The organism is Arthrobacter sp. 05T420 (assembly GCF_056396305.1).
The window spans coordinates 1-57027 of record NZ_JBFTLG010000015.1; the positions used below are offsets into that span (position 1 = coordinate 1).

Here is a 57027-nt window from a genome sequence, read left to right on the forward strand (position 1 = left end):
CGCATATCAGTCTGACAGCGCCGTCGTTCACGACGCGCCAGCCATCCAGATCAGGCCAGGGAACGGACACAAAAGAGCGGTCCAAGACAAACCAGCCTTGGACCGCTCACCCTTGCCCTCTTGACAAAGAACTCCTACATATCAGCTGTATTACCCACGGAGGTTGGTGCCGCTGGCCTGGCGGCGGACACGGTGCGCGGCGAGCCGCAGTTGGATGATGCGGGCGGCTCCGGCGATGGCGACCAGCACGCCGCCGCCGACGGCCGCGATGAACAGTGCCATGCCGAGCGGGACCGATCCTTCGAGGCCAAAGAACTTCACCTGCACGTATTCCTGGTTCTGCAGGATGAAGGCGATGAGCACGATGAGCACCACCAGCGCGCAGGCAACCGCGGCCCAGACCATTCCCGCGCGGGTGACTTGGCGGGCTTCCGGGGCGGGGGCCGGCGCCGGTACGTCTGCACGGGAAGTTTCAGTGCGCGCCGCGGGCACCCCTGAACGGGATGTTTCAACCTCGGAGGTCCCGGAACCTGTCCCGGACGTGGCGTCAGCGGCGCCCGGGGGCTGCGTGGTCAGGGCGTCGTCGGCATTGTTGGTGTCGAAGCTTCGGGGTGTCTCGGTCATAGCGGCCGTACCTTTCGATTGCGGGCAGGGCGCATAGACATTCTCTTGCGGCCTCCCGGTCCATTCAATACTAAGCGTGCTGATGGGTTGGAGTGGCCTGGCAGTTGGGCGCGCCGGTCGGACGCACCGCCCACGCCGGAAACTTTGCCGGCCGGGGTCCGGGCGAGCGCCGTCGCGCTCTCATTGTCCCCGGCAATCCGAAGGCGGTTGTGGGCCAGGGCGGCCTGTTGGCACCGGCCCGGGCACGGTATAACGTCACAGCCAAGGGATTGCCTTGAAGAGGAGGCGCGGCCGTGACCATTATTGATAACGCCGTCTACGTGGACGGTCACCGGACCGCCGACCCGGAAGGCCTCGAGGAGACCTATTTTCTCCTGCGGCAGCGCCAGGGCATGGCCTGGATCGGGCTGTACCGGCCGGAGCCTGATGAGCTGCGCTCGGTGGCCGAGGAATTCGACCTCAGCCACCTGGCCGTGGAGGACGCGCTCGCCGGCCACCAGCGCGCCAAGCTGGAACACTATGGCGAAACTTTGTTCCTGGTTCTGCGGCCCGCCCGCTATCTGGACGAAGTGGAGAAGGTCGAGTTCGGCGAGATCCATGTGTTCGCCGGGCCGGACTTTGTGGTGACGGTCCGCCGGGCAGAGTCTCCCGATCTTGCCCGGGTGCGCCGGCGCATGGAGTCCGAGCCGGAGTTCCTGGCGCTCGGTCCGGATGCGGTCTTGTACGCGATTCTGGACCAGGTGGTGGACGAGTATGAGCCGGTGGCCGCGGGGCTGGAAAACGACATCGATGAAATCGAAGATGACCTGTTCGCCGCCGATCCAGGGGTGTCGCGCAGGATTTATGAGCTCTCCCGCCAGGTCATCACGTTCCAGCGTGCGACGGCCCCTCTGGCTGGAATCCTGCAGGCCCTTATGGGCAGCGGACCGGACGGGGTGCCGAACCCCGAACTGCAGGACCATTTCCGCGACGTCCTGGATCACGCCATCAGGCTGGGGGAGCGGGTGTCTGCCTTCCGTGCCTTGCTGCAAAATGCGTTGGCCGTCAACGCAGCCCTTGTGGCGCAGCGGCAGAACGACGAAATGCGGCTCCTGACGGAGTCGAGCTTCGCCCAAAACGAGGAAGTCAAGCGGATCTCGTCGTGGGCTGCGATCCTGTTCGCGCCGACGTTGATCGCGTCGATCTACGGCATGAACTTCCGCGCAATGCCTGAGCTCGACTGGATTTTCGGTTATCCGATGGCACTCGGACTCATGGTGGTCATGGGCGGGATCCTGTTCCTGGCGTTCAAGCACAACAAGTGGATCTGACGTTCTGGTTGAAATGGGAAGCGGCCCTGACCCTTGCGTTGTCGCAGGTCAGAGCCGCTCTCTTGTGCCCCAGGAGGGAATCGAACCCCCGACCGGCGGATTAGAAGGCCGCTGCTCTATCCCCTGAGCTACTGGGGCACGGTGGCACCCACCGGCCGCTGCCGGGGGACGCCTCAAAAAGTTTACAGTGCCGGACGGCCGGTGGGGGTCAACCGGTCAACCCTGGACGGTGGCCGGTCCTGCGGCCCGGACCATTCAACACACCACCATCGCCACTGCAGGAAGTTTTCCACATGGCACAGCCGGGCCCTCCCCGGCGGCGGCCCGCGGCGGGAAGCTGGAACTGCCCGGCTGGGCACGACAATTCGAGACAGGACATGAGAATGAGCGACAACATTACGGTCCGTGGCTTCGTCGCCTCGGAGATCAGAAGCGCAACCACCCCCGGTGGCGTGGCCACGGCGTCCTTCCGGTTCGGCGCCACCGAGCGCCGTTACGACCGCGGTTCCAGCACCTGGGTGGACGGCAACACCAACTGGTTCACTGTCCAGGGATACCGGCAACTGGCCGGCAACATCGGCTGCAGCATCAAGAAAGGCCAGCGGGTCATCGTGGTTGGCCGGCTGAAGATGCGCAGCTGGGAAAAGGACGGCAGGGTCTACCACGACGCCGAAATTAACGCGGAGTCAGTCGGCCACGACCTCATGTGGGGCACTGCCAACTTCATCCGCTCATCCGGAACCGGAATCCAGGCGGCCGCCGGCTCCGGTGCCCCTGGTGCACCCGGTAGTGGGGACGGCGATGACGGCGGACCCCAGACCCAGCCAGGGGATACAGCCGGGGACACAGACGGTGATGCTGGCGGGGATGACGACGGCGGGCCCCGTGCCACCTTCATCAGTGACGCGAGTGGCGAGGAAGAGGAGGTGGACCAGGAAACCGGCGAACTGAAAGGGGCCGCAGCCTGAATCCCGTGGGCCGGTGGACCATACCCAGGACGCCGGACCGGGCACCACAGCGTGGCAAGATGGCCGGATGCAACATGCCAGCATCGGCGCAGGACCCGCGGCGGCCGCCGCTGCGGAACCGGGGGCGGCTACTACCGCCACGGGCGGGGCCCAACGCCGCCGCGGCGGCAGGAAAGTTCCAGGGGCCGCAACCGTCGTGCCGCTCCTGCTCGTGCTCCTGCTCGTGCTTCTCCCCAACGCTTCTGCTGGGGCGACGCCGACCGGCGGCAGCGGAGTCGAGGCCTCTGGAGCCGGGCATTCTGAAGGCGCGACTTCCGCAGCTTCCCCACCCCCGGCTGGGCAGGCGCGCGGCGGCGGGGCCGGGACATCCGGGCCCGACATGAAATCCAAGGTCGAGTCGGTCCTGGACACCGCCGTCCGCGGCGGGGGCCAGCCCGAAACAGCGGGCATCCGCGAGTCTTTGGTCAACGCCGGGATCCCAGCCGGCGACGTGGAAGTCACCGCCAGCCGGACACCCACGGGCCTGGCTGCCGACGCCGTCGAGGCCGGTGTGCGAGATGGCAGGAGTTGCGTCGTTGCCCAGATCCGCCACGGCAGCGTCGCCGTCAGCGTGGTGCCGATCTTGGCCTCGGGCGGCTGCCTCGTGGGCGTCCAGGACTGAACCGATCCTCCATGGCCGGGAACGGCCGGGCACGGCGGCCGGTGCAGCCGGGGCCAATGAAGCGACAGCAACGGCAACGGCAGCGGCAACCGGGCCGTCCCGGGGGCGCATCGCGGCTTATGGAATGTGAGTTATCCCGGCCGAACCACTAGATTTGTAGGCATGGCGGAATTTATCTACACAATGACCAAGGCCCGTAAGGCTGTCGGCGAAAAACTCATCCTTGACGACGTAAGCATGTCCTTCTTCCCGGGGGCCAAGATTGGCGTTGTCGGCCCGAATGGTGCCGGTAAGTCCACCATTCTGAAGATCATGGCAGGCCTGGACACTCCCTCCAACGGCGAGGCCCGGCTCAGCCCCGGCTACTCGGTAGGCATCCTCCTGCAGGAGCCGCCGCTGAACGAAGACAAGACTGTCCTGGGCAATGTCCAGGAAGGCGTCGGCGAAATCATCGGCAAGATCCAGCGCTTCAACGAGATCTCCGAGGAAATGGCCAGCCCCGACGCTGACTACGATGTCCTCCTTGAGGAAATGGGTCAGCTGCAGGAAGCGATTGACGCCGCCGATGCCTGGGACCTCGATTCCCAGCTGGAACAGGCCATGGACGCCCTCCGTTGCCCGCCGCCGGAAGCCGACGTCACCCTGCTCTCCGGTGGTGAGCGCCGACGCGTCGCCCTCTGCAAGCTCCTGCTCCAGAAGCCGGACCTGCTGCTCCTCGACGAGCCCACCAACCACCTCGACGCCGAGAGCGTGCTGTGGCTCGAGCAGCACCTCTCCAGCTACCCCGGCGCCGTCCTCGCCGTCACCCACGACCGGTACTTCCTCGACCACGTGGCCGAGTGGATCGCCGAAGTGGACCGCGGCCACCTCTACCCGTACGAGGGCAACTACTCCACGTACCTGGAGAAGAAGCGCGCCCGCCTGGAAGTCCAGGGCAAGAAGGACGCCAAGCAGGCCAAGCGCCTGACTGAGGAACTCGAATGGGTCCGGTCCAACGCCAAGGGACGCCAGACCAAGTCCAAGGCCCGTCTGGCCCGCTACGAGGAAATGGCCGCCGAGGCCGACCGCACCCGCAAGCTCGACTTCGAAGAGATCCAGATCCCGCCGGGACCGCGCCTCGGCGGACTCGTGCTGGAGGCCAAGGATCTCCAGAAGGGCTTCGATGACCGCACCCTGATCGACGGACTGTCCTTCACCCTGCCCCGCAACGGCATCGTCGGCGTCATCGGCCCCAACGGCGTCGGCAAGTCCACGCTCTTCAAGACCATCGTGGGCCTGGAACCGCTCGACGGCGGCGAATTGAAGATCGGCGATTCCGTCAAGATCTCCTACGCCGACCAGAGCCGTGGCGGCATCGACCCGAACAAGACCCTCTGGGAAGTCGTCTCCGACGGCCTCGACTACATCCAGGTCGGCCACGTCGAAATGCCGTCCCGCGCCTACGTGGCCGCCTTCGGTTTCAAGGGCCCGGACCAGCAGAAGAAGGCCGGGGTGCTCTCCGGTGGTGAGCGCAACCGCCTCAACCTGGCGCTGACCCTCAAGCAGGGCGGCAACCTGCTGCTGCTCGACGAACCGACTAACGACCTCGACGTCGAAACCCTCAGCAGCCTCGAAAACGCCCTGCTCGAATTCCCGGGCTGCGCCGTGGTGGTCTCGCACGACCGCTGGTTCCTGGACCGGGTGGCCACCCACATCCTGGCTTACGAAGGCGACGAGGAGAACCCGTCCCAGTGGTACTGGTTCGAGGGCAACTTCGAGTCCTACGAGGAGAACAAGGTGGAGCGCCTGGGCCCGGACGCGGCCAAGCCGCACCGCGTCACGCACCGCCGCCTCACCCGCGACTAAGCCCGCAAGGCTTACAGCGCCACGAAAAAGCCGGCTCCCCGCGCTGCAGTTCAGCGTGAGGAGCCGGCTTTTGTGTGCCCTGGGAGTCTTCGTGCCGGCCAGCGGACGGGCGAGCTAGCTACGCTCGGCCTTGCGCATCTGGTGCTGCAGCACTCTGGATTAGACGGCGGCCCGCACGGCGCCGTTCACGGTGTTCTTGAAGTCGTTCGGGACGCGGACCATGCCTTCCTGGGCCACCGTCGCGACGTGCCGGCCGTCCCGGCTGAAGATCTTGCCGGTGGCGAGGCCCCGGGCGCCCTGGGCGCTGGGGGACTCCTGGACGTACAGGAGCCAGTCGTCCACCCTGACCGGCCGGTGCCACCACATCGCGTGGTCCAGGCTCGCCACGGACATCCCGGGCGTAATCCAGCTCATCCCGTGCCTGCGGAGGACGGACTCCAGCAGGGTGTAGTCGCTTGCGTAGGCCAGGGCGGCCCGGTGCAGGCCGGCGTCGTCGGGCATGGGGCCGAAGGTCTTCATCCAGACGGCGTTGCGTGCCTCCTTGGGCCCCTTGGCCGAGACATACAGCGCGGGATCGACGTGGCGGATATCGAACGGCCGCTCGTAGGCCCAGTGCCGGGCCACGGGATGGTCGACCTGGCCCAGCAGGTCCGCGGTGCTGGGCAACGATTCAGGGTCCGGGATCCCGGCGGGCATCTCGGACTGGTGCTCGATCCCCTCGTCCTCGGCCTGGAAGGACGCGATCATCGACAGGATGGGCATGCCGTCCTGGTAGGCGTGGACGCGGCGGGCCGAGAACGACCGGCCGTCGCGCAGGCGCTGCACCCCGAAGGTGATCGGCTGGTTGGCGTCTCCCGGGCGGAGGAAGTACCCGTGCATGGAGTGGACACTGCGGTCCGGGTCGACGGTGCGGCTGCCGGCGATCAGGGACTGCGCCAGCACCTGGCCGCCGAAGACGCGCTGCCCGGGCTGCTGCTGGGAGGGACCCATGAAGATGTCCTCGTCCGTCCGCGCGCCCTCGAGCTCGCCGAGGTTGAGGAGCTGGATGAGCGAGGAGGTGGGGTTCTGGGTCGGGAGCCCCAGTCCGGCTTCGGCTTCAGTCATGGTCTGACTCTAGACGGCACTGTGACACTGCTCAAAAATGGGGCGCCGCTCCAAAGAAGCGCAGCCGGTAGAGTCGGTAGTGTGTCTGATGTCCTAACCCAGCCCCTGCAGTTCTCCGATCCCCGCGATCTCGATGACCTGCGCACCTTCGCCACGCGCGCCAAGTCCATTGACGACGGCGCCATCCGGCTCCAGGCCGCTGGCCCGGTCCTGGCCGCCTACGTCTGCGTCCTGCGGCCCCGGCTCCTGGGTGAATCCACGCCCACCATCCTGGGGCTGCGGACCATGGCGCTGGCACAGCCGGCGCACACTGACGTGACAGTGCCGCTGTCCGCCGTGCTGGACCGTTTGGCGCGGGCGGGGGAGCACGACGTCGAACTTCCCGTCCCGCCGGTGACCGTCAGCGAGTCGTGGGCCGGGATCGGGGCGCCGCGGGCCGGCTGGGAACTGCTCGGCACCGTTCAGGACAGCAAACTGCGGGCCGCCGCCGAGGCCGGCATCAGGGAGATCGCCGCGCTCATCCCGGACAAGCCGGGGGCGCTGATCGTCAACAACGCCCGGGCCACGGTCTGGGGCCGGGAACTGCCCGACGCCGGCGGCCTGCCGGCCGGCGCCGCTTTCGCCGGGCTGACCCTGGGCTTCCTGTTCGACGGCGAACAAAGGCTGTACCGGGCCGGACGCTGGTTCCGGCTCAGCGGCACCCGCGGCCACGTGCTGGTCCGGACCGGCACGGGTCTCTAGGAAGCTTCAGCAAAAGCTTCAGGCAAGCTCCAGACACCGTCCGCGCTCAGGCCTCCGACGGGCTGTTCACCATGGACAGGGCCGCCCGCTCCATGTAGTCCCAGAGCGTTCCCTCGTACAACGGCGGCAGCTCCAGGGCGTCCACCGCGGCGCGCATGTGGAACAGCCAGCGTTCTTTGGCCTCCGGCGTCACCCGGAACGGCATGTGGCGCATCCGCAGCCGGGGGTGCCCGCGCTCCTCGCCGTAGGTGGTGGGCCCGCCCCAGTACTGTTCCAGGAACATCAGGAAGCGCCGCTTGGCCGGGCCGAGGTCCTCTTCCGGGTACATGGCGCGCAGCAGCGCATCGGTCGCGACGCCGTCGTAGAAGACGTCGACGAGCTTCACGAAAGTCTTGTGGCCACCCACGGCGTCATAGAAGTTGTCGGTGTAGCCGGGCTGGCTGAACGGATCGTTCTGCAGCAGTTGCCTGGGCTGGCGTGGTTCGCCGGCGCTGGGAATCGTCATGGCTCTATTCTCCGGCCTGCTGCTGGGGCGTGGCATCGGCCTCTTCGGCCGGCAGGGCAGACGGCGCGATGTAATTGCCCTGGGAACGGTTGCCCACGCGCAGGATTTCGCCGTTGCGCAGGTACCAGATGGTGCCGTCATCCGCGCGGACGCGCGTGATCCGCAGGTTCATGGCCTCCACCGTGCCCACAACCTCGGAGGTTTCGATGACATCGCCGATCCCGTACTGGTCCTCGAGCGTGATGAAGATGCCGGCCAGGAAGTCGCGGATCAGCTGCTGGGCGCCGAAGCCGATGGCGATACCGAGGATACCGACGCTGGTCAGCAGCGGTGCAATGTCCACGTTCAGGTATTTGAGCACGTACACGATGGTGAGGACGGCCACCAGGACGCCGACAACGCTGTTGAGCAGTGCGCCAATGGTGTGGGCCCGCTGGACCCGGCGCTCGTGGTCCAGTGCCCGCAGAGCGGGGGACACCCAGCGGAAATGCCGCTTCTTGAAGAATGTGCTGCCCTCGGCGACACGCTTGGTGATTCCGGCGATCACGAAGGACGCCAGCAGCCACACGGCGACGCCGATCCCCAGGGCTATCAGGGCGCCCGGCAGATTGACGGCGGCGATTTCTTGAGCGGTGATTGGTTCGATGGTGGTCAGGCTGATCATCGGTGGGGGAAAACTCCTTGTTGCTTCGTCCCCGGCTGCCGCCAGCGGGGCTGGGCATCCGGATAGGCGGCCGGCGTTCGCCGGGCGCATAACACTCTGGTCTACGTCAACATTAGCGCCGTAGCGTGGCCCCATGCGCATCCTGGTCCTTGGCGGCACCGCCTTCCTCTCAGCCGAAATAGCCCGGCAGGCCTTGGCCGCCAGCCACGACGTCACCTGTCTCGCGCGTGGCACGGCCTCCGCACCGCCCGACGGCGCCGCCTGGCTGCGCGCGGACCGCACGCAGGGAAAGGCCGCCTACGAGGGGGCCGCCGGCAGCGGCGCGTGGGACGCCGTCGTCGACGTTTCGCGGGACCCTGACCAGGCGCGGGAGGCGCTAGAGGCGCTGGCCGGCTCGGCCCGGCACTGGACCTTCATCTCCAGCTGCTCGGTCTACGCGGACCATTCTGTGGCCGGCGCCGCCGAAGACGCTGAGCTGCTCCCAGCGCTGGCTCCGGGCACGGAACTGACGATGGACAACTACGGGGAAGCCAAGTCCGCGATCGAGCACTGGACCCGGGAACTGGCAGGGGACACGGCGCACCTCTGCCGCGCCGGCCTGATCGGCGGACCCGGGGACGGCTCCGACCGTTACGGGTACTGGCCGGCCCGTTTTGCCCGGGACGACGATCCTGTCCTGGTTCCGGACATCCCCGCCAACGCCACCCAGATCATCGACGTCCGCGACCTCGCGTCCTGGATCCTCACCGCCGCCGAAAACGGCACCACCGGGGCGCTGAACGCCGTCGGCGAGCCGGTTCCCTTTGCCGCCTACCTGGAGGAAACGCGTCAACTCGCCGACGCCGAGTCGGAGGAGGCGGAACGTGGTCAGTCCGGCTGGCCCTCCACCACGGCCGTGGGCTGGTGCAGTACCGGGAAATTGACGCTGCGGGCGATGAAACAGACCTTGTTGGCCTCGACGTGAAGCTCCTCCAGGAGATCCGGGGCCGCCGGTCCCGCCAGCGTCACCCTGGGCTTCAGCGTGACGGATTCGAACTGCCCGCTGCCGTCCCGGTTGGTCCGCATCAGGGCCTCGGCGCGGTCCTCATAGGCCGTCACCACCACCCCGTGCTTCACGGCCACGTGCAGGAAGGAGAGCATGTGGCACTGCGAGAGCGCGGCCAGGAGCAGCTGTTCGGGGTTGTAGCGCTCCCGGTCCCCGTGGAAGGTCGGATCGGCGGAGCCGCGCAACACCGGCAGCCCGGGGATCTCGACGTCGTGGTCGCGTGAGTAGCCGCGGTACGTGGAGGTCCCGGCCCCGAGGTTCCCGGTCCAGCGGACGGTCAGTGCGTAGCGGTGTTCGTCAAGGCTCATGACTCCAGCCTAGAACGCCGGAACCCCGGCGCCGCACGGGGGCGGCGCCGGGGTTCCAGGATTGCCGGGGCAACGGTGACTTTCCTAGTCGACGTCGGCCTGGCGGGCCCGCAGGGAGCGTTCCACGCCGTCGCGGTTCTCCAGCATCATCCGGCGCAGCGCCGAGCTGTCCTCCGGAAGCGAGGCCAGGAAATCATCCGTCCGGTCCACGGTGGCCTGCGTGGTCAGCTGGGCCGGGTAGAGCCCGACGACGATCTGCGAGGCGAGCGCGTGGGTGCGGTTGGCCATGATGCCCGGGACGGCTTCGAAGTATTTCTCGGCGTACGGCTCCAGCAGGGACGTGTCCAGGACCCGGGTGAAACCGGCCACCGCGGAGCCCTGCAGGGCGTTGGACAGATCGCCCTTGACCACAATCGACTCCCAGGCTTCGGCCTTGGCTTCCGGAGTGGGGATGGCGGCCTTGGCCAGGGCCGCCGCGTTCTGGCCGTTGGAGGTGTTGTCGTGCCCCAGTTCCTCGTCGATCCGTTCCTGCCCGGCGCGGCCGCCTGCCACGAGGGACGCCAGCAGCTCCCAGCGCAGGTCCTGGTCCACGCTCAGCCCGTCGAGGGTGAGCGAGCCGTCCAGCAGCCCGGACACCGTGTCCAGCTGGCCAGCGCTGCGGGCCAGCAGGGCGTAGGACTTCACGAACTGCAGCTGGGCGTCCGAACCTGCCGGCACGGACGAGGCGAGATCCCAGAGCCTATCGGTGGCGGCCACGGCCGTGGCCTCCTTGTGCTCCTCGGCCACATAGAAGGTCAGCGTGGTGGCCAGTTGCCGGAGCTGGACCAGGATCACGGAGGAATCGGATTCCTCGGCAATGTTGGCCAGGATCAGGTCCACGTACCCGCGGGCCGGGGATTCGCCGTCGCGCGCCGCGTCCCAGGCCGATCCCCAGACAAGGGTGCGGGGGAGGCTCTGGCTGAAGTCCTTCAGGTGGGCCGTCGCGGTGGCGAGCGACTTCGGATCCAGGCGGACCTTGGCGTAGGCGAGGTCGTCGTCGTTGAGCAGGACCAGGTCCGGCTGGGCCAGGCCGGCCAGGGCCGGGACGTCGGTGCGCTCGCCGTCGACGTCGAGCTCCACCCGGTGCACGCGCTCCAGCTTGCCGGCCCCGTTGAGGTTGTAGAAGCCGACGGCCAGGCGGTGTGGGCGCAGCGTCGGCTCGCTCTCGATCGCCGACTGCACGATGGCGAAGGAGCCGATGGTGCCGTCCGCGTTGGCCGAGATCTCCGGCGTCAGGGTGTTGACGCCGGCGGTCTCCAGCCAGAGCTGCCCCCACTTTTCGAGGTCACGGCCGCTGGCCTTCTCGAGTTCGGCCATGAGGTCGCTGAGCTCGGTGTTCTGCCAGGCGTGCTTGCTGAAGTACTCGCGCACCCCGGACATGAATTCCTCCGGGCCCACCCAGGCCACGAGCTGGCGCAGCACCGAGGCGCCCTTGGCGTACGTGATGCCGTCGAAGTTCACCTCGACATCCTGGAGGTCGTTGATCTCGGCGAAAATCGGGTGGGTGGTGGGCAGCTGGTCCTGCCGGTACGCCCAGGACTTCTCCACGGAGGCGAAGGTGGTCCAGGCGTGGTCGAACTCGGTGTTCTCCACGGCGGCCAGGTGGGACATGTACTCGGCGAAGGACTCGTTGAGCCAGAGGTCATTCCACCAGCGCATCGTCACGAGGTCACCGAACCACATGTGCGCGAGCTCGTGCAGCACGGTGATGGCGCGGCGTTCCACCTGGGCGTCGGTGACCTTGCCGCGGAAGACGTAGCCTTCCAGGATGGTGACCGCCCCGGCGTTTTCCATGGCACCGGCGTTGAACTCGGGCACGAAGAGCTGGTCATACTTCTCGAACGGGTACGGGCAGCCGAACTGGGCCTCGAAGAATTCGAAGCCCTGCCGGGTGAGCTCGAAGATGTTCTCGGCATCGAGGTACTGCATGAGCGACTTGCGGGCGAAGATGCCCAAGGGAGTGACCCGGCCTTCCGCCGAGGTGACCTCGCTGCGCACCGACTGGTACGGCCCGGCGATCAGGGCGGTGACATAGGAGGAGAGCCGCGGAGTGGGGGTGAACTCCCAGACGGAGCGGGCGCCCCCGTCCTCGCCGGGGAGGGTCGGAACCGGCACCGGGGTGGGGGAGTTGGAGACGAGATCCCAGTGCGAGGGGGCGGTGACGGTGAACGTGAAGCTGGCCTTGAGGTCGGGCTGTTCGAAGACGGCGAACATGCGCCGCGAGTCCGGGACCTCGAACTGGGTGTACAGGTAGACCTCGTTGTCCACAGGATCCACGAAGCGGTGCAGGCCTTCGCCGGTGTTCATGTAGGGCGCGTCGGCAACCACGAGCAGGTGGTTCTCGGCCGCCAGGTCCGGGAGCTGGATGCGGATCCCGTCGGAGACCTCGGCCGGGTCCAGTTCGCGGCCGTTGAGGCTCACGCTGTGCACGGCGTGGGTCACTGCGTCGATGAAGGTCGACGAGCCCGGCTTGGCCCGGAACTTCACGGCAGTGGTGGAGCCGAACACTTTATCGCCGCGCGTCAGGTCAAGGCTGACCTCATAGGAGTCGACGTCGATCAGGGCGGCGCGCTCGCGGGCTTCGGCGCGGGTCAGGTTCATACCGGGCAAAGGGGCCTCCAGAAGAAGATGGATACTGCCGGCCGGCCGCAGCCGCCGACGATACTGTGAAATTATTCTTTCACGTCAGCGGCCCGTGGCAAGTTAGCCCGCTCCCTTTGTCCTTGAACGGTGCCTTGAGCGTCGCGTCCCGGAATCCGCGCTGAGGCACCGGGTCGGACCCTGGCCTGCGCCGATACCTCCCGTCGCGGCAGGCGCGGCCGGGGTAGCGTTGGAGTATGGGAAAGCTTCGGGACTCGGTCGATGTCAGGGCCATGCGTTTTGCCATCGGGTTCCCCATGGTGCTGGCGGCCGGATTCGTGGTGTGCGCGCTTCTGCTGCGCCCTGAGCTGCCCGAGCCGCTGGCCGTCCGCTGGACCGACGCCGGCGCCGTGGACTTCGCGCCGTTCGGCGTCTTCGTGGGCGCCAGCGCCGCGCTGATCGTAGTGGTGGGCTGGGCCGTGCTGCTGCAGGCCGTGCCGCTGTCCAGGCCTGTGATGATGCGCCGGATCATGATGGGCGCCGGGTTTGCCTTGAGCCTCTTCGTCACCACCGTCCTCGCCGCCGCCCTCGTGGGCCAGCTGGGACTGCCCGACGCGCGGGGCTCCCATGTGGACGCCTCGGTCCTGGCCCTGGGAAGCGGTGCAGCCCTCGCCATGGGCTTCGTCATGGGCATGGTCTTCAAGGCAGACGAACGCTGGTCTGTCGATGACGACCTCGGCATGCGCCAGGCCCTCGAACGCGAACAGGATCCGGAACTGGCCAGGGACCGGGTAAGCCTCTGGGTCCACGCCCGCAGCTCGATCTTCGTCATGCTGGGCATCGCGACGCTGCTGCCTGCCGCCCTTTTCACCATTGCCGTGCCGTGGCTGTCCGTACTCCTGGTGGCTGCGGCCCTGGTGGTGGCGGCGTTCCTGGTGGCCAGGATCCGGGTGGACCGCAGCGGCCTGCACGTCTTCGCAGCAGGGTTCGTCCGGGTGATGGATGTTCCGGCCGCGGCCATCGACGCCGCCACGCCCAGGGACGTCACCGCGGCGGACTATGGCGGGTGGGGATACCGGATCCACGGCAACACCACGGCGATGCTGGTCAGCAGCGGCCCCGCGGTGGTCATCGACCGCTCGGACGGGCGCCGGCTGGCGGTGAGCGGCGGAAGCGCCACCGCGGCGGACAACATTGCCCAAACGCTGTCCCGGGTGGCGGACCGGGCCCGGCGGAACGGCGAGACGCCCGCCGTGTAGCCCGCCGGCAGCCAGTACCGCACGGCTAGTACTGAAGGAAGCCGCTTTGAACAGCCTGCAAGTCGGCCGCCAGGGCGTCCATGCCCGGGGTCGGCTGGCCCGGTGGCTCTGAAGGGTCACCGAACCACTTGTGCCAGACTGCGGCCACAGCCTCCGGCGTAATCGCCCCGCCGGCCGTTATCAGCGCGGCGAAGTCCTCCATCTCCGGGTCGTACTCTGTGTCCGGAGCCCCGTGGGCTATGACGCCGGCCAGGTCGTGGGCGTTGAGGAGTTCAGTGACGGCGCTGCGGAGCCGGGCGTATGCCGGTGTGACGGGATCCATTGGCGCCATTCTAGGAGCAATCGGGGCGGTGCGGCAGAGGGACGGCCGCATCGGCGCCCGGTTGGCAAGAACAGGCCTCTGTGTAACACGATAGTCCGGTGAGGCCTCCGACCAGCGGGAGCACCGTCCCGGAAGACTCGGCCTAGTACGCTTGGATCAGACCCCAACCCGCCCCCGGCCGCCGTCTGGCGCCGCAACTGAACGGAACAGCCGTGACCAATTCTGACTTCCCCCGCGTGCACATTGCCACCGATCACGCCGGCATGGAGCTCAGCGCCCACCTTGTCAGCCACCTCAGCGCCAAGGGCTACGAGGTGGTGGACCACGGACCCAAGGTCTACGACGCCCTGGATGACTACCCCTCGTTCTGCATCAACGCCGCCCTCGCTGTTGTCGCGGACCAGGAAGCCGGAACCCATGCCCTGGGCATCGTCCTCGGCGGCTCGGGCAACGGCGAGCAGATCGCAGCAAACAAGGTCAAGGGCGTCCGCGCCGCGCTGGCATGGAACCTGTCCACGGCGCAGCTCGCCCGGGAACACAACGACGCCAACGTCGTCGCCGTCGGCGGCCGCCAGCACAGCGTCGAAGAGGCCACTGACATCATCGAGGCCTTCCTGACGGAGCCGTTCAGCAACGACGAGCGCCACGTCCGCAGGATCGGCAAGATCGCCACGTACGAGCGCACCGGCGAGGTCGTCGACTAGTGCCGGAAGGGCACTCCGTCCACCGGCTGGCGCGCCAGTTCGGTGACGTTTTCGCGGGGGAGAGGCTGAGGGTCTCGAGCCCGCAGGGGCGGTTCGCCCCGGGCGCCGCCTTGCTGGACGGCCACGTCATGACCTCCGCGACCGCGCACGGCAAGCACCTCTTCCTCGAGTTCGAGCACGGGCTTCTCCTGCATGTCCACCTGGGCCTCTACGGCGCCTGGGATTTCGGCGGCGACGCCAGCTTCCGCGGCGCCTCCAGCATCGGTGCGCCCCGGAAGGTGGGGGAGCGGGAGGTCTACGACGACGGCGGCCCGGCTGAACCGGTCGGTGTTGCGGCTGCGTCGTCTGCATACGAAGGGCCGCCGGAACCGGTTGGCGCCGTCCGCGTCCGGCTGGTGGGCGGACACGGCTGGGCGGATCTGCGCGGTGCCACCACGTGCGAGGCGATCACGGAAGCGGAGGCGGCGGCGGTGCTGGCGCGGCTCGGCCCTGACCCGCTGCGTAACCGGATAGACAACCGGGACACATTCATCGCCACGGTGGCGGCCAAACGCACACCGGTCGCGGGGCTGCTCATGGACCAAAAGGTCATTGCCGGCGTCGGGAACGTCTACCGGGCCGAGCTGTTGTTCCGGCAGCGGCTCAACCCCTGGCTGCCCGGGGCCGAACTGTCACCGGCCGCGGCCCGCCGGCTCTGGGACGATACCGCGGCGATGATGTCCGACGGCGTCCGGGACGGCCGGATCATCACCACGCCGCCGCGGTACTGGAACGGGGCCGCGCTGCCGGACCCGGACCACGCGCACTTCGTCTACCGGCGGCACGGGCTGGACTGCCGTGACTGCGGCACGCCCGTGGCGCTCACGGAAATGGCTGCGCGGAAACTGTACTGGTGTCCGCGGTGCCAGCAGGCTTGACCCACACCCAGTCACCGAGGCTCGCCGCCCGGGGCGCCTTTGGACACGATTCCGGCCCTCGGGTCCGGTGTCCGCGGCGCGTCCGTGTCAAAGTGCCCCCGGACCGCATCCGCCGGTGGTGTCCTGTGGCCCTCTCTGCGCGGCGTGAAGCCGACACAAAAAAGCCCCTCCGCAGAGGGGCTTTTTTCGTCATATTTCCGAGGGGACGACGGGAATCGAACCCGCGTAATCAGTTTGGAAGACTGAGGCTTTACCATTAAGCTACGTCCCCGGGAACTTACTGGAACTCCAGCAAAACTTCCGGTCGGCTGTTCAAGCCGGATACAACTAAACCCAATTCAGGGCCCCGGTGTCAAATGTGCAAATCGGCTCAGTATGACCGTAGACTGTTCTGTGCACTTACGGGGTGTAGCTCAGCTTGGCTAGAGCGCCTGCTTTGGGAGCAGGAAGTCGCAGGTTCAAATCCTGTCACCCCGACTCTGCAAGCACTGCCAGCACGTGGCAATGCAGAACCCCATACCCCCCACACCAGGAGTACTTAGACTGTGAAGAGCGCTGTCGAGAACCTCACCCCCACGCGGGTCAAGCTCAATGTTGAGGTCCCCTTTGAGGAATTGAAGCCCAGCATCGCAGAGGCATACAAGACTGTTGCTTCGCAGATCCAGGTCCCCGGTTTCCGCAAGGGCAAGGTCCCCTCCAAGCTCATTGACCAGCGCGTTGGCCGCGGCTACGTCCTCGAGACGGCCATCAACGAAGGCCTCAACGGCTGGTACCAGGCCGCGGTGCAGGAAACCGGCATCCGCCCCCTGAGCCGTCCCGAGGTCGAGATCACCGAGGTGCCGGACCCGTCCGCCACCGACGGCGAACTCAAGTTCCACGCCGAAGTTGACATCCGCCCCGAGATCGAACTGCCGGACTACGCCGGCATCAAGGTTGAGGTCGCCGCCGCCGAGTCCTCGGACACCGACGTCGACAAGGCCCTGGACGAGCTCCGCGGCCGCTTCGGCACGCTGAAGTCTGTGGACCGTCCGGCCGCCGATGGCGACTTCCTGACGATCGACATCGCAGCCTCGATCGACGGCGCCGACGTTGATTCCGCCTCCGGCCTGTCCTACCAGGTTGGCGCCGGCACCATGCTCGAAGGCCTCGACGAGGCCGTCACCGGCCTCAGCGCCGACGAGGACGCCATCTTCGACACCACGCTGGTCGGTGGCGAGCACGCCGGCGAGTCCGCCCAGGTCAAGGTCACCGTCAAGGCCGTCAAGGAGCGCGAGCTCCCCGTCGCCGACGACGACTTCGCCCAGCTCGCCAGCGAATTCGACACCCTGGCCGAACTCCGTGAGGACCTCGCCAAGCAGGCCGCCGAGTCCAAGGTTGTTGAACAGGGCGTCGAGGCCCGCGACAAGGTCCTGGACAAGCTCGTTGAGCTCGTCGAGGTTCCCGTCCCGGCATCGATCGTCGAAGAGCAGCTTGAGCAGCACTTCAACGCTGAAAACGCCCACGGCGAAGGCGAGCACGACACCGAGGAGCACCGCGCCGAGGTCAAGGCCAACACCGAGCGTGCCTTCCAGAACGAGGTCATCCTTGACGCCATCGCCGAGAAGGAGGAAGTCAACGTCAGCCAGAACGAGCTGATCGACTACATCGTGACCACCGCCAGCCAGTACGGCATGGACCCGAACCAGTTCGCCCAGATCATCGATCAGAGCGGCCAGGTTCCCATGATGGTTTCCGAGGTCCGGCGCCGCAAGGCACTGGCCGTCGTCCTGGGCCAGGCCGAGGTTACGGACTCCGAGGGCAACAAGGTTGACCTGAGCGACTTCGTCCGCCCCGGCGACGAGGCAGCCCCGGCCGCCGAGTCCGTTGAGGAAGAGGCCAGCGCAGAAGACGCTGCCACCGAGGCCACGCCCAGCGATGACCCCGCAGCAGTGAAGTTCTAGCATTCGCGCTGACGGCCCCCGGATCACCGATCCGGGGGCCGTTCGTTTTAAGCCCGCGACTGCCGGCCGGGCCCTGCTGCCATGGTCGGATGAAAGCCGCGGAGGCGGCGCATCAGCGACCCCGCTTCTGCGCTCCCGGCAATCGTGCGCCGTCAGCGAACAGCCCCGCGCCAGCGAACAAAGCGGGCGTGAAAACGGTTAGTGTCGCTGTAGGAAAGTTCAGTGATGTCGTCCAGTGGCGTCACCGTCGCCAGCGAGAGGTAAGTACATATGTCACAGCAAGCAGGGGCACCCAGGATGGCTACTGTCGATCCGGCAGCCCAGGATAACTACATTTACAACCGCCTGCTGAAAGAGCGCATCATCTGGCTCGGCTCCGAGGTCCGCGACGATAACGCCAACGCGATCTGCTCCCAGCTGCTGCTGCTCTCGGCGGAGAATCCTGAAAGGGACATCTACCTTTACATCAACTCACCCGGCGGCTCCGTCACCGCCGGCATGGCCATCTACGACACCATGCAGTTCATCCCGAACGATGTTGTCACGGTTGCCACCGGCCTCGCCGCGTCCATGGGCCAGTTCCTGCTCTCCTCCGGCACCAAGGGCAAGCGTTACGCCACCCCCAACGCCCGTATCCTCATGCACCAGCCCTCCGGCGGCATCGGCGGCACGGCGTCGGACATCAAGATCCAGGCCGAACTGATCCTGCACATGAAGAAGGTCATGGCCGAACTGACCGCTGACCAGACCGGCCAGAGTGTGGACACCATCCTCAAGGACAACGACCGCGACAAGTGGTTCACGGCCTCGGAAGCCCTGGAATACGGCTTCTTCGACAAGATCGCGGCGCACGCCGGATCTGTGGCCGGCGGCGGCGGAACCAACGCCAACGGCTCCGGCAGCAGCGGCGGCGCTGCCACGGCCACCGAGAACTGACCGGCAGGTAGACAGCAATGAATTCAGGAGCAATGAACATGAACTACAACTTCGGTTCGACTGCCGGCAACCTGCCGAGCAGCCGCTACGTGCTGCCCCAGTTCGAAGAGCGCACCCCCTACGGCTTCAAGCGCCAGGACCCGTACACCAAGCTGTTCGAGGACCGCATCATCTTCCTCGGCGTCCAGGTTGACGACGCGTCGGCGGACGACGTGATGGCCCAGCTGCTGGTGCTCGAGTCCACCGACCCGGACCGCGACATCACGCTCTACATCAACTCCCCGGGCGGCTCCTTCACTGCCATGACCGCGATCTACGACACCATGACGTACATCCGGCCGGAGATCCAGACCGTCTGCCTCGGCCAGGCGGCCAGCGCCGCCGCTGTGCTGCTCGCGGCCGGCACGCCGGGCAAGCGCCTCGCGCTGCCGAACGCCCGCGTCCTGATCCACCAGCCCTCACTGTCCGGCGGACAGGGCGGGCAGGCCTCGGACCTGGAGATCCAGGCCGCCGAGGTCATGCGCATGCGGTCCTGGCTGGAGGACACGCTGGCCAAGCACTCCGGCCGTACCCCGGAGCAGGTCAACAACGACATCGAGCGGGACAAGATCCTTACGGCCGCCGAGGCCATGCAGTACGGCCTCATTGACCAGGTCCTCGATTCCCGCAAGATCAAGCCCCAGGCAATCTCGCGCTAATCAGCAATTCGCGACGCCGGTGCGGCACTTTTACTTGGCCGCACCGGCGTCAGCTTTCCACCCAACGGGCCCAAAGTGACCTAGAGTGGAACATGTCACAGGCAGCAGCAAGCTACTAAAGGGGTTCACACATGGCTCGGATTGGCGAGAGCACTGATCTGCTGAAGTGTTCTTTCTGCGGAAAGAGCCAGAAGCAGGTTCGCAAGCTCATTGCCGGGCCCGGCGTCTACATCTGCGACGAGTGCATCGAACTCTGCAACGAGATCATCGAAGAGGAACTCGCGGAAGTAGCTGACCTGGGCAGTTTCGAGCTGCCCAAGCCCCGCGAAATCTTTGATTTCCTGCAGGAATACGTGATTGGCCAGGAACCGGCCAAACGGTCGCTCGCCGTCGCGGTGTACAACCACTACAAGCGGATCCAGGCCGGCCACGCGCCCAAGAGCGGCAGCCTCGCCGACGGCGTGCACCACGACGACGTTGAGATCGCCAAGTCCAACATCCTGCTGATCGGCCCCACCGGCTGCGGCAAGACCTATCTGGCCCAAACCCTCGCCCGCCGCCTCAACGTGCCGTTCGCCGTGGCCGACGCTACGGCCCTGACGGAGGCCGGCTACGTCGGCGAGGACGTTGAGAACATCCTCCTCAAGCTCATCCAGGCCGCCGACTATGACGTCAAGAAGGCCGAACAGGGCATCATCTACATCGATGAGATCGACAAGATCTCCCGCAAGAGCGAAAACCCCTCCATCACCCGGGACGTCTCGGGCGAAGGTGTGCAGCAGGCGCTCCTGAAAATTCTCGAAGGCACTGTGGCCTCGGTCCCGCCGCAGGGCGGACGCAAACACCCGCACCAGGAATTCATCCAGATCGACACCACGAACGTGCTGTTCATCGTGGCCGGCGCGTTCGCCGGGCTCGAGGACATCATCGGTTCGCGTTCCGGACGCAAGGGCATCGGCTTCGGCGCCCCGCTCAACGAGGTCAAGAACACCACGGATTCCTACGGTGAGGTCATGCCGGAAGACCTCCTCAAGTTCGGACTGATCCCGGAATTCATCGGCCGGCTGCCGGTCATCACGACCGTCTCGAACCTGGACCGTGCCGCGCTGATCCAGATCTTGTCCACACCGAAGAATGCCCTCGTCAAGCAGTACCAGAAGATGTTCCAGCTCGACGGCGTCGAGCTCATCTTCGAAGACGAGGCCCTCAACACCATTGCCGACCAGGCTCTGGAGCGTGGCACCGGCGCCCGCGGGCTCCGCGCCATCATGGAGGAAGTCCTGCTGCCGGTCATGTTCGATCTCCCCAGCCGCGACGACGTCGCGAGCGTCGTGATCACGGAAGAGGTCGTGACAAAGAAGGCGGCGCCCACGATGATCGCCCACGACGTCAAGCGCCGCAAGTCCGCCTGACCACTTGCTTCACTCGAACTAAGTTCCTTCGGAATAAATCAGCCGTACCCGTCGCTGTCATCCTTAGCGTGCCGTGCATGTGATCCACCGCAGCGCGCTTCCCGCAGACTTCCTTAAGGAGAACACCTGTGCCTGAAACCATGACCAATAAAGCTGACTTCTGGTTCGACCCGATGTGCCCGTTCGCCTGGGTCACCTCCCGCTGGATCGGCGAAGTGGAAGAAGTCCGCGACATCAAGACCGAGTGGCATGTGATGAGCCTCGCCGTGCTCAATGAGGGCCGGGAGGAGCTGCCCGAGCAGTACCGGGAGTTCATGAAGAAGGCGTGGGCCCCTGTCCGCGTCATCACTGCCGCCGCTGAAAAGCACGGTGCGCAGTACATCAAGCCGCTCTACGACTCCATGGGCACCAAGATCCACAACGAGGGCAACAAGGACATCGACGAGGTCATCGCCAAGTCCCTGGCCGAGGCGGGCCTGCCGGCCGAACTTGCGGCCGCCGGCCAGAGCGACGAATTCGATGCGCAGCTCCGCACCAGCCACGAGGCAGGCATCTCCCTGGTCGGTCAGGATGTGGGCACACCCGTCGTCGCCTTCAACGGCACCGCCTTCTTCGGCCCGGTCCTGACCCGCATCCCGCGCGGCGAGGAAGCCGGACAGATCTGGGACGCCGCAGTGACACTGGCATCCTTCCCCTACTTCTTCGAAATCAAGCGCAGCCGGACCGAAAGCCCGGTCTTCAACTAGGCTGGAAAACGCCGCCCGGGCACCCCGCCCGGCCCACCAGAGCCCCGGTAAAACTACTCCGATGTAGTTCTACCGGGGCTCTTGTGCATGCCAAACCGGGGGACAACAATAGAACTTACCCACTTCGAAAGAAGAGGGACGCAGGAACCAAAGATTCAGTGACACTCGTCCGACGCAGCCTTCGGCAAAGTCAGATGATGGCTACCAGTGACGAGGTAGGAAGACCTGAAAGTCTGAGGATCCCGCCAGATTGTCTAAGACGTCACGTGACAATCGAAAAGTCGAAGCCCCACCAACGGCTAACGCTGATGGGGCTTCCCCTTTGCCCAAAAACTGGTCAGAGTATGCCAATGAATAGTGCCCAGGGCAGTGAACCCATTGCGGACTACGCCCTCCTGTCCGACTGCTGCTCCGGCGCGCTGGTCAGTGCGGCCGGCTCGGTGGACTGGCTCTGCTTCCCCCGCTTCGACAGCCCGTCGGTGTTCGGCCGGCTCCTCGGCCCGGAGGCGGGATTCTGGTCGATCCGGCCCGCCGCCGCCCACTCCTCGGCCCGGCGCTACTTCGGACCCACGATGGTGCTGGAAACCACCCACACCACCTCCGAAGGGCGGGTGACGGTCACGGATGCGCTCGCCCTCGGGGAGGGCCGGCGCGGCCACGAGCTCGGGGCGGACTCCCCGGGCACCCTCTTGCGCCAGGTGTCCTGCACGCAGGGCTCCGTCGACGTCGACATCGTCCTCAGCGCCCGGCCCGACTACGGCCTCGCCACGCCCCTTCTCAGCTGGGCCGACGGCGGCATCCTGGTCCGCGCCGGAGATGAGGTTCTGTCGATTTCGACGCCGGCGGCGTTCCGGCTGAGCACGGGCCCCGGCACGGAAACCGGAGACAGCACTGGCACTGGCACCGTGCACGCACGCCTGAGCCTCAGTGCCGGCGAGGTTGCCGGCTTTGCCCTCCACTCCAGGTCCGGAGATCCCAGTACCGGCGGGAGCGGCGCCCCGGTGTTCTGGAGCCAGACGGAGATCACCCACAGGCTGGAGGACACCGTGCAGGGCTGGGCCAGCTGGTCCGCGATCCACCAGAACTACCGCGGCCCATGGCAGGAGCTCGTGGCCGGCAGCGGAAGAATTCTGCAGGCGCTGAGCTATTTCCCGAGCGGCGCGATCGTGGCCGCCCCCACCACGTCGCTGCCGGAGGTGGCCGGCGGCACGCGCAACTGGGACTACCGCTTCAGCTGGATCCGGGACGCCAGCATGACCTTGCAGGCCCTCTGGGTGGCGGCCTGCCCGGATGAGGCCGGGAAGTTCTTCCAGTTCCTGGCCACCGCGGCCGCCAGCCAGCTGGCCGCCGGCGAGGACCTGCAGATCATGTTCGGCATCGGCGGGGAGCGGGAACTGCCCGAACGCGAGCTGGACCATCTGCCGGGCTGGCGCGCCAGCGCCCCGGTCCGGGTGGGCAACGGCGCCTGGAACCAGCGCCAGCTGGACGTCTACGGCGAGCTCCTCGACGCCGCCGCTACCTTGCCGGAGTATCTCGCGGAGCTGGCACCGGAGACGCGGAAGTTCCTCGCCGACGCCGCGGACACGGCCGCCGCGCGCTGGCGGTCCGCCGATCAGGGCATCTGGGAAGTCCGCGGCGAGCCGCGCCACTACCTGCATTCCAAGCTGATGTGCTGGGTGGCCGTGGACCGCGCCATATCGCTGGCCGCGATCCTGCAGTCAACCGAAAAGGTCCCGCACTGGACCGAGGCGCGGGACGCGATTGCGGCGTCCATCCGCACCGAGGGGTGGAGCGGGACGGCGAACGCCTACACCCAGGCCTACGGGTCCGAGGACCTCGATGCGTCGGCACTGATGCTCGCCATCGTCGGATTCCTGCCGGCCGGCGATCCCGGCATGATCGCAACGATTGAGGCGATCGAGGAGCGGCTCACGGATTCGCGCGGCCTCGTGTACCGCTACCTGGCCGACGACGGCATGGCAGGGGAGGAGGGCACGTTCCTGCTGTGCACCTTCTGGCTGGCGCACGCCCTTGCCCTGGCCGGACGCACGGAACGTGCCCGGGCCGTCTTCGAGCGGGCGGCCGCGTTCGCCACTGACCTGGGCCTGATGGCCGAAGAGGTCGCGCCGGACAGCAACGAGCTGCTGGGCAACTTCCCGCAGGCGTTCAGCCACATCGGCCTCGTCAACGCGGCCTGGGCGATCAGCGAGGCGGAACGGCAAAGCAGGCGCTCCGGCGCCTAGCTGAGGAAGAAGGCCGGCGGATCAGGGCCGAAGGAACAAGCCCGGTTGCACCAGTGTTGCTTCCAATGGCAGGGCAGCGGTCCCGGTGCCGTGATGTCCAGACATCCTGCCCGGTTGTGTCCTGTGTCCTTTTGCCCACCTGCGAACATTGGAGCGCCATGCCCATCACAGCCCACCTTGACCTGAACCTTAAAGCGGAATCCCTGCCCACGGCCCCTGCCGTGCTCCGCGACATCCTCTCCGGTACCCGGGCGTTTGACGGCTGCCTCGGTGTCCATGTGCTGGTCGATAGCAATGATCCGGCGCACATTCTTGTGGTTGAACAGTGGGCATCGCTGGAGCACGACTCCGCCTACCGCGCCTGGCGGGCAGGTGACGGCGCGAGCGGGCTGGGAGAGCTCCTGGCCGCCCCGCCGGTGCTGACGCGCTTCGAGACTTCCTTCGAGATCTGAGGCGCCCGAAAAGCAAAGACCCGATAAACAAAACGAGGGCCCTCCGCCCGGCCTGAGCCGGGCGGAGGGCCCTCGTCCTGATATTCGATATGGCCGCAGGCCTTACGCCTGCGCGGCCGGCTCGGCCGGAGCCAGTACGACGTCGCTCACGGTCAGTTCGCCCTCGCCGGCCACAAGCGCCAGTTCACGCGCATTGGCCGCGGCCTTGAGGTCGCCGAGACCGGCCTTCAGCTGCGTCGTGAGGGATTCCGAGGCCGTGATCGTCGCGGACAGCACCTCGGTGCGCTGCTTGACCTTCGCCTCGGACTTGGCCTTTCGGATGCCGCTGAGCGCTGTGCCGACCGTCGCCAGGAGGGTCGTGTCGCCGTCGACCGCGACGGCGGACGGCCACTGGGCGCGGTGTACGGAACCGGTGCGCCACCAGCTCCAGACCTCCTCCGTGGCGAACGGCAGGAACGGCGCGAAGAGCCGCAGGAGCGTGTCCAGGCTGGTCGCGAGCGCGGCCAGAACGGACGCCTGCTGCTCCTCGCCGGCCGCGCCGTAGGCACGGTCCTTGATGAGTTCCACGTAATCGTCCGTGAAGTTCCAGAAGAAGCTCTCGGTGATCTGCAGGGCCCGGGCGTAGTCGTAGCCCTCGAACGCCTTGGTGGCCTGCTGGACGACGTCGGCGAGCTGGGCTAGGACAGCCCGGTCCAGCGGGTTGCTCAGCACTGACAGGTCGCCGGAAACCACCGAGTCCTCGGTGGCGCCCAGGTTCAGGACAAACTTGGAGGCGTTGAGCAATTTGATGGCCAGCCGGCGGCCGATCTTCATCTGCGCGATCTCGTAGGCGGTGTCCGCGCCGAGTTTGGCCGAGGCCGCCCAGTAGCGCACCGCGTCCGAGCCGTACTCCTCGAGGACATCCGTGGGCACAATGACGTTGCCCTTGGACTTGGACATCTTCTTCCGGTCCGGGTCCAGGATCCAGCCGGAGATGGCCGCGTGCTTCCACGGGGCGGACTTCTGCAGCGCGTCCGCGCGGACGGCGGAGGAGAAGAGCCAGGTCCGGATGATGTCGTGCCCCTGCGGGCGGACGTCGAACGGGTAGACCTTGGCGAAGAGCGCCTCGTCCGTGCTCCAGCCGCCCACAATCTGCGGGGTCAGGGAGGACGTGGCCCAGGTGTCGAGGACGTCGGCGTCGCCGGTGAAGCCGCCCGGCACATCGCGCTGGGCTTCCTCGTAGCCGGGGGCGGCGTCCGCCGCGGGGTCCACGGGGAGCTGGGCGTCGGACGGGACGATCGGCGCGTCGTATTCGGGGTTGCCGTCGGCATCGAGGGGGTACCAGACCGGCACCGGCACGCCGAAGAAGCGTTGGCGGGACACGAGCCAGTCGCCGTTGAGCCCCGAGATCCAGTTCTCGTAGCGGGAGCGCATGAAGGCGGGGTGGAACTCGATCTCGTTGCCACGGCCGATCAGGCGTTCGCGGCGGTCCTCGTCGCGGCCGCCGTTGCGGATGTACCACTGGCGGGAGGTGACGACCTCGAGGGGCTTGTCGCCCTTCTCGAAGAAGTTCACCGGGTGCATGATCTTCTTGGGCTCGCCGTCGAGCAGGTCCGCGGCGGCCAGGAGCTCCACCACGCCTTCCTTGGCGCTGAACACGGTCTTGCCGGCGATGGCCGCGAAGTTGGCGCGGCCCTCCTCGGTGGTGATCCATTCCGGGGTCTCGCCCATGATGCGCCCGTCGCGACCCACGATCGCGCGGGTGGGCAGCTGCAGTTCGCGCCACCAGGTGACGTCGGTGAGGTCGCCGAAGGTGCAGACCATGGCGGCGCCGGAGCCCTTGTCCGCCTTGGCGAGCGGGTGGGCCCTGACCTCTACCTCGACACCGAACAGGGGAGAGGTGACCTTCTTGCCGAACAGCGGCTTGTAGCGCTCGTCGTCGGGGTTAGCCACCAGCGCGGCGCAGGCGGCCAGCAGCTCGGGGCGGGTGGTTTCAATGTAAATCTTCTCGCCGTCCTCGGTGAAGAACGGGTAGCGGTAGTAGGCGCCAGCGACTTCGCGGTCCTCAAGCTCCGCCTGGGCCACCGCGGTGCGGAAGGTGACATCCCACAGGGTGGGCGCCTCGGCCATGTACGCATCGCCGGCAGCCAGGTTGGCCAGGAAGGCGCGCTGCGAGATGGCCCGGGACTTGTCATCGATGGTCCGGTAGGTCAGGTCCCAGTCCACGGACAGGCCCAGGGTCCGGAAGAGGTGCTCGAAGACCTTCTCGTCCTCGACCGCGAGCTCTTCGCACAGCTCGATGAAGTTCCGGCGGGAGACGACGTCGAAGTCGCGCTGGTTCTTGGCGGGCTCGGCCGGGGGGCGGTAGCCGGCGTCGTACGTGGTGGTGGGGTCGCAGCGCACGCCGTAGTAGTTCTGCACGCGGCGCTCGGTGGGCAGGCCGTTGTCGTCCCAGCCCATGGGGTAGAAGACGTTTTTGCCGGTCATGCGCTGATAGCGCGCCAGGACGTCGGTCTGCGTGTAGGAGAACATGTGCCCGACATGGAGGGATCCCGACGCCGTGGGCGGGGGAGTGTCGATCGAGTAGACCTGCTCCCGGGTGGTGTCCTGTTTGAACTTGTAGGTCCCTTCGTCAAGCCAGCGCTGCGTGAGCGCTTCTTCCAGCCCCTCCAGGGCGGGCTTGTCCGGAACGTTGATGGGGGCGGTGGTGGGCGTGTCTGTACCCTGCGTGTCTTCAGCCATGGGCTCAATTCTTCCATTTATTACCCCAAAATGTACTTTCGACAGGTTGTTTTGGGGTATCGGCGCTGCTGGCTGCCCTGCAGTAGCATGCGCAGATGGGCAATTCTCAGGGAAGTTCAGCCGGCATCTTCGCGATCAAGCGCATGTACGAAGACCCTTCCGACGACGACGGCTGCCGGGTCCTGGTGGACCGGCTCTGGCCGCGCGGAGTCAGCAAGGAACGGGCGCAGCTGGAGCTTTGGCTCAAGGACGTGGCGCCGTCCGAGGCGCTGCGCAAGGAATTCGGGCACATGCAGGAACGGTTCGCGGACTTCCGGGCGGCCTACGAAGCCGAGCTTGAAATCAACCCCGCTGTGCAGACGCTATATGGACTCGCGGCGGAGCACGGGAAAGTGACGCTGCTGTTCGGCGCCAAGAATCCGGAGACCAACCATGCCGTGGTGCTGAAGGAGTTCCTGGCGGGCTGATTCACGCGGGTTCATCCAGCGGGTGCCCGGCGCGGAGTCCGGGCGTTGCCGTTAGGGTGGTGCCATGACTGAGGGAATCCACAACGCAGGAACTGCAAATACATCGGCAGCAGCCGAATCAAAAACAGCCAAAGCAGCAGTAGTCACCGGCGCCAGCACGGGAATCGGCGAGGCCACGGTGCGTGCACTGCGCAAAGAAGGCTGGACCGTGTTCGCCGTCGCCCGCCGTGCCGACCGGCTCGAAGCGCTCGCTGCCGAAACCGGCGCCGTCGCCCTTCCCGCCGACGTGACCGACGACGCCGATGTGGCACGGCTGCTCGACGAGGTGACCCGGGCCGGCGGCATCGACACGCTGATCAACATCGCCGGCGGCGCCCGCGGCGCCGACAAGGTTGCCGGGGCCAAGACCGAGGACTGGGAATGGATGTTCCAGGTCAACGTACTGGGCAGCATGAAGCTGATCCGCGCGTTCCTGCCCATGCTGCGTGCCGGCGGCGAGGGCACCGTGCTGAACCTGACCTCCACCGCCGGGCTCTCGGCCTACGAGGGCGGCGGCGGCTACAACGCGGCCAAGTTCGCCCAGCACGCCCTGACCGGCGCCCTGCGGCTCGAAGAGGCAGAACACAACCTCCGCGTGATCGAGGTAGCCCCCGGCCTGGTGCAGACCGAGGAGTTCGCGCTGAACCGCCTCGGCGACCAGGACGCGGCGGCCAAGGTGTACCAGGGAGTCGAGAAGCCGCTGACGGCCGCCGACGTCGCCGATGTGGTCCGCTACGCCGTCGTGGCGCCGCACCACATCAACCTGGACCAGATCGTGATCCGCCCGGTAGCGCAGGCGGCCAACTACAAGCTGATCCGCAAGAGCCAGTAAGGCCCGGACCCGGGCTCAGGGCTCTGGGCTCCGGTCCAGGCCTTGTCCAGGGCCAGGGCCAGGCACGACGGCGGGCGTCCGGCGGCGACGCCGGACGTTCACCGTGGCGTGGCGCGGTGGTCAGGCTGCGCTGGTCCGGCGTTCGCCGCGGCGGGGCAAGGTGGCCCGTGCAACTGCACACCACCAGAGTGGAGAACTTTCCCATGCGAACCCCGACGAAGCTCGGCGCTGCCGTACTCAGCGCAGCCCTGCTCCTCGCAGCCCCAATCCAGGCAAACGCAGCCCAGGCAAACGCGGCCGACACCAACACCAACGCCAACGGCCAGAAAAACCACTTCGATCTCCAGGCACACCGCGGCGGCATCGGTTTGACCGTCGAGTCAACGCTGGCTTCCTTCGCCAAGGGGATCGAGACCGGCGTCTCCACCCTCGAACTTGACCTCCAGATCACCAAGGACGGCCGCGAGGTCATCACCCACGACCGCAAGATCAGCGGCCAGAAGTGCCTGGACACAGCTCCAGTCACGCCGAACGACCCCGAGTTCCCCTACGTCGGCAAGTACGTCAAGGACCTGACGTTCGCGCAGGTCCGCAGCCTGGACTGCGGCAGCCTCACGCTGCCCCAATTCCCGGGCCAGGCGGCCTCGCCGGGCGCAAAGATGCCCACACTGGCCGAGGTCTTCGCGTTGGCGGACTCGCACCGCGCCCGCCAGGTGAAGTTCAACATCGAAACCAAGGTGGAGGCAGGCGCGCCGCAGGAAACCGCGCCGCGCGAGCAGTTCGTCGACGTCGCACTCCGCGAAATCAAGGCCGCCCACATGCAGAGCCGAGTCTCGATTGAGAGCTTCGATTGGGGTTCACTGCGCCTGGTTCAACAGCGCGATCCCCAGATCCGCACCGTGGCACTGACCAACAAGGACTTCCTCCAGGCAGGCCAGCCCGGCAAGTCGCCGTGGCTGGGCGGAATCGACGCCGATGACTTCGGCGGTGACCTGGTCGCCGCAGCATCCTCCCTTGGCTTCGACGCCATCTCTCCGGTGCACGGCACGCCGCAGAACGGCGCCGTCACGGATCCGGACTATGTTCCCTACGTCACCGCCGACATGGTCCGCCGTGCCCATGCGGCAGGCATGCAGGTCATTCCGTGGACCGTCGATGACAAGCCCACCATGCGCGCGCTCATCGGAGCCGGAGTGGATGGACTGATCACGGATTACCCGGACCGGCTCCGGGATGTGATGGCCGAGTCCGGCATGAAACTGCCGCGCAGCTAGTCCTCCGCCGGCACGGACAGCGTGGCCAGCACTGCCGCATGGTCCGATGCCGCCACCGGCAGCACGGAATAGTCTCGGCTGGGCACCTGCGGGCCCGTCACGATGTGGTCGATCACCACGCCCGGCAGCGGCGGGCCCGCCATGGGCCACGTTGGAACCAGCCGGGCCAGACCCGCGGCCCCGGCGTCGACGAGGGGACCGCCGGATCCGGTTCCGCCTGTTCCTGCCCCGGCGGACCCCTCCAGCATCTGGCGGAACTCGGCGTGGTCGAGGGTGGCGTTGAAGTCGCCCAGCATGAGCACGTTGCCGGGACGGGCGGCCAGGCGGCCCAGGGTGGCCAGTTCGCTCCGCCACTGCCCGGCCCGGCCCCACACCGGAGCCTTGGTGTGCACGTTGGTCACGGTGAGGGAGGCCGGCCGGCCGCCGGCGTCGAGCTCCACCTGCACCGTGGGCATGTGGAAGGCGGAACCGTCTACGGAGTCCACGGGAACGAGCGGGCGGGAAGAGTACACGGCTCCGCCGCCCGCGCCATCCCTCGAGCGGCTGATCCGGTGCGGAAGCAGCCCGCCCAGCCCCTCCGCGTCCAGCCGTCTTTCCAGGGCCGGCGAGAGTTCCTGGACGGCAAGGAGGCCGACGCCGTTGTCGCGGACCAGCCGGACCACTTCCGCGGCATCCGCCTGGCCCTTCCAGGCGTTGAGGGTCATGACCTTCAGTTCGGCCGCCGGCCGCTGTGTGTCCTGTTCCTGCCCCTGCAACGGATCCGCTAGCCGGCCCAGAAACCGGTCCGCCACGCGGTCCGGCGGGAACAGCCAGAGCAGCTGGAGGGCCAGCAGGGCACCGGCCGGGAGGGCCGCCCAGGGACGCCGTGCCGGCAGCGCCAGCACCAGCGCCGCTCCGGCGGGGACCACGAGCCAGGGAGTGAACGCCACCAGCTGGACAACCGGGGCCGGCCACGGCGCCGGGACCGCCCGGAACACGGACACCACCGCCACGGGCAGCGCGCAGAGGGCAGAGGACAAGTGCCAACGGCGGCTTGAGCTGCCGCTCATCACGGGTCGGCCCGAAGCAGCCGGGGGACGGTCATGGCAGAAGTCTATGCAGTCGGGCCGCCTGCGTCGCCCCTGCTGGCGGAGTTTGCCGCGCTGTGAAACGCCGTAAATTCTCCGGTACCATCGAACTAGCAGCTTTGACCCGGCCATCACCGGTGAGCTTCCGGAAGAACACCCCGCATGCGGTGGAGACTCAGTCGCCACCGGGCGTGCCCGGGCCAGTAGAACCGGACGGGTAAGCCCGTCACAGCAGTAATGAGCGGCCGACGCCGGCGCAGACCCTTTCTCGGAAGGGTGGGAACCGGTGGCGGTAAGTGAGGTGGTACCGCGGAGCCGGTGTTGTCGAAAGACAGCGCAGGGGCCGTCCTCGCATCCTGAATGAATACACGTGTTCACCGCTCAACCCAGGATGTCGAGATGACTTACTACCCCAAGGCCTCCGCCGCACCAGCAGGCGCCGGTTCCACCAACTCTGCGTCCAACGCCGCAGGCGTATCCGCCTCCGTGAAGTTCCCGGAGATCGAAGAGCGCATCCTCAAGTACTGGGGCCAGGACGGCACCTTCCAGGCCAGCATCGACCAGCGGGATGCCGGCAAAGACGGCAGCAACGAATTCGTTTTCTACGACGGCCCGCCCTTCGCCAATGGCCTGCCGCACTACGGCCACCTCCTGACCGGCTACGCCAAAGACCTCGTGGGCCGCTACCAGACCCAGCGCGGGCGCCGGGTGGAGCGTCGCTTCGGCTGGGACACGCACGGCCTTCCCGCCGAGCTCGAAGCCATGAAGCAGCTGGGCATGACGGACAAGACCCAGATCGAGGCCATGGGCATCGACAAGTTCAACGACGCCTGCCGCGCCTCCGTCATGAAGTACGCCGACGAGTGGAAGAGCTACGTCACCCGCCAGGCGCGCTGGGTGGACTTCGAGAACGACTACAAGACGCTCAACGTCGAGTACATGGAGTCCGTGCTGTGGGCCTTCAAGCAGCTGCACGAAAAAGGCCTGACCTACAACGGCTACCGTGTCCTGCCGTACTGCTGGAAGGACGAAACGCCGCTGTCCAACCATGAGCTCCGCATGGACGACGACGTCTACAAGAACCGCCAGGACCAGACCGTCACGGTCACCTTCCCCATCACGGCAGGGGAGTCAGAGCTGTCCAGGCAGCTCGCAGGGGTGCAGGCGCTCGCCTGGACCACCACGCCGTGGACGCTGCCCACCAACCTGGCGCTCGCCGTCGGGCCCGCCATCACCTACGTGGTCCTCCCGGCCGGCCCTCACGGGATCAAGGCCGCGTCGGCCGAGGCCCCCGTCACGGGCAGTTTTCTGCTCGCCGCTGACCTCCTGGGCGCCTACGCCAAGGACCTCGGGTACGGCGACGGGGCTGAGGGCGCCGCCGCCGCGGAGGCCGCCATCACCTCCCGCCACACCGGCGCCGAGCTCGATGGCCTGAGCTACGAACCGCTCTGGGACTACTTCCACGACGCCGAAAAGTACGGCACTGAGAACGCCTGGCGTTTCCTCGAAGCCGACTACGTCACCACCACCGACGGCACCGGCATCGTCCACCAGGCCCCGGCCTACGGCGAAGACGACCAGAAAATCTGTGAAGAAGCCGGCATCCCGGTGGTCCTCTCGGTCGACGAGGGCGCAAAGTTCCTGCCGCTCTTTGGCCACGGCGACCTCGCAGAAATCGCCGGACTGCAGGTTTTCGAGGCCAACAAGCCCATCACCCAGGTGCTCCGCGCCCAGGGCCGCCTGGTCCGCCAGGCCAGCTACGAGCACAGCTACCCGCACTGCTGGCGCTGCCGTAACCCGCTGATCTACCGCGCCGTGTCCTCCTGGTACGTCGAGGTCACCAAGTTCAAGGACCGCATGTCCGAGCTCAACCAGGAGATCAACTGGATCCCTGGCAACGTCAAGGACGGCCAGTTCGGCAAGTGGCTCGCCAATGCCCGCGACTGGTCCATCAGCCGGAACCGCTACTGGGGCAGCCCCATCCCGGTCTGGCAGTCCACGGACCCGGACTACCCGCGCACCGACGTCTACGGCTCCCTGGCCGAGATCGAGGCCGACTTCGGCCGCCTGCCGCTGAACAACGACGGCCAGGTGGACCTGCACCGGCCGTTCATCGATGAGCTCACGCGCCCGAACCCGGATGACCCCCGCACCCCGGAAGCGGGCCAGTCCGTCATGCGCCGGGTGGAGGACGTCCTGGACGTCTGGTTCGACTCCGGTTCCATGCCGTACGGCCAGGTGCACTACCCGTTCCAGAACGAGGAATGGTTCGACACCCACAACCCGGCGGACTTCATCGTCGAGTACATCGGCCAGACCCGCGGCTGGTTCTACATGCTGCACATCCTCTCTACGGCGCTGTTCGACCGCCCGGCCTTCCGCAACGTCATCAGCCACGGCATCGTGCTGGGCTCGGACGGGCAGAAGATGTCCAAGAGCCTGCAGAACTACCCGGACGTCTCCGAGGTCTTGGACCGTGATGGCTCCGACGCCATGCGCTGGTTCCTCATGTCCAGCCCCATCCTCCGCGGCGGCAACCTCGTGGTCACCGAACAGGGAATCCGCGACGGCGTCCGCCAAGTCATCTTGCCGCTGTGGAACGTGTACAGCTTCTTCACGCTGTACACGAACGCTGCCGATGGCGGGAACGGGTATGACGCGAAGCTGCGCTACGACGGCTACGCCGACACCCTGGACCAGTACCTGATGGCCAACACCGGGGACCTCGTCCGGAACATGACCGCCCAGCTGGACAGCTATGACATCTCCGGCGCCTGCGACGAGCTCCGCAGCTACCTGGACATGCTCACCAACTGGTACGTCCGCCGCAGCCGCCAGCGCTTCTTCGACGAGAACGTTGACGCCTTCGACGCGCTCTACACCGCGCTGGAAACCGTCACCCGCGTGGCCGCGTCCCTGCTGCCGCTGGTCTCCGAGGAAATCTGGCGCGGCCTCACAGGCGGGCGCTCCGTGCACCTTGCCGACTGGCCGGACGCCGGACTCTTCCCGGCCAACCCCGGACTGGTCGAGGCGATGGACCGCGTGCAGCAGATCTGCTCCACCGGCTCCTCGTTGCGCAAGGCCGCGAACCTGCGCGTGCGCCTGCCGCTGCAGGAGCTCACGGTCGTGGCACCCGGCGCGGACGCGCTGGGAGGCTTCGCCGCCGTCGTCGCCGATGAACTGAACCTTCGCTCGGTCCGCCTGCTCGACGCCGAGGCCGCCTCCCCTGAGGAGTTCGGCATCGAGCAGAAGCTCGTGGTCAACGCCCGGGCCGCCGGCCCGCGGCTGGGCAAGAACGTCCAGCAGGCCATCAAGGGCTCCAAGTCCGGGGACTGGTCGGTCAACGACGCCGGAGTGGTCACTGCCGGCGGCCTCGAACTCGAGCCGCAGGAATACACCCTGGAAACCGTCGTAGCCGAAGCCGCAGAGGGTGAGGGATCCCGCGCCGCGGCCGTCCTGCCCGGCGGCGGGTTCGTGGTCCTCAACACCGAGGTCACCCCCGAACTGGAGGCCGAGGGAATGGCGCGCGACATGGTCCGCGCCATCCAGCAGGCCCGCAAGGACGCCGGACTCAATGTCAGCGACCGGATCAGCACCTCCGTCACGGCCAAGCCGGACGTCGTCGAGGCCCTGCTGGCCAACGCGGAGCTGGTCAAGACCGAAACCCTGACCATCGAGCTGGAAACCTTGGCGGCCGACGTCAAGGAACCACAGGTCAGTGTCGCTAAGAAAGTTGGAGCCTAAGCCATGACCGACGAATTCTCCGTAGAGAGCGTCTACGCCGAGCTGCTGGGCCGGGCCCCGGAAAACAAGATGGAGCCCCGGCTCGCGCCGCTGCACCGTGCCATGGAAATCTTGGGGGAGCCGAACAAGGCCTTCCCGATCATCCACGTCACGGGCACCAACGGCAAGACGTCCACGGCCCGGATGATCGAGGCCGGACTGCGCGCCCACGGCCTGAGCACCGGCCGGTACACGAGCCCGCACCTGTCCAAGGTCACCGAACGGATCAGCATCGACGGCGCCCCGGTGCCGGATGAGACCTTCGTCCGGATCTGGGACGAAATCCGGCCCTACCTGCAGATCGTGGACGGCGAACTCGAAGAAGCGGGCCAGCCCCGGCTAACCTACTTCGAGTGCCTGACCATCCTGGGCTTCGCGGTCTTCGCCGACCAGCCGGTCAATGTCGCGGTCATGGAAGTGGGCCTGGGCGGCATCACCGACGCCACGAACGTGGGCGATGGCCAGGTGGCCGTGATCACCCCGATTTCCCTGGACCACACCGAACTGCTGGGCGACACCACGGGGGACATCGCCTACGAGAAGGCCGGCATCATCAAGCCCGGCGGCTTCCTCATCAGCGCGGCGCAGCCCGTCGACGCGGCCCAGGTCCTGCTGGAGAAGGCCAAGGAGGTCGGCGTGCCGTTCCGCTTCGAGGGCGTGGAGTTCGGCGTCGAATCCCGCACCGTCGCGGTGGGCGGCCAGATGGTCACCATCCAGGGCATCGCCGGCCGCTACGAGGACCTGCTGGTGCCGCTGCACGGCGCGCACCAGGCCGAGAACGCCGCCGTCGCGATTGCCGCGCTGGAAGCATTCTTCGGCGGGGAAAAGGCGATCGACGCCGAAATCCTGCAGGAGGCCTTCGCCTCCGTCACCTCCCCAGGGCGGCTCGAGGTGGTCCGCACCGCGCCGACCATCATTGTGGACGCGGCCCACAACCCGGAAGGCATCCGGGTCTCCGCCGAGGCGATCCACGAGGCCTTCAACTTCACCAAGCTGGTAGTGGTGGTGGGGGTGCTGCGGGAAAAGGACGCCGAGGAAATCCTGCGCCAGCTCAAGGAATCCCTGGGCGGACTGGCCACCGAATACTGCTTCACCGAGTCCAACTCGCCCCGCGCCGTCCCGGCCGAGGACCTGGCCGAGACCGCCCTTGACCTCGGCTTCGGTGAGGACAACATCCACGTCGCCGCAAAGCTCGACGACGCCCTTGAATGGGCCGTGGAACGCGCCGAGGCCGATGACGAGCTCGCCGGCGGGGTCCTGGTGACCGGTTCCATCACGCTCGTTGCGGACGCCCGGATCCTGCTCGGAAAGGCGGACGCGTAAGCAATGGCGAAACTCACCAAAGCCCAGCGCGAGTGGCGCCCGGGCATGCCCAAGAAGCGGCGTTCCACGAAGGTCATGTTCGCCTCCACGGTCCTGTTGCTGGAGGCCTTCGTGGTGCTCTTCGGGACACTGGCCGTCTTTGGCCTGCACCGGAACGAATATCCTGCGGGCCTGGTCTTCGCGGTGGGGATCGGCCTGTGCCTGGTCTACGTGTTCACCTGCGCGGTCCTCTCGAAGCCGTGGGGAGTGGCCCTGGGCTGGGTCCTGCAGCTCGTCCTGATCCTGGGCGGCCTCGTGGAACCTGCCATGTACCTCGTCGGCGCGCTCTTCGCCGTGGCCTGGTGGTACGGGATCCGCACCGGCATCCGGATTGACCAGGAAGCCGCGCAGCGGGAGCGCGAGCAGGCTGACTGGGATGCGGCCCACCCCCAGGGACCCGCACCCACAAACGGCGCCTGAACCTGCGCCGAAACCTGAGCCTGAATTTGCGCCTGTACCTGCGCCAGGCGCGTTAGCCCGCACCCCGTAGACTTGACCCGAACCCCACCCCAACACATTGGAGCAGCTGTGAGCATTGAGCGCACCCTCGTCCTGATCAAGCCCGACGGCGTCGCCCGCAACCTGTCCGGCGCCATCTTGAGCCGGATCGAAGCCAAGGGCTACACCCTGGCCGAGCTCAAGAAGGTCCATGCCAACCGCGAGCTGCTGGAGCAGCACTACGAGGAGCACGTCGGCAAGCCGTTCTACGAGCCGCTGGTTGAGTTCATGCTCAGCGGCCCGGTGGTCGCCGCGATCTTCGAGGGCCACCGAGTGATTGAGGGCTTCCGTATCCTCGCCGGCACCACGGACCCCACGACGGCGGCGCCCGGCACCATCCGCGGCGACTTCGGCCGTGACTGGGGCCTGAAGGTGCAGCAGAACCTGGTCCACGGCTCGGATTCGGTGGAATCGGCCGAGCGCGAGATCAAGATCTGGTTCTAGGGGAACCCCTGACGCGGACCTCACCATGTGAGAGACCGAGACGACAGAAAAGGCCAATGAACGCGAGCGAACATTGGCCTTTTCTGTCGTCTCGCGGCGTTTTGGAGCGCTTAGTAGCCGGAGGTCCCGATGAAAACCTGGATGAAGGCGAAGAAGATGGTCGCGATGACGGCGATGTACAGCAGTGCCGTGAGGATCCAGCCGGAGTCGCCGATGATCTTGGTGGGACCGGCGGGCAGCGCGATCACACCGTGGGAGATGTTGCGGACGCTCACCCAGACGAACAACGGGATCATCACGGCCCAGACGATCATGCAGAACGGGCAGAGGATGTGGATGGCGTACAGGGCCTGGGACCAGAGCCAGACCACGAACGCGAAGCCCAGCGTCACCCCTGCCTGAAGCCCCAGCCAGTACCACCGGGCGAATTTCGCGCCCGCCAGGATACCCATGGCTGTGGTGATGATCACCGCGAAGGCGACGATCCCGATGAACATGTTGGGGAAGCCGAACACGGAACTCTGCGGCGTCTGCATGACCTGGCCGCAGGAGATCCACGGGTTCACGTCGCAGACCGTGACGTGGTTGGGGTCCTTGAGGACCTCCAGCTTCTCCAGCACCAGGGCCCCGGAAGCGAGCCAGCCAATGACGCCGGTGATCAGCAGGAGCCAGGCGAACGGGCGGTCGCGGGTCATCGTGGGAAGGGACCGGTCCGCGGGAGCCGGGCCGGAACCCGGTTGGTGTACGGTCGCGTCGCCGGCAGTGCTGGAGATGCTGGGCATGGAATATGAGTCCTTTTGATCGTGTGCTTCTGGCCCCGATTGTAACGCCGCAGGCTGGGCGGCGCCGCAGAACAGCCCCTGCCCGTGCCCGCCCTGCCGCACCTGTTGCGCTCCGGGGCCCCGCCTACGCCAGCTTTGGCGGCTCCTGTGAGACAATGATCGTGGCTGGAACCCGATCCACATCCGGATTCCGGTCCGGCGATTTTGTTTCAAGACCGCCAATGATGAGCAGGGAGCTGCGGATCCTCTGATTCCAGCTGTCCCGCAATGCCATTGGACGGCACCTGGTTGTGGCATGTAGGTCAACGGGTTCCAAAACAATCTCGCCGGCCCTCCAGGGCTGCCGCACCCCACTGCCGGTGCGAACCTGAGGGTATCCAATTGACTTCTGTCAATGCCTGCGGGTGTTGACGCATATTTGCCCCAACGGGCGCCGAATGTGGCGGCGCATCAGGGGCAGGAGTGTCGCCACATATGGATAATGACCAGGTTGTAGCCGGTAACGAAGAACTAGTCGCCGGGGAAGCAGTAACTGCGGAAGCAGAGGCTCCGGTAGCGCCGAAGAGGGCCGTCCGGACGCGCCGGAAGGCGCCCGTCGCAAAGGTTAACGCTGCGGCCGCCGCGGAGGCTGTGGCTGAAGCCGCGGCCCTGGCGGACGCAGCCGGCTCGGACGAGCCCGTCGCCGGCCGCCGCAAAGCAGCCGGCGTTAAAACCGCCCCCGAAGCAGCTGTACCCGAAACTGCGGCGCCCGACGCCGCCGAAACGCCGGCAAAGGCGCCCGCTCGGCGCACCCGTGCCCGCAAGGCTGTTGCCGCGCCGGAACCGCTCCCTGCCTTCGCCGGAGAGCCCGAAGCCAACGCCTCCGCCGCGGCAGAGGCTCCCGAGGCAGCCGCTGCTTCCGACGAAGCCGCCGTCACAGAGACGGTCGCCGAGAAGCCGGTCCGCCGCCGCGCCAGCCGCGCCAAGGCCGCTCCGAAAGCCGAGGACGTACCCGCAGTAGCCGTCCCGGCCGAGCAGGCCGAACCGGAGGAAGCCGCTGCAGCCCAGCCCGTGGACGCGCCCGCCGCGGACGCCCAGCCCGCCCAGGCCCGGATCGAAGAAGCCCAGCCCGAAGAGCCCGAAGCCCGGCCCGAGGACAGCCCGGCCGCCTCGCTGTTCATGGAACCCGGTGCCCTCACTTCCGTGATCTTCCAGGCCCCCGACCTCAGCACCGTGGTGCGTTCGGTCCCCGTTGCCGCCGCAGCAGCAGCGGAGCCTGCGGAAGAAGAAGGCGACGAGGACGAGGACGCCGGAAACCGCCGTCGGCGCCGCAGCCGCGGCCGTCGCGGGCGTACGCGCACGTCCGCCGATTCCGACACCGAGACCGAAGGCATTGCCGAGGGCTCTGAGGAAGAGGGCGACGAACGCTCCGAAGGCACCCTTGAAGACGGCGTGACCTCGCGCCGCCGCCGTCGCCGTCGCCGCGGTGACCAGGACCTGGAACTGACCGGCGGGGAAGGCGACGACCCGCCCAACACGGTGACCCGCGTCCGGGCGCCCCGGGCCATGGCCGAGGCGCCGGTCAACAACCGCGTCACGTCCGTCAAGGGCTCCACCCGCCTGGAAGCCAAGAAGCAGCGCCGCCGCGAATCCCGCGACACCGGCCGCCGCCGCACCGTCATCACCGAGGCCGAGTTCCTGGCCCGCCGCGAGTCCGTGGACCGCCAGATGATCGTCCGCCAGCGCGACGACAGAATCCAGATCGGTGTCCTCGAAGACGGCGTCCTGGCCGAGCACTTCGTGTCCAAGACCCAGCAGGATTCCCTGATCGGCAACGTCTACCTGGGCAAGGTCCAGAACGTGCTGCCCTCCATGGAAGCCGCATTCGTGGACATCGGCCGCGGCCGCAACGCCGTGCTCTACGCCGGCGAAGTGAACTGGGAGTCCGTCAACCTCGAGGGCAAGCAGCGCCGGATCGAGAACGCGCTGAAGTCCGGCGATTCCGTGCTGGTCCAGGTCACCAAGGACCCGGTCGGCCACAAGGGCGCCCGCCTCACCAGCCAGATCTCGCTGCCCGGCCGCTACCTCGTGTACGTGCCCGGCGGTTCCATGACCGGCATCTCCCGCAAGCTGCCCGACGTCGAACGCAACCGCCTCAAGCGCATCCTCAAGGACCGCCTGCCCGAGGACGCGGGCGTCATTGTCCGCACCGCGGCCGAGGGTGCCTCCGAGGAAGAGCTGACGCACGACATCAACCGCCTCCGCGCACAGTGGGAGGGCATCGAGAGCCAGTCGACGTCCACCAAGATCCTCGCTCCCGAGCTGCTCTACGGCGAACCTGACCTGACCATCAAGGTGGTCCGCGACGTCTTCAACGAGGACTTCTCCAAGCTGATCGTCTCCGGCGAGGAAGCCTGGGACACCATCGAGGCCTACGTCACCTACGTGGCACCGGACCTCGTGGGCCGGCTCGAGAAGTGGACCAAGGATACGGACATCTTCGCTGCCTGGCGCATCGACGAGCAGATCCACAAGGCCCTGGACCGGAAGGTCTTCCTGCCCTCCGGCGGCTCCCTCGTGATCGACCGCACCGAAGCCATGACCGTGGTGGACGTCAACACCGGCAAGTTCACCGGCTCCGGCGGCAACCTCGAGGAAACCGTCACCAAGAACAACCTGGAAGCCGCCGAGGAAGTGGTCCGGCAGCTGCGCCTGCGCGACATTGGCGGCATCATCGTGATCGACTTCATCGACATGGTGCTCGAATCCAACCGCGACCTCGTGCTGCGCCGCATGGTGGAGTGCCTGGGCCGGGACCGGACCAAGCACCAGGTGGCCGAGGTGACCTCGCTGGGCCTCGTGCAGATGACCCGCAAGCGGATGGGCACCGGGCTGCTGGAGGTCTTTGGCGAACAGTGCGAAACCTGCGCGGGCCGCGGCATCGTCACGCACGACGAGCCCGTGGAACACCGCCGCGCCAACACGGTTGCCGCGGAGCACTACGTGCCGCGCACCGAGGCTCAGCCGGTTGCCCGTACGGAGCGCAAGAGCCGTCGCCGCGGCAGGGGAGCCCAGGGCCCGGAGACCGCTCCGGCCACGCCCGCCGCCGTCCACGCCGAGCCCACCGAGGCCGAACGCCACGCCAAGGCTGAAGCCACCCGTGCCGCTCTGGCGAACATCGCCGCCGCTGCGCACGCCGCGCATCTGCACGACGGTGAGGCAGCCGCTGCCAGCGACGCCGGGGCCCGCCAGGCCGCCGTCGACGCCGTCACACAGCTTGCTGCCGCGGAAGAGGCAGCCGGACGCCCCGCGACCGTGCTGACGTTCGGCGGCGAACAGGTGGCCCTGCCCTTCGTCGAGCACGCCGAGGACGCGCCGGAACCGGCCCTGACCCTGGACCTGCTGACCGAGGCCTTCGCCAACCTGGGCGACGCCGAGGCCGGCAAGCAGGCCGCTAGGCAGGACGAGTTGCAGGCCCCGGCCACCGAAGCACCCGAGGCGCCCGCAACCGTGCGCGCTGCGGAGGCTCCGGCTTCACGGGCAGCGGACACCACCACCCGTGGCCGTCGCGGGCGCCGCAACCGGAGCGCCAGCCGCGCCCAGGGCGCTGCGAACGAGACCTCCGTGGAGCACCGCGAGGCCACACGGCCTGCAGCGGCAGGATCTGTTCACGAGGCCAAGGCACCCGCAGCGGCCAGGCCGGCCTCCGTCCCGGCCGGTAACGAGCCGATCATCCTCGGCGTCGGCGTACCGGCGTCGGAGCTCTAGTCCTCCGCGACTCATCGCTTCCCCGGCCGGTCACTTCGACCGGTCGGGCTGCGGGCCCGGGCCCGAGCGGGCGTAACATACGTCCGCTCCGGCCCGGGCCCGCTGCTGCGTTAACGGGCCAGCCCGGCGGCAACGGCTAGGCTGGGACACTGACACGGGGTGCCGCGCATCGGGCCGGCTGAGATCCAGACCCGTTGAACCTGTCCGGTTAGCACCGGCGAAGGGATGTCTGACTTGTCCGCGAGATCGAATCCGTCCGAGTTTCCGCCCAGCGAGTTTCTGCTCCCCCAGTCCTCACCGCCGTCCCCGTCCGCGCCGCTGCGCATTCCCCGCGTGCTCGCCATCGCCGGCTCCGACCCGTCCGGCGGGGCCGGGATCCAGGCCGACCTGAAGAGCATCGCAGCCAACGGCGGCTACGGCATGGCCGCCATCACGGCCCTGACAGCACAAAATACCCAGGGCGTGCGCGCCGTCCACGTGCCCCCGGCCGCGTTCCTCACCGCCCAGCTGGACGCCATCAGCGACGACATCGGCATCGATGCCGTCAAGATCGGCATGCTCGGCGACGCCGCAGTGATCCACGCCGTCCGCGTCTGGCTGGAGAAGGTGCGGCCCGCCGTCGTCGTCCTGGACCCGGTAATGGTCGCCACCAGCGGCGACCGGCTGCTCCAGGAGTCGGCCGAGGCCGCCCTGCAGGCCCTCCTGCCGCTGGCGGACCTCATCACGCCGAACCTGGCCGAACTCGCTATCCTGCTCAAAGAGCCCGCCGCGGCCGACTGGGCCGAGGCCCTGGCCCAGGGCAAGCGGCTGGCCGCCCTGACCGGCACCACTGTGCTGGTCAAGGGCGGTCATCTCCAGGGCGGACAACCCGGGAACGGGCCCGGCCCTGACTGCGATGACGGCGACGTCGCGCAGGGCGGGAACGGCGCCGACGGCGGCTGCCCGGATGCGCTGGTCAACACCGGTGGCCTGCTCGGCACCGAAACGGTGGTGGTGCCGGGGGAGCGGATCGCCACGCGCAACAGCCACGGCACCGGCTGCTCCCTGTCCTCGGCCATGGCCACCGTGCAGGCCCGGGTGGGGGACTGGGAAGCGGCGTTGCGGGAGGTGAAGCCGTGGCTGCTGGGTGCGCTCCGTGAAGCCGCGGTCCTGGACGTCGGTTCCGGGAACGGCCCGGTCCACCACTTCCACCACGTGCAGCACCTCGCGAACGGCCAGCACGGCCAGGTCAGCCAGGCAAGCCACGTACACGGTCCGGCCGAAGGCGAGTTCGCCGCAGCCCTGCGCGAAGGGGCTTCTGGCGATCTTGACGCCATCTACGCCCTGGACTTCATCCGCGGACTGGCCGACGGAACCCTGCCCGAGCACGAGTTCGCCTACTACCTCGCCCAGGACGCCATCTACCTCAACGGCTACTCCCGGGTCCTGGCCCGAGCTGCCGCGATCGCCCCCACCGAGGCCGAACAGCTGTTCTGGGCCCGTTCGGCGCAGACCTGCCTGGAGGTCGAGTCCGAGCTGCACCGGTCCTGGCTTAGCACCCGCCCCACGGCGCCCACCCTGGGCCCAGTGACGAAGTCCTACGTGGACCACCTGCTGGCCGCCTCGGTGTCCGGCAGCTACGGGGTCCTCGTGGCGGCAGCCCTGCCGTGCTTCTGGCTCTACGCCGAGGTCGGTTCCACCCTGCACCGAGAGTTCCTGGCCGGCGGCGCCTCCGTGGCACACCCGTACGCCGACTGGCTGCGGACGTACGCCGATGAGGACTTCGCCGCCGCCACCCGGCAGGCCATCGCGTACACGGACACTGCGGCAAGACGGGCATCCGGGAGCGAGCGGGAGGCCATGGCACTGGCTTTCCGCCAGTCATCGGGGTACGAAGTGGCCTTCTTCGACGCGCCGCGGCTGTACGCCTGACACAACCTGCCGCGCACAGCCGGTACGATAGTGGGGCACGGTTCCGGAAGTCGTTGCGGAATCACAGCATCTAGACGGTCGAGATCAAGGTCAAGAACATTGACATGATCTTTGCTTCAAGACGTTGTGGCGCCTATCACGGACTATCCGCCGGAACCAGCCTCATTTGCGGCCGAAGGCAAAATTAGCGTATTCTAGATCTTCGGTGCTTACGCCAACACTTGGGTTACGACCCTGTGAACAGCCTGCTTGGAATTCCAAGTGGATTTGTTCCGGGGGTAGCTCATGGGTTCCCCCGGGGAACCCACCGGCGTTGAGGCACAGCGTGAACCGGTCCATAAAATTTGGTTCCAGGTTCCGCACGCAAATCTAGTAATAAACGTCGAGAGAAGTGAGTTCCCCAGTGGTGTACGCGATTGTCCGCGCAGGCGGCCGCCAAGAGAAGGTTTCCGTTGGAGACTTCGTTACCCTGAACCGCGTCCCCGGTGGAGCCGGCAGCACCTTTGAGTTGCCCGCACTGCTCCTGGTGGACGGTGACAAAGTCACGTCTGCCGCTGCGGACCTGGCCAAGGTAACGGTTACGGCTGAGATCCTCGAAGACCTTCGTGGTCCGAAGATCGTCATCCAGAAGTTCAAGAACAAGACCGGTTACAAGAAGCGCCAGGGTCACCGTCAGGAATTGACCAAGGTCAAGATCACCGGTATCAAGTAACTCTTCGTTACCGTTCAGGTTCCAGCAGATTCCCCAGAATTTTTGAAGGCAGGCATTCCAAATGGCACATAAAAAAGGCGCGAGTTCCACTCGCAACGGTCGTGACTCCAACGCCCAGTACCTTGGCGTCAAGCGCTTCGGTGGCCAGGTAGTTTCCGCAGGCGAGATCATCGTCCGCCAGCGTGGCACCCACTTCCACCCGGGCGCCGGCGTCGGCCGCGGCGGCGATGACACCCTGTTCGCACTGGCCCCCGGTGCTGTCGAGTTCGGCACCCGCCGTGGTCGCCGCGTTGTGAACATCGTGGCTGCTGCAGCTGCAGAGTAGCAATAAGTTCTAAATCGGTGGGGCGGGCCATTAGGTCCGCTCCACCGGTGTTTTAACCGCATTACAATCATCTTGGGCCCCTTTGTGGGTCCGGGGAACAGCACTGAGGAGATCCACGTGGCGAGCTTTGTAGACCGGGTAGTACTGCACGTATCCGGCGGTACCGGCGGCCACGGCTGTGTCTCCGTTCACCGCGAGAAGTTCAAGCCCCTCGGCGGTCCCGACGGCGGCAACGGCGGCAACGGCGGCGACGTCATCCTGCGCGTCGACCCCCAGACCACCACCTTGCTCGACTACCACCACGCGCCCCACCGGCACGCCACCAACGGCGGCCCCGGCATGGGCGACTGGCGCGGCGGCAAGAACGGCGAAACCTTGATCCTTCCGGTGCCCGTGGGCACCGTGGTGAAGTCCAAGTCCGGCGAAGTCATCGCCGACCTCGTGGCCGAAGGCGACGAATACATCGCCGCCGCCGGCGGCATCGGAGGCCTCGGCAACGCGTCCCTGTCCTCCCAGAAGCGCCGGGCCCCCGGCTTCGCGCTGCTCGGCATCGAGGGCGAATCCAGCGACGTCGTCCTGGAACTGAAGTCCATCGCGGACATCGCCCTGGTCGGCTTCCCCTCCGCCGGCAAATCCAGCCTGATCGCCGCCATGTCGGCCGCCCGGCCCAAGATCGCCGACTACCCCTTCACCACCCTCATCCCGAACCTGGGCGTCGTCCAGGCCGGTGAAGTCCGCTTCACCATCGCCGACGTTCCCGGCCTGATCGAAGGCGCCAGCGAAGGCAAGGGCCTCGGCCACCACTTCCTGCGCCACGTCGAACGCTGCGCCGCCCTGGTCCACGTCCTGGACTGCGGCACGCTCGAATCCGACCGCGATCCGCTCTCCGACCTCGCCATCATCGAGGCCGAGCTGGAGAAGTACGCCGTGGACTTGAGCTACAGCGGATCCGACGGCGAAGTGGTTCCGCTGAACCACCGCCCCCGCCTGGTGGCCCTGAACAAGGTGGACCTGCCCGACGGCAAGGACATGGCCGAGTTCGTCCGCCCCGAACTGGAATCCCGCGGCTACAAGGTCTTCGAAATCTCCGCGACAAGCCACGAAGGCCTCCGCCAGCTCGGCTTCGCCATGGCCGAAATCGTCCAGGCCGCCCGTGACGCCGTCGCCGCGGCCCCGCCGAAGGTGGCGGCCCCCGTGCTGCGCCCCCGCGCCGTCAACGAGAGCGGCTTCACAATCCGCCGCGAAGAGAAGAACCTCGAGCCGCTCTTCCGCGTCCTTGGCGACAAGCCCGTGCGCTGGGTCAAGCAGACCGACTTCACCAACGAGGAAGCCATCGGCTACCTCGCAGACCGCCTGGCCAAGCTCGGCGTGGAAAACGAACTGTTCAAGCAGGGTGCCGTGCCGGGCGACACGGTGGTCATCGGCGAGGACGACGGCGTCGTCTTCGACTGGGAGCCGACCATGATGGCCGGCGCCGAGCTGCTCGCCTCGCCGCGCGGCACCGACGTGCGCTTCGCCGACATCGGCGACCGCCCGACGCGTGGCCAGAAGCGCGACGAACAGCAGGAACGCCGCGACGCCAAGGCCGCCGCCCGCGCTGAACTCGAAGCAGAACGCAAGGCCGGCATCTGGACCGAGTCCGTCAGCGGACGCCGGGCGCGGCCGCTCAAGGAGAGTGGACTGGGCGCAACAGATGACGAGTAAGACCGTCATCGAGCACCGGTCGCAGCCCCTCAAGGCCCAGACCCTCAACGCCCCGGACCGCACCGCGCTGTCCGGGGCGCGCCGGATTGTCGTCAAGGTGGGCTCGTCCTCGCTGACGTCCATCAAGGGCGGGATCTCCGAAGAGGCCCTGACCGCCCTCGCCGACGCCCTGGCGCACAAGCGCAACGCCGGCACGGAGATCATTCTGGTGTCCTCCGGCGCCATCGCCGCCGGGCTCGCCCCACTGGGACTTGAGAAGCGTCCCCGGGACCTCGCCACGCAGCAGGCCGCAGCCAGTGTGGGCCAGGGCCTGCTGATGGCCCGGTACACCCATGCCTTCGGGGCACACGGGGTCACCGTCAGCCAGGTGCTGCTGACCGCGGAAGACCTCGTGCGCCGCAGCCAGCACACCAACGCGTTCCGCGCGCTGAACCGGCTAATGAACCTCGGCGTCGTCCCCGTGGTCAACGAAAACGACACCGTGGCCACCCACGAAATCCGCTTTGGCGACAACGACCGGCTCGCGGCCCTGGTGGCCCACCTGGTCCGCGCCGACGCACTCCTGCTGCTCTCCGACGTCGACTCCCTGTACGACGGCCCGCCTTCGCACGGCGCCAAACGGATTGCGCACGTCTCCGGCCCCCACGACCTCGATGGCGTGTCGATTGGCAGTACCGGCAAGGCCGGCGTGGGCACGGGCGGCATGGCCACCAAGGTCGAAGCCGCCAGCATGGCCGCCGGTTCCGGCATCCATGCCTTGGTCACCTCCACGCCCAATGCGGCTGCCGCACTGGCCGGCGAGGACGTGGGCACCTGGTTCTCCGTCAATGGTGCGCGCAAGCCGATCCGGCTTCTGTGGCTGGCCCACCTCGCGTCGGTGCAGGGCACTCTGGTGCTCGACGACGGTGCGGTCAAGGCCGTCCGCGACCGCCGCACCTCGCTGTTGCCGGCCGGGATCGCCGCGGTGAAGGGCCACTTCGAGGCCGGCGACGCCGTGGAGATGGTGTCTGTCGACAACACATTGATCGCCCGCGGGCTGGTCAACTATTCCGCCGCTGAGCTGCCCCAAATGCTGGGCCGCTCCACGCGGGAACTGGGCGAGGCGCTGGGCCGCGGATATGACCGCGAAGTTGTTCATGTTGACGACTTGGTGCTGGTCTAGGTCCACTGGACGCCTAAACTGGGAGCATGACTGAGGCCCTGACTTCCGCTGCCGTGCCCGCCAACGCCGCCCCGGCTGAGCCCGCCACCTCTGGCACTCCCGTTCCCGCACAGGGTTACGCCGGGGAGCCGGATCCGGCTGGAACGCCGGCCACGGCAGCGGACATCGAAGCCGCCGTCCACGCGATCGCCGACCGCTCACGCCACGCCGCCCGCAAGATGGCGCACGCCAACCGGGCCTGGAAGGACCGGGGCCTGCGCGCCATCGGCAAGGCGCTGGTGGAACACAAGCACCAGATCCTGGCCGCCAACGTCAAGGACGTCGCGGCCGGCCGGTCCGGTGGCACCAGCGTTGCCCTGCTGGACCGCCTGACGCTGACCGAGTCACGCATCACGGCCCTGGCCGCCGCCCTGGAAAACCTCGCCACCTTGCCCGATCCCGTAGGAAACGTGGTGCGTGGCCAGACCCTCCCCAACGGGCTGCGCCTGCGCCAAATCAACGTGCCCATGGGGGTGGTGGCCGCGATCTACGAGGCCCGCCCGAACGTCACGGTCGACATCGCCGGCCTGGCCCTCAAGAGCGGCAACGCCGTCATCCTGCGCGGCGGATCAGCCGCCGCTGCCACCAACGCCGCCCTGATCACCATCCTGAGGGATGCGTTGGAATCGGTGGGCCTGCCCGCCGACGCCGTCCAGACCGTGGACCAGTACGGCCGCGACGGCGCCAACGCCCTCATGCGGGCGCGCGGCCGCGTGGACGTGCTCATTCCCCGCGGCGGGCGCGAGCTGATCCAGGCCGTAGTGACGAACTCCTCCGTACCGGTCATAGAGACCGGTGAGGGAAACGTCCACATCTACCTGGACGCTTCCGCCGGCGAGGAAATGGCCGTAGACATCCTCTTGAACGCCAAGACCCAGCGCCCCAGCGTCTGCAACACCGTCGAAACGCTCCTGGTGCACTCCAAGTCCACAGTCCTTCCCGCCGTCGCCGCGGCACTGCGGGCAGCGGGGGTCACCCTCCATGTGGACCAGCGGATCCGCGCCGCGCTGCCCGCGTCGATCCCCACCGTTCCGGCCACGGAGGAAGACTGGGCCACTGAATACATGGACCTGGACTTGGCGGTGGCCATGGTGGACAGCCTGGACGAGGCCGTCAACCACATCCGGAAGTGGACCACGGGCCACACCGAGGCGATCCTGACCAACGACCTCGCCAACGCCGAGCGCTTCATCGCCGAGGTCGATTCGGCCGCCGTGATCGTGAACGCCTCCACCCGCTTTACCGACGGCGGCGAGCTCGGCCTCGGCGCCGAGGTGGGGATTTCCACCCAAAAACTGCATGCCCGAGGCCCCATGGGACTGACGGAGCTGACCACCACGAAGTGGATCGTGCAGGGCGAGGGCCAGATCCGGGGCTAGCAACGCTGTAACATGGAACGGAAGACCGGAACGGCGGGCACCTCCGCCGTCGTCAAATTTTAAACTCACTAGGGGAGAACATGCTGTCGCAGCAGATCGCCACTTTCGTCGCCGCCGTCGGCGAATCGGGCCACGAGGAACTCGCACCGCTCATCGCACCGCCGTTTGTCATTGGCGGTTCCATGTTCCTGATTCTGGTAACCCTGCTGCTGATCACGCTGTCCTACTCCAACCTGGGCAGGCGCCACGTGGCCGTCGAGGAGCACGCGGATCCGCACCGCCAGCACCCGAACAAGCACGATCACGGCCAAGGTCACTAATATTTCCGCCACCATGAGGCAGCGCGGCGCCCAGCGCCGCCTGCGTCTGGGTGTGATGGGCGGCACGTTCGATCCCATCCACCACGGCCACCTTGTCGCGGCCAGTGAGGTCGCGGCCAAGTTCGACCTCGACGAGGTCGTGTTTGTGCCCACCGGCCAGCCCTGGCAGAAGAATGCCAAGAAGGTCAGCGAAGCCGAGCACCGGTATCTCATGACGGTCATCGCCACGGCCTCGAACCCGCGCTTCACTGTGAGCCGGGTTGACGTTGACCGTCCGGGGCCGACCTACACGATCGACACCCTGCGTGACCTGCACACCCTGCGGCCGGAAGCCGATCTGTTCTTCATCACCGGCGCGGACGCCCTGGCCCAGATTTTGTCCTGGAAAGACATCGACGAACTCTGGTCCCTGGCGCACTTCGTGGGCGTGACCCGGCCAGGCCACGTCCTGGACGGCATGGGCCGCAAAGACGTCAGCCTCCTGGAGGTCCCGGCCATGGCCATCTCCTCCACGGACTGCCGCACGAGGGTGGCCGAAGGCAACCCTGTCTGGTATCTCGTTCCGGACGGGGTGGTCCAGTACATCGCCAAGTACGGCCTGTACCACAGCAGCACCGACCCGCTTCGCGCCGATGCCGAACACGCCGAGGCCACCAATACCGGAAACGGCAGCACAGGGGTTGACCCCGCACAGCACGATCCCACCTTCGAGATAACCCAACCAGCCAGCACTGAATGAGTTTGCCATGAGTCAGGAACAGCCTCCCATCCGCAGCCGCCGCGAACTGCGGCAGGCCAGAGATGAACGTCTGGACACTCCGGGACCCGGCGAGCCGACCGAGGCCGAAATCACCGGCCGGCGTCGCGTCGCTGACGCTCCGGTGGACTCTGTGCCTGGCGCTGCCGAGCGGTCATCCCAGGTCCGGGCACGGGACCGTGCCGCGCTGCGCACCATCAAGGAACTCGCCGAGAAGGAAGGCCAGCTGGCGCAGGGAGGGCCACCCACACGGCGCCAGCTCCGGCTCCTGGAACTGGCCACCGAGACCGCCCCCGCCACCCAGGCCAACACGATCGTGCCGGTGTCGCCGCGGACCCGCGCCACTCCGGTGGTTTCCCCGGCTCAGAAGAACGCTGCTCAGAAGAACGCGGCTCAGAAGGACGCTGGTCAGAAGGACGCCGCCCCGAAGGATGCCGCCCCGAAGGATGCCGCCCCGTCAGCCGCCCCGGCGCCCAAGGTTCCGGCGGCCGGCGGCGCAGGACCCGGCGGGAAGACGTCAGAGGGCCTGACCGTGGAGCAGGCGCTGGCCGCCCGGGAACTCCTCGCGGAGCAGGCCAAGAACCAAGTGGCCAAGATGGAGCACATCGCGGCCACGGATCCCGACGCCGTCGACCCTGCCGTCCTGGCCGAGCAGATCGCCTTGGCGGAGCGCGCCGCGGTGCTGAACCGCCGCGCCGCCGCCAAGCAGAAGCTCGCAGAGCAAAACAGCCAGCCGGCAGCTCCCCGCAACGATCCGACCACGGCCAACAACCTGGCCATGGTCACCCCCTTGGAATTTGAGAAGGTTCCCGGCGTGGAGCGGCCCGTCATGAAGCGCCCTGCCACGTCGTACGTTCCGGTGGTCACCAACCCGGGTCCCCGGCTGGATACACCACGGAAACCCGGCCTGCGGCGGCCAAGCTTGTCCCGCCAGCGGCCCGCAGCTCCGGCTACGGGTTCTGCCGCTGGCGGGGCAGGCGTCCTGGCCCGGGCAGAAGCTGCCGCCAAGGCCGGACCGGCACGGCCGGCAAGCGCCGCGGCGAATACCGCCGGGGAGAACGACGAGCGCTTGGTGGGCGGGGAGCCCGTGGCCGCGAATTCGGCCTACGGACTGGAACCCCTGGATGCCGCTACCGCCGGGCTGGGCCGGGCGCGGCGCCTGCGCATGCTGCAGTTCGGCGTCCTGGCCTTGGGGATCGTTGCCCTCATCGCCGGCATCACGCTGATCGTCACCGGGCTGGCCCGCTAGGCCGGCGGCCGTCCACGTCATTAAGAAACGGCACCGCGGCGATTCGGCCCTATTTTCACCGCAGCGTTCGCCCCGCAGTTTTCGTTCCAAGAATTTTCATCACCATAGATTTTCATCACTACAAGGAGTCCCGTGACTGCAACCGATTCATCCATCACTACCGCCCGCCACGCAGCCCGCGCTGCCTCGGAGAAGCTTGCCGAGGACATCGTGGCCCTGGATGTCAGCGAACGGCTGGCCCTGGCTGACGTCTTCCTGATCGCCTCGGCCCCGAGCGAACGCCAGGTCAATGCGATCGTGGACGGCATCGAGGACGAGCTCGCCAAGTTCGACCAGAAGCCCGTCCGCCGCGAGGGCCGCTCCGGCGGTCGCTGGGTCCTGCTGGACTACTCCAACGTCGTCATCCACGTCCAGCACGAGGAAGACCGCATCTTCTACGCCCTCGAACGCCTGTGGAAGGACTGCCCCGTCGTCGATCTGCAGCTGGGCGACGACGCCTCCGCCAAGGCCTCCGCCGGTACCGACACGGAGTAACAATCCGCGCACCGGCCACGCGCCGGCGGCGCTAAACAGAGGCGAATATGCCCGATTTGGAATTTTCCGAAGGGCTGGTCTAAGATATTTGAGTTGCTTCGGAGAGATCCGGACAAAGAACCGGAGCTTTGCAGGTCAGTAGACGTGCTCGGAGCAGCGAAAATTCGGGGCTGTGGCGCAGCTGGTAGCGCACCTGCATGGCATGCAGGGGGTCAGGGGTTCGAGTCCCCTCAGCTCCACCGGGTAATCCGCCGGAATCGAAAGATTCCGGCGGATTTTTTTCTGCCCGGATCCAGGATGGGGACCGCACCCGGGGCAGCTCACTCGTCCAGTTTCACCGGCCGGCGAGCCGATTAGCGTGAACGCGATTTGTGGTTTAAGCTAATCAGGTTGCTTGCGGGACGTTGATTCGTCCTCAGGAAATTCGGGGCTGTGGCGCAGCTGGTAGCGCACCTGCATGGCATGCAGGGGGTCAGGGGTTCGAGTCCCCTCAGCTCCACCAGAAAGGGAATTACCGTCAGGCGGTGGTTCCCTTTTTCGTATCCTGCGCAGGTGTGCCGCACGTCAAAACGTCCATCAGTCAAGACCGTCTCATGGCCGGACGTCACAAACTGTCATTTAAGCTCTCCACCCTGAGCAGGACCTTGCTATCGTCGCTAGGAGACAGGCCGCCACGCGGCTCAGCTGGAAGGCCATTTCCGGCTCGACGACTAAGGACCATCATGAAGCGCACACGACTTTCAGTTATCGGCCTCATTGCTGCAGCAGGGCTCGCCCTGGCGGGGTGCGGCTCCGCGTCCACCACTCCGGCCAGCTCGGCGCCGGCAGCCGGCGCGGACACGTCCCTGAGCGACGTCAAGAGCGCGGGCGTGCTCAAGGTCGGCACGGAAGGCACCTATAAGCCGTTCACGTTCCACGCCAACGGCAGCGGTGAACTGACCGGCTACGACGTGGAGATCATCAACGCCGTCGCCGCGAAGCTGGGCGTCAAGCCGGCCTTCCAGGAGACGCAGTTCGACGCCATCTTCGCCGGCCTGGACGCCAAACGGTTCGACGTCGTCGCCAACCAGGTTTCCATCACGGACGAACGCAAGGCGAAGTACGATTTCTCCACTCCTTACACGGTGAGCACCGGCGTCATCGTCACCAAGTCTGACAACCACGACATCACCTCCTTCGACAGCCTGAAGGGCAAGACCACGGCGCAGTCCCTGACCAGCAACTGGTACAAACTGGCGCAGCAGAGCGGCGCGAACGTCGAGGCCGTGGAGGGCTGGGCACAGGCCATCACGCTGCTCAAGCAGGGCCGTGTCGATGCCACCATCAACGACAAGCTGACCTACCTGGACTCCCAGAAGACCGACCACGACGCCGCCATCAAGATTGCCGCCGAGACCACTGACAAGTCGCTGAGCGCCTTCGCCCTGCGCAAGGGATCGACCAGCCTGACCGACGCCATCAACAAGGCCCTCGGCGAGCTGGCGGCCGACGGCACCCTGACGAAGATCTCCCAGAAGTACTTCGACGCCGACGTCTCAAAGTAGGCCTGTGAAAGCCGCAGAGAAACGCCGAGTCCGGGCATGAACATCAACTGGGAACTCGTGTGGTCATCGCTGGGCCCCCTCCTGATCGGGGCAATCACCGGCACTATTCCCTTGGCGCTGGCCTCGTTCAGCCTCGGCCTGCTGCTGGCCCTGGTGGTCGCCCTCATGCGGCTGAGCCGCAATCGCGCGCTCTCCGCGGTGGCACGGACCTACATTTCCGTCATCCGCGGAACCCCGCTCCTGGTCCAGCTGTTCGTCATCTTCTACGGACTGCCGTCCGTCGGAATCACCATCAGCCCCTGGCCCAGCGCCATCATCGCGTTCTCCCTGAACGTCGGGGGGTATGCCGCGGAGGTCATCCGCGCGGCCATCCTGTCTGTCCCCAAGGGGCAGTGGGAGGCCGGCCACACCATCGGGATGTCGCGCCACCAGACCCTGGTGCGGATCATTTTGCCGCAGGCCGCGCGGGTCTCGGTCCCCCCGCTGTCCAACACCTTCATCAGCCTGGTCAAAGACACCTCGCTGGCGTCGCTGATCCTCGTCACCGAACTGTTCCGCGTGGCGCAGCAGGTGGCCGCTTTCAGCCAGGAATTCATGCTGCTGTACCTGGAGGCGGCCGTGATCTACTGGATCATCTGCCTCGTCCTCGCCAGCGGACAGTCCGCCCTGGAGAAGAGATTGGACCGCTATGTCGCCCACTGAACTCCCGCCCCCTGAACGGCACCCTTCCGGCCCCCTTGAACCGCCGCCCGTTGGGGTTCCGGTCCCGGACGCCGCCCTCCCGGAGGCCGCCCTGCTGACCGTCACTGGCCTGCGCAAGGCGTTCGGCCAGCACGAAGTGCTGAAATCCATCGACCTTGAGGTCCGCCGCGGCGAAGTGGTCACGTTGATCGGGCCGTCCGGATCAGGCAAGACGACGGTCCTCCGGTGCCTGAACGGCCTCGAAATGCCCGACGCCGGCGTCGCTGAGTTCGCGGGGCAACTGACCGTCGACTTCTCCAATCCGGTGGCGAAGAAGCAGGTGCTCGCCTTGCGCGACCGCAGCGCCATGGTGTTCCAGCACTACAACCTCTTCCCGCACAAGACCGTCCTGGAGAACGTGATCGAAGGCCCCGTCCAGGTGCAGAAGCGGCCCAAAGCCGAGGCGATCCAGGCGGCCCGGGAGCTGCTGGCCCGCGTTGGCCTGGCCGGCAAGGAGGACAGCTATCCCTTTGAGCTCTCCGGCGGCCAGCAGCAGCGTGTCGGCATTGTGCGTGCCCTCGCCCTGCGCCCGCAACTGCTGCTCTTCGACGAGCCCACCTCGGCGCTGGACCCGGAACTCGTGGGCGAGGTCCTGACCGTCATCAAGGAACTCGCGGACGAGGGCTGGACCATGGTGGTGGTCACTCACGAGCTCGCGTTCGCCCGCCAGGTGGCCGACGAAGTCATCTTCATGGACGGCGGCGTGGTGGTCGAACGCGGCCACCCCGACACTGTGCTGCGGGACCCGCGGGAAGAACGCACGCGGCAGTTCGTGGACCGCCTTCTGAACCCGTTCTAAGGCGTTCCAGGCGGTGACGGGCGAGCAACGGCGACTAAACTTGGACGGGTGAACGACTCCCTGCCCCCGTGTCCCGAATGTTCCAGCGAATACACTTATGTCAAGGACCTGAAAATCAAGGGCAGCTCCACGGTCATCAAGGTCGGCACAAAGGTCCGCGGTATCCGCCTGGTCAACGGTGTTGGCGACCACGACATCGACTGCAAGGTGGACGGCGTGGGCCCCATGCAGCTCAAGTCCAGCGTCGTCAAAAAGATCTGACCGGGGCCGGATCTTGACTGGCCCGATCTTGACTGGCCCGATCTTGACTGCGGAGACAGCGCGCCTGGCCGACGTCGTCGTGGTCGGCGCGGGGCAGGCGGGGCTGTCGGCGGCCTACCACCTTCAGCGCCGTGGATTTGTCCCGGCGGGCTTCGTCGCGGCCGGCTCGGGAGGCGGGGCCGGCTCGGGAGGGGCCGCAGAAGGAGGACCGGCAGCAGGGGAGGGCCCGCCGGCGGGGACGTACATCGTGCTCGACGCCGAGGACGGGCCAGGCGGCGCCTGGCGGCACCGCTGGAAGAGCCTGCTGATGGCCACGGTGAACGGCATCAGCGACCTCCCGGGAATCCCGCAGCCCGACGTGGATCCCGCCGAGGCCAGCTCCAGCTTCCTCACCCGCTATTTCGGCGGGTACGAACACGACCTCGGCCTCGCGATCGAGCGGCCCGTGAAAGTGCAGTCGGTGACCCGGGAAGACGATGATCCCGCCGGACGGCTGACCGTCACTACCTCCCGCGGCAGGTTCTCTGCCCGCGCCGTGATCAACGCGACCGGCACCTGGACCCGGCCGTTCTGGCCCATCTATCCGGGCAAGGCCAGCTTCCGCGGCCGCCAATTGCACGTCGCCGACTACGTCTCCGCCGACGACTTCCGCGGCCAGCACGTCATCGTGGTCGGCGGCGGGATCTCGGCCGTCGGGCTGCTCGATGAGATCGCCAAGGTCACCAGCACCACATGGTTCACGCGCCGGGTACCCCTCTGGCGCGAGGCTGCCTTCGACCGGCAGGCAGGCCACGACGCCGTCGCCCTCGTTGAGGAGCGGGTGCGCCAGGGCCTCCCGCCGCAGAGCGTTGTCTCCGTGACCGGCCTCATTTGGACTCCGGCCCTGCGCGCCGCCGCAGCGCGCGGCGTCCTGGACCGGCACCCCATGTTCACGGCGATCGAGCCCGACGGCGTCCGGATGGCAGACGGCAGCTTCCTGGCCGCCGGGGTCATCCTGTGGGCCACGGGATTCCGGGCCGAACTCGAACACCTCGCACCGTTGCACCTGCGCGGACCCGGCGGCGGCATCGCGATGGACGGCACCCAGGTTGCCGCCGAGCCCCGGGTGCACCTCGTCGGTTACGGGCCGTCCTCGTCCACCATCGGCGCCAACCGTGCCGGCAGGGCTGCCGTGGCCGGAATCGTCACACTGCTGGCCCGTTCGGGATAACGCAAAGCGCCCCAGCGCAGCACCCGGAGAGCGGACCCCGGCCAATGGCCGGTGCCGGGTAGAAACGGTGGCGCAACCCACGTAGTACCGGGACCTCCTTGTACGCCATTCAGGTGGCGGCCGCGTGGCAGTTGCCAAAACTCGAGTATTGGCTACGCGTGTGCTGGAGCGTCCCGGCCTTTAGGGTCATGGTCATTACTAGTTGCCTGGTACAACTTGGCGGTCGGAAGCGGGTCTCAAATGTGCCATCAAGCCATTCCTTGATTCCAGACGCACACCGTCATGGCGCGGCGCAGCCGCCCGGTGAATCAGCGTGAGGACTTCCTTCGGCGTAACGCCCTGTTGCGGGGCTGGGCGTGGGAGCCGCACGCCACCCGCTATTCAGCATCGGAGATGGCGCCGCCTGCATCCCGGGAGCTGAACAACAGATCAAGATGTGGGAGGGCAGATCAATGAGAAGGATTTTTCGACTGCTTCTGGCAATTGCGCTCGGCATACCGCTGGCGGGTTCGATCGCCTTCGATGGAGTGTCGGCTGTGGCGGCCCCCGCGGCCTGCACATCGGGCACCCCGGCGCCCGCAGACCCTTATCCCGGGACGAAGGCGGCTGCCACGAACTTTGAGTCGGGCGCCCTGTCGCCGTTCATCCCCTTCACCGCGGTCACGGGTACCGTGTCGGTCTCCTCGACGTTTTCGCACTCCAAGGGTTGCTCGGCACATCTCCATGCAACCCTGGACCATGGCTCAATCGCCAAAATGTCCGTGGGGCTGGCTTCCGGGATGAAGGAAGCTTACGCGGACGGTTGGTTCAACATCACCACGCAGGGCGTATCGGGGAACGACGTCCCATATTTCCGCTTCTTTTCCAGCGGCATCAGGTTTGTCGACGTCTTCCGGAGCAATGTCACCAATGAGCTGGTGCTCCGGACCACTGGCGCGAAGGCATTCGTTTACACCACTCTGGTGCCAACTGTTGCCTTAGGCACCTGGCATCATCTGGTAGTGCACGTCGTACCCAAGGGTGCGGCAACCGGGGTGCAGATCTGGTGGGACAACAAGTCTGTTTTTGCCCAAACGATCAACATCAGTGCGACAGCATTCGACACAGTACAGCTCGGGGCCGAACACGATCAGCAGATGGGCGACATTTACGCCGACGATGTGATCATCAACAGCGGCTCCGAAACTCCTGGACCGGTGCCGGGTACGCTCCCCGGCGGAGGCGGAGGCGGAGGCGGCGGAGGCGGGACCGTCCCGCCGGCTGCCACCACCGCGATCAAAGCAGCGGCGGCCGCGAAGCCGGCCCTCGGACCGTCGACGTCGCCAATCATCTGCGGTCTGG

General features: G+C 67.1%; 50 protein-coding genes, 5 tRNA genes and 1 riboswitch (1 of these 56 only partly in view). Of the genes, 43 read left to right on the top strand and 12 right to left on the bottom strand.

All coding sequences use genetic code 11. The features are described 5' to 3' along the window. Positions 1-150 precede the first annotated feature (150 nt). Positions 151-624, bottom strand: coding sequence for a LapA family protein (locus tag AC1DEM_RS14970; RefSeq protein WP_476885105.1), 474 nt, complete (start codon positions 622-624; stop codon positions 151-153). Between the two features lie 293 nt (positions 625-917). On the opposite strand from AC1DEM_RS14970, the gene AC1DEM_RS14975 reads away from it, so the two are divergent. Beyond that, positions 918-1934, top strand: coding sequence for a magnesium and cobalt transport protein CorA (locus tag AC1DEM_RS14975; RefSeq protein ID WP_476885106.1), 1017 nt, complete (start codon positions 918-920; stop codon positions 1932-1934). Positions 1935-1999: 65 nt separating this feature from the next. On the opposite strand, the gene AC1DEM_RS14980 is transcribed toward AC1DEM_RS14975, so the two are convergent. After that, positions 2000-2072 (bottom strand) — tRNA-Arg (locus tag AC1DEM_RS14980). Between the two features lie 245 nt (positions 2073-2317). On the opposite strand from AC1DEM_RS14980, the gene AC1DEM_RS14985 reads away from it, so the two are divergent. The 3 genes from AC1DEM_RS14985 to ettA all read left to right on the top strand — a co-directional run bounded on the left by AC1DEM_RS14985 (position 2318) and on the right by ettA (position 5408). Next, positions 2318-2902 carry a single-stranded DNA-binding protein gene (locus tag AC1DEM_RS14985; RefSeq protein ID WP_476885107.1) on the top strand — a complete coding sequence of 195 codons (585 nt, stop codon included), beginning with the start codon at positions 2318-2320 and terminating at the stop codon, positions 2900-2902. 67 nt (positions 2903-2969) lie between these two features. After that, positions 2970-3563, top strand: coding sequence for a DUF6993 domain-containing protein (locus AC1DEM_RS14990; RefSeq protein WP_476885108.1), 594 nt, complete (start codon positions 2970-2972; stop codon positions 3561-3563). A gap of 162 nt (positions 3564-3725) precedes the next feature. After that, the gene (gene ettA, locus AC1DEM_RS14995; protein WP_476885109.1) at positions 3726-5408 is read left to right on the top strand and encodes an energy-dependent translational throttle protein EttA; all 1683 of its coding nucleotides are present in this window, start codon (positions 3726-3728) and stop codon (positions 5406-5408) included. A gap of 159 nt (positions 5409-5567) precedes the next feature. On the opposite strand, the gene AC1DEM_RS15000 is transcribed toward ettA, so the two are convergent. After that, the gene (locus tag AC1DEM_RS15000) at positions 5568-6512 is read right to left on the bottom strand and encodes an acyl-CoA thioesterase (RefSeq protein ID WP_476885110.1); all 945 of its coding nucleotides are present in this window, start codon (positions 6510-6512) and stop codon (positions 5568-5570) included. Positions 6513-6593: 81 nt separating this feature from the next. On the opposite strand from AC1DEM_RS15000, the gene AC1DEM_RS15005 reads away from it, so the two are divergent. Then, positions 6594-7253 carry a DUF8185 domain-containing protein gene (locus AC1DEM_RS15005; RefSeq protein WP_476885111.1) on the top strand — a complete coding sequence of 220 codons (660 nt, stop codon included), beginning with the start codon at positions 6594-6596 and terminating at the stop codon, positions 7251-7253. A 46-nt stretch (positions 7254-7299) separates the two neighbouring features. On the opposite strand, the gene AC1DEM_RS15010 is transcribed toward AC1DEM_RS15005, so the two are convergent. Further along, positions 7300-7758: a globin gene (locus AC1DEM_RS15010; protein WP_476885112.1), complete on the bottom strand. Its 459-nt coding sequence runs from the start codon at positions 7756-7758 to the stop codon at positions 7300-7302. A 4-nt stretch (positions 7759-7762) separates the two neighbouring features. Continuing rightward, entirely contained in the window at positions 7763-8422 is a 660-nt protein-coding gene (locus AC1DEM_RS15015) for a mechanosensitive ion channel family protein (protein WP_476885113.1), read from the bottom strand. A gap of 133 nt (positions 8423-8555) precedes the next feature. Here AC1DEM_RS15015 and AC1DEM_RS15020 point away from each other — a divergent pair, with 133 nt between their 5' ends. Next, entirely contained in the window at positions 8556-9386 is an 831-nt protein-coding gene (locus tag AC1DEM_RS15020) for an NAD-dependent epimerase/dehydratase family protein (protein ID WP_476885114.1), read from the top strand. Here the strand turns inward: AC1DEM_RS15020 and AC1DEM_RS15025 are convergent. Continuing rightward, positions 9290-9775 carry an OsmC family protein gene (locus AC1DEM_RS15025; protein WP_476885115.1) on the bottom strand — a complete coding sequence of 162 codons (486 nt, stop codon included), beginning with the start codon at positions 9773-9775 and terminating at the stop codon, positions 9290-9292. The two genes, AC1DEM_RS15020 and AC1DEM_RS15025, sit on opposite strands and share 97 nt — an antisense overlap. 84 nt (positions 9776-9859) lie before the next feature. Then, on the bottom strand, positions 9860-12415 hold the full coding sequence (pepN, locus tag AC1DEM_RS15030; protein ID WP_476885116.1) for an aminopeptidase N: 2556 nt from the start codon (positions 12413-12415) through the stop codon (positions 9860-9862). A 236-nt stretch (positions 12416-12651) separates the two neighbouring features. On the opposite strand from pepN, the gene AC1DEM_RS15035 reads away from it, so the two are divergent. Next, a complete protein-coding gene (locus AC1DEM_RS15035; protein ID WP_476885117.1) occupies positions 12652-13653 on the top strand; it encodes a hypothetical protein in 1002 nt (333 codons plus the stop codon). Between the two features lie 25 nt (positions 13654-13678). On the opposite strand, the gene AC1DEM_RS15040 is transcribed toward AC1DEM_RS15035, so the two are convergent. Further along, the gene (locus AC1DEM_RS15040) at positions 13679-13975 is read right to left on the bottom strand and encodes a hypothetical protein (RefSeq protein WP_476885118.1); all 297 of its coding nucleotides are present in this window, start codon (positions 13973-13975) and stop codon (positions 13679-13681) included. Between the two features lie 212 nt (positions 13976-14187). Between AC1DEM_RS15040 and AC1DEM_RS15045 the strand changes: the two genes are divergently transcribed. Continuing rightward, positions 14188-14679: a ribose-5-phosphate isomerase gene (locus AC1DEM_RS15045; RefSeq protein ID WP_476885119.1), complete on the top strand. Its 492-nt coding sequence runs from the start codon at positions 14188-14190 to the stop codon at positions 14677-14679. Continuing rightward, entirely contained in the window at positions 14679-15596 is a 918-nt protein-coding gene (locus AC1DEM_RS15050; RefSeq protein WP_476885120.1) for an Fpg/Nei family DNA glycosylase, read from the top strand. The genes AC1DEM_RS15045 and AC1DEM_RS15050 overlap by 1 nt, the downstream gene beginning before the upstream one ends. Positions 15597-15796: 200 nt before the next feature. Here the strand turns inward: AC1DEM_RS15050 and AC1DEM_RS15055 are convergent. Continuing rightward, a tRNA-Gly gene (locus AC1DEM_RS15055) sits at positions 15797-15867 on the bottom strand. A 131-nt stretch (positions 15868-15998) separates the two neighbouring features. Between AC1DEM_RS15055 and AC1DEM_RS15060 the strand changes: the two genes are divergently transcribed. From AC1DEM_RS15060 to AC1DEM_RS15095, 8 genes are all read left to right on the top strand, one after another. Continuing rightward, a tRNA-Pro gene (locus tag AC1DEM_RS15060) sits at positions 15999-16073 on the top strand. A gap of 68 nt (positions 16074-16141) precedes the next feature. After that, positions 16142-17536: a trigger factor gene (gene tig / locus AC1DEM_RS15065; RefSeq protein WP_476885121.1), complete on the top strand. Its 1395-nt coding sequence runs from the start codon at positions 16142-16144 to the stop codon at positions 17534-17536. 297 nt (positions 17537-17833) lie between these two features. Further along, a complete protein-coding gene (locus AC1DEM_RS15070) occupies positions 17834-18472 on the top strand; it encodes an ATP-dependent Clp protease proteolytic subunit (protein WP_476885122.1) in 639 nt (212 codons plus the stop codon). 38 nt (positions 18473-18510) lie between these two features. Then, on the top strand, positions 18511-19170 hold the full coding sequence (locus AC1DEM_RS15075; RefSeq protein ID WP_264357398.1) for an ATP-dependent Clp protease proteolytic subunit: 660 nt from the start codon (positions 18511-18513) through the stop codon (positions 19168-19170). 131 nt (positions 19171-19301) lie between these two features. Next, on the top strand, positions 19302-20582 hold the full coding sequence (clpX, locus tag AC1DEM_RS15080) for an ATP-dependent Clp protease ATP-binding subunit ClpX (RefSeq protein ID WP_229993382.1): 1281 nt from the start codon (positions 19302-19304) through the stop codon (positions 20580-20582). 140 nt (positions 20583-20722) lie between these two features. Beyond that, positions 20723-21328 (top strand): mycothiol-dependent nitroreductase Rv2466c family protein, encoded by a 606-nt coding sequence (locus AC1DEM_RS15085; RefSeq protein ID WP_476885123.1) that lies wholly within the window; start codon positions 20723-20725, stop codon positions 21326-21328. 350 nt (positions 21329-21678) lie between these two features. Then, positions 21679-23571: a glycoside hydrolase family 15 protein gene (locus tag AC1DEM_RS15090; RefSeq protein WP_476885124.1), complete on the top strand. Its 1893-nt coding sequence runs from the start codon at positions 21679-21681 to the stop codon at positions 23569-23571. Positions 23572-23729: 158 nt separating this feature from the next. Beyond that, positions 23730-24023, top strand: coding sequence for a putative quinol monooxygenase (locus AC1DEM_RS15095; protein ID WP_476885125.1), 294 nt, complete (start codon positions 23730-23732; stop codon positions 24021-24023). A gap of 102 nt (positions 24024-24125) precedes the next feature. Here AC1DEM_RS15095 and valS read toward each other — a convergent pair whose 3' ends face one another. Further along, positions 24126-26744 carry a valine--tRNA ligase gene (valS, locus tag AC1DEM_RS15100; RefSeq protein WP_476885126.1) on the bottom strand — a complete coding sequence of 873 codons (2619 nt, stop codon included), beginning with the start codon at positions 26742-26744 and terminating at the stop codon, positions 24126-24128. Positions 26745-26839: 95 nt separating this feature from the next. Here valS and AC1DEM_RS15105 point away from each other — a divergent pair, with 95 nt between their 5' ends. The 3 genes from AC1DEM_RS15105 (at position 26840) to AC1DEM_RS15115 (ending at position 29356) form a co-directional block, all read left to right on the top strand. Next, positions 26840-27211: a DUF488 domain-containing protein gene (locus AC1DEM_RS15105; protein ID WP_476885127.1), complete on the top strand. Its 372-nt coding sequence runs from the start codon at positions 26840-26842 to the stop codon at positions 27209-27211. Between the two features lie 64 nt (positions 27212-27275). Continuing rightward, positions 27276-28082 (top strand): SDR family oxidoreductase, encoded by an 807-nt coding sequence (locus AC1DEM_RS15110; RefSeq protein WP_476885128.1) that lies wholly within the window; start codon positions 27276-27278, stop codon positions 28080-28082. A 203-nt stretch (positions 28083-28285) separates the two neighbouring features. Next, a complete protein-coding gene (locus AC1DEM_RS15115; RefSeq protein ID WP_476885129.1) occupies positions 28286-29356 on the top strand; it encodes a glycerophosphodiester phosphodiesterase in 1071 nt (356 codons plus the stop codon). Here the strand turns inward: AC1DEM_RS15115 and AC1DEM_RS15120 are convergent. Next, positions 29353-30375: an endonuclease/exonuclease/phosphatase family protein gene (locus AC1DEM_RS15120; RefSeq protein ID WP_476885130.1), complete on the bottom strand. Its 1023-nt coding sequence runs from the start codon at positions 30373-30375 to the stop codon at positions 29353-29355. The genes AC1DEM_RS15115 and AC1DEM_RS15120 overlap by 4 nt on opposite strands. Before the next feature lie 447 nt (positions 30376-30822). On the opposite strand from AC1DEM_RS15120, the gene ileS reads away from it, so the two are divergent. The 4 genes from ileS to ndk all read left to right on the top strand — a co-directional run bounded on the left by ileS (position 30823) and on the right by ndk (position 36510). Then, positions 30823-34167: an isoleucine--tRNA ligase gene (ileS, locus tag AC1DEM_RS15125; protein ID WP_476885131.1), complete on the top strand. Its 3345-nt coding sequence runs from the start codon at positions 30823-30825 to the stop codon at positions 34165-34167. A gap of 3 nt (positions 34168-34170) precedes the next feature. Further along, positions 34171-35529, top strand: a complete 1359-nt coding sequence (locus tag AC1DEM_RS15130; protein WP_476885132.1) for a bifunctional folylpolyglutamate synthase/dihydrofolate synthase — start codon at positions 34171-34173, stop codon at positions 35527-35529. Between the two features lie 3 nt (positions 35530-35532). Further along, positions 35533-35988, top strand: coding sequence for a DUF4233 domain-containing protein (locus AC1DEM_RS15135; protein WP_476885133.1), 456 nt, complete (start codon positions 35533-35535; stop codon positions 35986-35988). A 108-nt stretch (positions 35989-36096) separates the two neighbouring features. Continuing rightward, positions 36097-36510: a nucleoside-diphosphate kinase gene (gene ndk / locus AC1DEM_RS15140; RefSeq protein ID WP_476885134.1), complete on the top strand. Its 414-nt coding sequence runs from the start codon at positions 36097-36099 to the stop codon at positions 36508-36510. A 110-nt stretch (positions 36511-36620) separates the two neighbouring features. Here ndk and AC1DEM_RS15145 read toward each other — a convergent pair whose 3' ends face one another. Continuing rightward, a complete protein-coding gene (locus AC1DEM_RS15145; RefSeq protein WP_476885135.1) occupies positions 36621-37292 on the bottom strand; it encodes a vitamin K epoxide reductase family protein in 672 nt (223 codons plus the stop codon). Between the two features lie 474 nt (positions 37293-37766). On the opposite strand from AC1DEM_RS15145, the gene AC1DEM_RS15150 reads away from it, so the two are divergent. From AC1DEM_RS15150 to AC1DEM_RS15240, 19 genes are all read left to right on the top strand, one after another. After that, positions 37767-41039, top strand: coding sequence for an Rne/Rng family ribonuclease (locus tag AC1DEM_RS15150; RefSeq protein WP_476885136.1), 3273 nt, complete (start codon positions 37767-37769; stop codon positions 41037-41039). Between the two features lie 145 nt (positions 41040-41184). Further along, a riboswitch (TPP riboswitch) is annotated at positions 41185-41282 on the top strand. Continuing rightward, a complete protein-coding gene (locus AC1DEM_RS15155) occupies positions 41265-42950 on the top strand; it encodes a bifunctional hydroxymethylpyrimidine kinase/phosphomethylpyrimidine kinase (protein WP_476885137.1) in 1686 nt (561 codons plus the stop codon). It overlaps the preceding riboswitch by 18 nt. Before the next feature lie 403 nt (positions 42951-43353). Next, positions 43354-43662 (top strand): 50S ribosomal protein L21, encoded by a 309-nt coding sequence (gene rplU, locus AC1DEM_RS15160; protein ID WP_018773353.1) that lies wholly within the window; start codon positions 43354-43356, stop codon positions 43660-43662. A gap of 61 nt (positions 43663-43723) precedes the next feature. Continuing rightward, positions 43724-43987, top strand: a complete 264-nt coding sequence (gene rpmA, locus AC1DEM_RS15165; RefSeq protein WP_069952019.1) for a 50S ribosomal protein L27 — start codon at positions 43724-43726, stop codon at positions 43985-43987. Positions 43988-44104: 117 nt separating this feature from the next. Further along, positions 44105-45691: a GTPase ObgE gene (obgE, locus tag AC1DEM_RS15170; RefSeq protein WP_476885138.1), complete on the top strand. Its 1587-nt coding sequence runs from the start codon at positions 44105-44107 to the stop codon at positions 45689-45691. Beyond that, complete coding sequence (gene proB, locus AC1DEM_RS15175; protein ID WP_476885139.1) at positions 45681-46853, top strand: glutamate 5-kinase; 1173 nt, start codon at positions 45681-45683, stop codon at positions 46851-46853. Before obgE ends, proB begins: the two co-directional genes overlap by 11 nt. Before the next feature lie 26 nt (positions 46854-46879). After that, a complete protein-coding gene (locus tag AC1DEM_RS15180) occupies positions 46880-48271 on the top strand; it encodes a glutamate-5-semialdehyde dehydrogenase (protein WP_476885140.1) in 1392 nt (463 codons plus the stop codon). A gap of 80 nt (positions 48272-48351) precedes the next feature. Then, positions 48352-48591, top strand: a complete 240-nt coding sequence (locus AC1DEM_RS15185; RefSeq protein ID WP_476885141.1) for a hypothetical protein — start codon at positions 48352-48354, stop codon at positions 48589-48591. Between the two features lie 55 nt (positions 48592-48646). Beyond that, positions 48647-49330: a nicotinate-nucleotide adenylyltransferase gene (nadD, locus tag AC1DEM_RS15190; protein ID WP_476885216.1), complete on the top strand. Its 684-nt coding sequence runs from the start codon at positions 48647-48649 to the stop codon at positions 49328-49330. A 7-nt stretch (positions 49331-49337) separates the two neighbouring features. Further along, entirely contained in the window at positions 49338-50597 is a 1260-nt protein-coding gene (locus AC1DEM_RS15195; protein ID WP_476885142.1) for a hypothetical protein, read from the top strand. Positions 50598-50729: 132 nt separating this feature from the next. Beyond that, positions 50730-51131 carry a ribosome silencing factor gene (rsfS, locus tag AC1DEM_RS15200; protein ID WP_277525625.1) on the top strand — a complete coding sequence of 134 codons (402 nt, stop codon included), beginning with the start codon at positions 50730-50732 and terminating at the stop codon, positions 51129-51131. Positions 51132-51297: 166 nt separating this feature from the next. Next, a tRNA-Ala gene (locus AC1DEM_RS15205) sits at positions 51298-51370 on the top strand. 187 nt (positions 51371-51557) lie between these two features. Continuing rightward, positions 51558-51633, top strand: a tRNA-Ala gene (locus tag AC1DEM_RS15210). 220 nt (positions 51634-51853) lie between these two features. Then, on the top strand, positions 51854-52675 hold the full coding sequence (locus tag AC1DEM_RS15215) for an amino acid ABC transporter substrate-binding protein (protein WP_476885143.1): 822 nt from the start codon (positions 51854-51856) through the stop codon (positions 52673-52675). Positions 52676-52711: 36 nt separating this feature from the next. Further along, a complete protein-coding gene (locus AC1DEM_RS15220; RefSeq protein ID WP_476885144.1) occupies positions 52712-53377 on the top strand; it encodes an amino acid ABC transporter permease in 666 nt (221 codons plus the stop codon). After that, positions 53364-54215 carry an amino acid ABC transporter ATP-binding protein gene (locus tag AC1DEM_RS15225; protein WP_476885145.1) on the top strand — a complete coding sequence of 284 codons (852 nt, stop codon included), beginning with the start codon at positions 53364-53366 and terminating at the stop codon, positions 54213-54215. Before AC1DEM_RS15220 ends, AC1DEM_RS15225 begins: the two co-directional genes overlap by 14 nt. Before the next feature lie 48 nt (positions 54216-54263). Then, positions 54264-54476, top strand: a complete 213-nt coding sequence (locus AC1DEM_RS15230) for an alkylphosphonate utilization protein (RefSeq protein WP_476885146.1) — start codon at positions 54264-54266, stop codon at positions 54474-54476. Between the two features lie 43 nt (positions 54477-54519). Beyond that, positions 54520-55686, top strand: coding sequence for an NAD(P)-binding domain-containing protein (locus tag AC1DEM_RS15235; protein ID WP_476885147.1), 1167 nt, complete (start codon positions 54520-54522; stop codon positions 55684-55686). Between the two features lie 452 nt (positions 55687-56138). Then, positions 56139-57027 carry the 5' portion of an LGFP repeat-containing protein gene (locus tag AC1DEM_RS15240; protein ID WP_476885148.1) on the top strand. The gene runs 398 nt beyond the window's last position, so 889 of the gene's 1287 nt are visible here — the first part of the coding sequence; the start codon lies at positions 56139-56141; its stop codon lies off the right edge, out of view.

What these genes read in the sequence shown, in the direction of transcription:
- AC1DEM_RS14970 (WP_476885105.1), bottom strand. Translation starts at nt 624, where the DNA reads ATGACCGAGACACCCCGAAGCTTCGACACCAACAATGCCGACGACGCC.
- AC1DEM_RS14985 (WP_476885107.1), top strand. Translation starts at nt 2,318, where the DNA reads ATGAGCGACAACATTACGGTCCGTGGCTTCGTCGCCTCGGAGATCAGA.
- AC1DEM_RS14990 (WP_476885108.1), top strand. Translation starts at nt 2,970, where the DNA reads ATGCAACATGCCAGCATCGGCGCAGGACCCGCGGCGGCCGCCGCTGCG.
- ettA (WP_476885109.1), top strand. Translation starts at nt 3,726, where the DNA reads ATGGCGGAATTTATCTACACAATGACCAAGGCCCGTAAGGCTGTCGGC.
- AC1DEM_RS15000 (WP_476885110.1), bottom strand. Translation starts at nt 6,512, where the DNA reads ATGACTGAAGCCGAAGCCGGACTGGGGCTCCCGACCCAGAACCCCACC.
- AC1DEM_RS15010 (WP_476885112.1), bottom strand. Translation starts at nt 7,758, where the DNA reads ATGACGATTCCCAGCGCCGGCGAACCACGCCAGCCCAGGCAACTGCTG.
- AC1DEM_RS15015 (WP_476885113.1), bottom strand. Translation starts at nt 8,422, where the DNA reads ATGATCAGCCTGACCACCATCGAACCAATCACCGCTCAAGAAATCGCC.
- AC1DEM_RS15020 (WP_476885114.1), top strand. Translation starts at nt 8,556, where the DNA reads ATGCGCATCCTGGTCCTTGGCGGCACCGCCTTCCTCTCAGCCGAAATA.
- AC1DEM_RS15025 (WP_476885115.1), bottom strand. Translation starts at nt 9,775, where the DNA reads ATGAGCCTTGACGAACACCGCTACGCACTGACCGTCCGCTGGACCGGG.
- pepN (WP_476885116.1), bottom strand. Translation starts at nt 12,415, where the DNA reads ATGAACCTGACCCGCGCCGAAGCCCGCGAGCGCGCCGCCCTGATCGAC.
- AC1DEM_RS15035 (WP_476885117.1), top strand. Translation starts at nt 12,652, where the DNA reads ATGGGAAAGCTTCGGGACTCGGTCGATGTCAGGGCCATGCGTTTTGCC.
- AC1DEM_RS15040 (WP_476885118.1), bottom strand. Translation starts at nt 13,975, where the DNA reads ATGGATCCCGTCACACCGGCATACGCCCGGCTCCGCAGCGCCGTCACT.
- AC1DEM_RS15070 (WP_476885122.1), top strand. Translation starts at nt 17,834, where the DNA reads ATGGCTACTGTCGATCCGGCAGCCCAGGATAACTACATTTACAACCGC.
- AC1DEM_RS15075 (WP_264357398.1), top strand. Translation starts at nt 18,511, where the DNA reads ATGAACTACAACTTCGGTTCGACTGCCGGCAACCTGCCGAGCAGCCGC.
- clpX (WP_229993382.1), top strand. Translation starts at nt 19,302, where the DNA reads ATGGCTCGGATTGGCGAGAGCACTGATCTGCTGAAGTGTTCTTTCTGC.
- AC1DEM_RS15085 (WP_476885123.1), top strand. Translation starts at nt 20,723, where the DNA reads ATGACCAATAAAGCTGACTTCTGGTTCGACCCGATGTGCCCGTTCGCC.
- AC1DEM_RS15090 (WP_476885124.1), top strand. Translation starts at nt 21,679, where the DNA reads ATGAATAGTGCCCAGGGCAGTGAACCCATTGCGGACTACGCCCTCCTG.
- AC1DEM_RS15095 (WP_476885125.1), top strand. Translation starts at nt 23,730, where the DNA reads ATGCCCATCACAGCCCACCTTGACCTGAACCTTAAAGCGGAATCCCTG.
- valS (WP_476885126.1), bottom strand. Translation starts at nt 26,744, where the DNA reads ATGGCTGAAGACACGCAGGGTACAGACACGCCCACCACCGCCCCCATC.
- AC1DEM_RS15105 (WP_476885127.1), top strand. Translation starts at nt 26,840, where the DNA reads ATGGGCAATTCTCAGGGAAGTTCAGCCGGCATCTTCGCGATCAAGCGC.
- AC1DEM_RS15110 (WP_476885128.1), top strand. Translation starts at nt 27,276, where the DNA reads ATGACTGAGGGAATCCACAACGCAGGAACTGCAAATACATCGGCAGCA.
- AC1DEM_RS15115 (WP_476885129.1), top strand. Translation starts at nt 28,286, where the DNA reads ATGCGAACCCCGACGAAGCTCGGCGCTGCCGTACTCAGCGCAGCCCTG.
- ileS (WP_476885131.1), top strand. Translation starts at nt 30,823, where the DNA reads ATGACTTACTACCCCAAGGCCTCCGCCGCACCAGCAGGCGCCGGTTCC.
- AC1DEM_RS15130 (WP_476885132.1), top strand. Translation starts at nt 34,171, where the DNA reads ATGACCGACGAATTCTCCGTAGAGAGCGTCTACGCCGAGCTGCTGGGC.
- AC1DEM_RS15135 (WP_476885133.1), top strand. Translation starts at nt 35,533, where the DNA reads ATGGCGAAACTCACCAAAGCCCAGCGCGAGTGGCGCCCGGGCATGCCC.
- AC1DEM_RS15145 (WP_476885135.1), bottom strand. Translation starts at nt 37,292, where the DNA reads ATGCCCAGCATCTCCAGCACTGCCGGCGACGCGACCGTACACCAACCG.
- AC1DEM_RS15150 (WP_476885136.1), top strand. Translation starts at nt 37,767, where the DNA reads ATGGATAATGACCAGGTTGTAGCCGGTAACGAAGAACTAGTCGCCGGG.
- AC1DEM_RS15155 (WP_476885137.1), top strand. Translation starts at nt 41,265, where the DNA reads ATGTCTGACTTGTCCGCGAGATCGAATCCGTCCGAGTTTCCGCCCAGC.
- rpmA (WP_069952019.1), top strand. Translation starts at nt 43,724, where the DNA reads ATGGCACATAAAAAAGGCGCGAGTTCCACTCGCAACGGTCGTGACTCC.
- proB (WP_476885139.1), top strand. Translation starts at nt 45,681, where the DNA reads ATGACGAGTAAGACCGTCATCGAGCACCGGTCGCAGCCCCTCAAGGCC.
- AC1DEM_RS15180 (WP_476885140.1), top strand. Translation starts at nt 46,880, where the DNA reads ATGACTGAGGCCCTGACTTCCGCTGCCGTGCCCGCCAACGCCGCCCCG.
- AC1DEM_RS15185 (WP_476885141.1), top strand. Translation starts at nt 48,352, where the DNA reads ATGCTGTCGCAGCAGATCGCCACTTTCGTCGCCGCCGTCGGCGAATCG.
- nadD (WP_476885216.1), top strand. Translation starts at nt 48,647, where the DNA reads ATGGGCGGCACGTTCGATCCCATCCACCACGGCCACCTTGTCGCGGCC.
- AC1DEM_RS15195 (WP_476885142.1), top strand. Translation starts at nt 49,338, where the DNA reads ATGAGTCAGGAACAGCCTCCCATCCGCAGCCGCCGCGAACTGCGGCAG.
- AC1DEM_RS15215 (WP_476885143.1), top strand. Translation starts at nt 51,854, where the DNA reads ATGAAGCGCACACGACTTTCAGTTATCGGCCTCATTGCTGCAGCAGGG.
- AC1DEM_RS15220 (WP_476885144.1), top strand. Translation starts at nt 52,712, where the DNA reads ATGAACATCAACTGGGAACTCGTGTGGTCATCGCTGGGCCCCCTCCTG.
- AC1DEM_RS15225 (WP_476885145.1), top strand. Translation starts at nt 53,364, where the DNA reads ATGTCGCCCACTGAACTCCCGCCCCCTGAACGGCACCCTTCCGGCCCC.